The 52,197-nt window shown below is 52.4% G+C and carries 55 protein-coding genes; 19 read left to right on the top strand and 36 right to left on the bottom strand.

The genetic code is table 11. The features are described 5' to 3' along the window. From pyrG to CFLAV_RS26870, 6 genes are all read left to right on the top strand, one after another. Positions 1 to 1,609 (top strand): CTP synthase (gene pyrG, locus CFLAV_RS26895; protein ID WP_007418043.1); only part of this gene is annotated, 1,609 nt, incomplete at its 5' end. A gap of 33 nt (positions 1,610 to 1,642) precedes the next feature. Further along, the gene (locus CFLAV_RS26890) at positions 1,643 to 2,950 is read left to right on the top strand and encodes a bifunctional folylpolyglutamate synthase/dihydrofolate synthase (RefSeq protein ID WP_007418042.1); all 1,308 of its coding nucleotides are present in this window, start codon (positions 1,643 to 1,645) and stop codon (positions 2,948 to 2,950) included. Further along, on the top strand, positions 2,947 to 3,621 hold the full coding sequence (locus tag CFLAV_RS26885) for an HAD-IA family hydrolase (protein ID WP_160164669.1): 675 nt from the start codon (positions 2,947 to 2,949) through the stop codon (positions 3,619 to 3,621). Before CFLAV_RS26890 ends, CFLAV_RS26885 begins: the two co-directional genes overlap by 4 nt. A 147-nt stretch (positions 3,622 to 3,768) precedes the next feature. Further along, on the top strand, positions 3,769 to 4,500 hold the full coding sequence (locus tag CFLAV_RS26880; RefSeq protein WP_007418040.1) for a succinate dehydrogenase cytochrome b subunit: 732 nt from the start codon (positions 3,769 to 3,771) through the stop codon (positions 4,498 to 4,500). Then, positions 4,497 to 6,407 carry a fumarate reductase/succinate dehydrogenase flavoprotein subunit gene (locus CFLAV_RS26875; protein ID WP_007418039.1) on the top strand — a complete coding sequence of 637 codons (1,911 nt, stop codon included), beginning with the start codon at positions 4,497 to 4,499 and terminating at the stop codon, positions 6,405 to 6,407. Before CFLAV_RS26880 ends, CFLAV_RS26875 begins: the two co-directional genes overlap by 4 nt. A gap of 15 nt (positions 6,408 to 6,422) precedes the next feature. Beyond that, positions 6,423 to 7,193, top strand: a complete 771-nt coding sequence (locus CFLAV_RS26870) for a succinate dehydrogenase/fumarate reductase iron-sulfur subunit (RefSeq protein ID WP_007418038.1) — start codon at positions 6,423 to 6,425, stop codon at positions 7,191 to 7,193. 505 nt (positions 7,194 to 7,698) lie between these two features. On the opposite strand, the gene CFLAV_RS26860 is transcribed toward CFLAV_RS26870, so the two are convergent. From CFLAV_RS26860 to dnaK, 5 genes are all read right to left on the bottom strand, one after another. Continuing rightward, positions 7,699 to 8,067 (bottom strand): CoA-binding protein, encoded by a 369-nt coding sequence (locus tag CFLAV_RS26860; RefSeq protein WP_040550358.1) that lies wholly within the window; start codon positions 8,065 to 8,067, stop codon positions 7,699 to 7,701. 165 nt (positions 8,068 to 8,232) lie between these two features. Then, entirely contained in the window at positions 8,233 to 8,607 is a 375-nt protein-coding gene (locus CFLAV_RS33255; RefSeq protein ID WP_007418035.1) for a type II secretion system protein, read from the bottom strand. Between the two features lie 368 nt (positions 8,608 to 8,975). Continuing rightward, positions 8,976 to 9,371, bottom strand: a complete 396-nt coding sequence (locus CFLAV_RS33250; protein ID WP_007418034.1) for a type IV pilin protein — start codon at positions 9,369 to 9,371, stop codon at positions 8,976 to 8,978. Positions 9,372 to 9,701: 330 nt separating this feature from the next. After that, the gene (locus CFLAV_RS26845; RefSeq protein WP_160164668.1) at positions 9,702 to 10,688 is read right to left on the bottom strand and encodes an ankyrin repeat domain-containing protein; all 987 of its coding nucleotides are present in this window, start codon (positions 10,686 to 10,688) and stop codon (positions 9,702 to 9,704) included. A gap of 96 nt (positions 10,689 to 10,784) precedes the next feature. Further along, positions 10,785 to 12,698: a molecular chaperone DnaK gene (gene dnaK / locus CFLAV_RS26840; protein WP_007418032.1), complete on the bottom strand. Its 1,914-nt coding sequence runs from the start codon at positions 12,696 to 12,698 to the stop codon at positions 10,785 to 10,787. Between the two features lie 831 nt (positions 12,699 to 13,529). Between dnaK and CFLAV_RS26835 the strand changes: the two genes are divergently transcribed. After that, positions 13,530 to 14,138: an immunity 42 family protein gene (locus tag CFLAV_RS26835; protein ID WP_007418031.1), complete on the top strand. Its 609-nt coding sequence runs from the start codon at positions 13,530 to 13,532 to the stop codon at positions 14,136 to 14,138. Between the two features lie 23 nt (positions 14,139 to 14,161). Next, positions 14,162 to 15,124 carry a hypothetical protein gene (locus tag CFLAV_RS26830; RefSeq protein ID WP_007418030.1) on the top strand — a complete coding sequence of 321 codons (963 nt, stop codon included), beginning with the start codon at positions 14,162 to 14,164 and terminating at the stop codon, positions 15,122 to 15,124. 262 nt (positions 15,125 to 15,386) lie between these two features. Here CFLAV_RS26830 and CFLAV_RS26825 read toward each other — a convergent pair whose 3' ends face one another. Further along, entirely contained in the window at positions 15,387 to 15,902 is a 516-nt protein-coding gene (locus CFLAV_RS26825) for a hypothetical protein (RefSeq protein WP_050785964.1), read from the bottom strand. Between the two features lie 602 nt (positions 15,903 to 16,504). On the opposite strand from CFLAV_RS26825, the gene CFLAV_RS26820 reads away from it, so the two are divergent. Further along, positions 16,505 to 16,891: a hypothetical protein gene (locus CFLAV_RS26820; protein ID WP_007418028.1), complete on the top strand. Its 387-nt coding sequence runs from the start codon at positions 16,505 to 16,507 to the stop codon at positions 16,889 to 16,891. A gap of 133 nt (positions 16,892 to 17,024) precedes the next feature. On the opposite strand, the gene CFLAV_RS37030 is transcribed toward CFLAV_RS26820, so the two are convergent. Further along, positions 17,025 to 17,150, bottom strand: a complete 126-nt coding sequence (locus CFLAV_RS37030; RefSeq protein ID WP_272941498.1) for a hypothetical protein — start codon at positions 17,148 to 17,150, stop codon at positions 17,025 to 17,027. A 339-nt stretch (positions 17,151 to 17,489) separates the two neighbouring features. Here CFLAV_RS37030 and CFLAV_RS26805 point away from each other — a divergent pair, with 339 nt between their 5' ends. From CFLAV_RS26805 to CFLAV_RS35230, 6 genes are all read left to right on the top strand, one after another. Further along, entirely contained in the window at positions 17,490 to 18,017 is a 528-nt protein-coding gene (locus tag CFLAV_RS26805) for a hypothetical protein (protein WP_150107617.1), read from the top strand. 80 nt (positions 18,018 to 18,097) lie between these two features. After that, entirely contained in the window at positions 18,098 to 18,346 is a 249-nt protein-coding gene (locus CFLAV_RS26800; RefSeq protein ID WP_150107616.1) for a hypothetical protein, read from the top strand. A gap of 7 nt (positions 18,347 to 18,353) precedes the next feature. Continuing rightward, on the top strand, positions 18,354 to 18,674 hold the full coding sequence (locus CFLAV_RS26795) for a hypothetical protein (RefSeq protein WP_007418024.1): 321 nt from the start codon (positions 18,354 to 18,356) through the stop codon (positions 18,672 to 18,674). A 71-nt stretch (positions 18,675 to 18,745) separates the two neighbouring features. Then, complete coding sequence (locus CFLAV_RS26790; protein WP_040550352.1) at positions 18,746 to 19,093, top strand: hypothetical protein; 348 nt, start codon at positions 18,746 to 18,748, stop codon at positions 19,091 to 19,093. 45 nt (positions 19,094 to 19,138) lie between these two features. Beyond that, complete coding sequence (locus CFLAV_RS26785; protein WP_007418022.1) at positions 19,139 to 19,573, top strand: GNAT family N-acetyltransferase; 435 nt, start codon at positions 19,139 to 19,141, stop codon at positions 19,571 to 19,573. 31 nt (positions 19,574 to 19,604) lie between these two features. After that, positions 19,605 to 19,916 carry a hypothetical protein gene (locus CFLAV_RS35230; RefSeq protein ID WP_150107614.1) on the top strand — a complete coding sequence of 104 codons (312 nt, stop codon included), beginning with the start codon at positions 19,605 to 19,607 and terminating at the stop codon, positions 19,914 to 19,916. 48 nt (positions 19,917 to 19,964) lie between these two features. Here the strand turns inward: CFLAV_RS35230 and CFLAV_RS26775 are convergent, their stop codons facing one another. From CFLAV_RS26775 to CFLAV_RS36715, 17 genes are all read right to left on the bottom strand, one after another. Continuing rightward, complete coding sequence (locus CFLAV_RS26775; RefSeq protein ID WP_007418020.1) at positions 19,965 to 20,660, bottom strand: adenylate kinase family protein; 696 nt, start codon at positions 20,658 to 20,660, stop codon at positions 19,965 to 19,967. 463 nt (positions 20,661 to 21,123) lie between these two features. After that, positions 21,124 to 22,434 carry an RNA polymerase sigma factor gene (locus tag CFLAV_RS26770; protein WP_063816471.1) on the bottom strand — a complete coding sequence of 437 codons (1,311 nt, stop codon included), beginning with the start codon at positions 22,432 to 22,434 and terminating at the stop codon, positions 21,124 to 21,126. 4 nt (positions 22,435 to 22,438) lie between these two features. Then, positions 22,439 to 22,864, bottom strand: coding sequence for a YciI family protein (locus tag CFLAV_RS26765; RefSeq protein ID WP_007418018.1), 426 nt, complete (start codon positions 22,862 to 22,864; stop codon positions 22,439 to 22,441). A gap of 32 nt (positions 22,865 to 22,896) precedes the next feature. Then, positions 22,897 to 23,304 (bottom strand): YciI family protein, encoded by a 408-nt coding sequence (locus tag CFLAV_RS26760; protein ID WP_007418017.1) that lies wholly within the window; start codon positions 23,302 to 23,304, stop codon positions 22,897 to 22,899. Between the two features lie 68 nt (positions 23,305 to 23,372). After that, positions 23,373 to 23,759 (bottom strand): DoxX family membrane protein, encoded by a 387-nt coding sequence (locus CFLAV_RS26755; RefSeq protein WP_007418016.1) that lies wholly within the window; start codon positions 23,757 to 23,759, stop codon positions 23,373 to 23,375. A gap of 80 nt (positions 23,760 to 23,839) precedes the next feature. Continuing rightward, entirely contained in the window at positions 23,840 to 24,136 is a 297-nt protein-coding gene (locus tag CFLAV_RS26750; RefSeq protein ID WP_007418015.1) for a MoaD/ThiS family protein, read from the bottom strand. Then, positions 24,133 to 25,293 (bottom strand): WD40/YVTN/BNR-like repeat-containing protein, encoded by a 1,161-nt coding sequence (locus tag CFLAV_RS26745; RefSeq protein ID WP_007418014.1) that lies wholly within the window; start codon positions 25,291 to 25,293, stop codon positions 24,133 to 24,135. Before CFLAV_RS26745 ends, CFLAV_RS26750 begins: the two co-directional genes overlap by 4 nt. Further along, positions 25,290 to 25,697, bottom strand: a complete 408-nt coding sequence (locus CFLAV_RS26740) for an iron chaperone (protein ID WP_007418013.1) — start codon at positions 25,695 to 25,697, stop codon at positions 25,290 to 25,292. The genes CFLAV_RS26745 and CFLAV_RS26740 overlap by 4 nt, the downstream gene beginning before the upstream one ends. 14 nt (positions 25,698 to 25,711) lie before the next feature. Then, positions 25,712 to 26,188, bottom strand: coding sequence for a VOC family protein (locus tag CFLAV_RS26735; protein WP_007418012.1), 477 nt, complete (start codon positions 26,186 to 26,188; stop codon positions 25,712 to 25,714). 39 nt (positions 26,189 to 26,227) lie between these two features. Further along, on the bottom strand, positions 26,228 to 26,758 hold the full coding sequence (locus CFLAV_RS26730) for an SRPBCC family protein (RefSeq protein ID WP_007418011.1): 531 nt from the start codon (positions 26,756 to 26,758) through the stop codon (positions 26,228 to 26,230). A 117-nt stretch (positions 26,759 to 26,875) separates the two neighbouring features. Then, complete coding sequence (locus CFLAV_RS26725; RefSeq protein WP_007418010.1) at positions 26,876 to 27,307, bottom strand: DoxX family protein; 432 nt, start codon at positions 27,305 to 27,307, stop codon at positions 26,876 to 26,878. Between the two features lie 50 nt (positions 27,308 to 27,357). Continuing rightward, positions 27,358 to 27,798, bottom strand: a complete 441-nt coding sequence (locus CFLAV_RS26720) for a VOC family protein (RefSeq protein ID WP_007418009.1) — start codon at positions 27,796 to 27,798, stop codon at positions 27,358 to 27,360. A gap of 42 nt (positions 27,799 to 27,840) precedes the next feature. After that, positions 27,841 to 28,026, bottom strand: a complete 186-nt coding sequence (locus CFLAV_RS26715) for a hypothetical protein (RefSeq protein WP_007418008.1) — start codon at positions 28,024 to 28,026, stop codon at positions 27,841 to 27,843. Next, positions 28,023 to 28,520, bottom strand: coding sequence for an SRPBCC family protein (locus CFLAV_RS26710; RefSeq protein ID WP_007418007.1), 498 nt, complete (start codon positions 28,518 to 28,520; stop codon positions 28,023 to 28,025). The genes CFLAV_RS26715 and CFLAV_RS26710 overlap by 4 nt, the downstream gene beginning before the upstream one ends. After that, on the bottom strand, positions 28,501 to 28,854 hold the full coding sequence (locus CFLAV_RS26705; protein WP_007418006.1) for an ArsR/SmtB family transcription factor: 354 nt from the start codon (positions 28,852 to 28,854) through the stop codon (positions 28,501 to 28,503). Before CFLAV_RS26705 ends, CFLAV_RS26710 begins: the two co-directional genes overlap by 20 nt. 105 nt (positions 28,855 to 28,959) lie before the next feature. Continuing rightward, positions 28,960 to 29,349 carry a VOC family protein gene (locus tag CFLAV_RS26700; RefSeq protein ID WP_007418005.1) on the bottom strand — a complete coding sequence of 130 codons (390 nt, stop codon included), beginning with the start codon at positions 29,347 to 29,349 and terminating at the stop codon, positions 28,960 to 28,962. A 156-nt stretch (positions 29,350 to 29,505) separates the two neighbouring features. Further along, positions 29,506 to 29,799, bottom strand: a complete 294-nt coding sequence (locus CFLAV_RS36715) for a hypothetical protein (RefSeq protein WP_040550338.1) — start codon at positions 29,797 to 29,799, stop codon at positions 29,506 to 29,508. Between CFLAV_RS36715 and CFLAV_RS26690 the strand changes: the two genes are divergently transcribed. After that, positions 29,707 to 32,895, top strand: coding sequence for a sigma-70 family RNA polymerase sigma factor (locus CFLAV_RS26690; RefSeq protein WP_237712472.1), 3,189 nt, complete (start codon positions 29,707 to 29,709; stop codon positions 32,893 to 32,895). The genes CFLAV_RS36715 and CFLAV_RS26690 overlap by 93 nt on opposite strands. A gap of 80 nt (positions 32,896 to 32,975) precedes the next feature. On the opposite strand, the gene CFLAV_RS26685 is transcribed toward CFLAV_RS26690, so the two are convergent. Both CFLAV_RS26685 and CFLAV_RS26680 read right to left on the bottom strand, forming a co-directional pair. Next, a complete protein-coding gene (locus tag CFLAV_RS26685) occupies positions 32,976 to 34,355 on the bottom strand; it encodes a cytochrome-c peroxidase (RefSeq protein WP_007418002.1) in 1,380 nt (459 codons plus the stop codon). Positions 34,356 to 34,536: 181 nt separating this feature from the next. Beyond that, complete coding sequence (locus tag CFLAV_RS26680) at positions 34,537 to 35,505, bottom strand: SRPBCC family protein (RefSeq protein WP_007418001.1); 969 nt, start codon at positions 35,503 to 35,505, stop codon at positions 34,537 to 34,539. A gap of 187 nt (positions 35,506 to 35,692) precedes the next feature. Between CFLAV_RS26680 and CFLAV_RS26675 the strand changes: the two genes are divergently transcribed. After that, positions 35,693 to 37,216: a hypothetical protein gene (locus CFLAV_RS26675; protein ID WP_007418000.1), complete on the top strand. Its 1,524-nt coding sequence runs from the start codon at positions 35,693 to 35,695 to the stop codon at positions 37,214 to 37,216. A gap of 23 nt (positions 37,217 to 37,239) precedes the next feature. Here CFLAV_RS26675 and CFLAV_RS26670 read toward each other — a convergent pair whose 3' ends face one another. Together CFLAV_RS26670 and CFLAV_RS26665 are read right to left on the bottom strand one after the other, a co-directional pair. Continuing rightward, positions 37,240 to 38,139 carry a DMT family transporter gene (locus tag CFLAV_RS26670; protein WP_007417999.1) on the bottom strand — a complete coding sequence of 300 codons (900 nt, stop codon included), beginning with the start codon at positions 38,137 to 38,139 and terminating at the stop codon, positions 37,240 to 37,242. A 71-nt stretch (positions 38,140 to 38,210) separates the two neighbouring features. Then, on the bottom strand, positions 38,211 to 40,778 hold the full coding sequence (locus CFLAV_RS26665) for a DUF3857 domain-containing protein (protein ID WP_007417998.1): 2,568 nt from the start codon (positions 40,776 to 40,778) through the stop codon (positions 38,211 to 38,213). 204 nt (positions 40,779 to 40,982) lie between these two features. On the opposite strand from CFLAV_RS26665, the gene CFLAV_RS26660 reads away from it, so the two are divergent. Both CFLAV_RS26660 and CFLAV_RS26655 read left to right on the top strand, forming a co-directional pair. Continuing rightward, entirely contained in the window at positions 40,983 to 42,311 is a 1,329-nt protein-coding gene (locus CFLAV_RS26660; protein WP_007417997.1) for a tetratricopeptide repeat protein, read from the top strand. A gap of 244 nt (positions 42,312 to 42,555) precedes the next feature. Next, a complete protein-coding gene (locus CFLAV_RS26655; RefSeq protein ID WP_007417996.1) occupies positions 42,556 to 43,206 on the top strand; it encodes a phosphopantothenoylcysteine decarboxylase domain-containing protein in 651 nt (216 codons plus the stop codon). A 64-nt stretch (positions 43,207 to 43,270) separates the two neighbouring features. On the opposite strand, the gene CFLAV_RS26650 is transcribed toward CFLAV_RS26655, so the two are convergent. The 8 genes from CFLAV_RS26650 to CFLAV_RS26610 form a co-directional block, all read right to left on the bottom strand. Next, on the bottom strand, positions 43,271 to 45,016 hold the full coding sequence (locus CFLAV_RS26650; protein ID WP_007417995.1) for a putative ABC transporter permease subunit: 1,746 nt from the start codon (positions 45,014 to 45,016) through the stop codon (positions 43,271 to 43,273). 161 nt (positions 45,017 to 45,177) lie between these two features. Next, positions 45,178 to 45,951, bottom strand: a complete 774-nt coding sequence (locus CFLAV_RS26645) for a DUF481 domain-containing protein (protein ID WP_150107613.1) — start codon at positions 45,949 to 45,951, stop codon at positions 45,178 to 45,180. A gap of 200 nt (positions 45,952 to 46,151) precedes the next feature. Then, complete coding sequence (locus CFLAV_RS26640; RefSeq protein WP_007417993.1) at positions 46,152 to 46,490, bottom strand: hypothetical protein; 339 nt, start codon at positions 46,488 to 46,490, stop codon at positions 46,152 to 46,154. A 251-nt stretch (positions 46,491 to 46,741) separates the two neighbouring features. Beyond that, the gene (locus tag CFLAV_RS36710) at positions 46,742 to 47,149 is read right to left on the bottom strand and encodes a hypothetical protein (protein ID WP_237712471.1); all 408 of its coding nucleotides are present in this window, start codon (positions 47,147 to 47,149) and stop codon (positions 46,742 to 46,744) included. Between the two features lie 625 nt (positions 47,150 to 47,774). Beyond that, a complete protein-coding gene (locus CFLAV_RS35225) occupies positions 47,775 to 48,194 on the bottom strand; it encodes a hypothetical protein (RefSeq protein ID WP_150107612.1) in 420 nt (139 codons plus the stop codon). A gap of 264 nt (positions 48,195 to 48,458) precedes the next feature. Continuing rightward, on the bottom strand, positions 48,459 to 49,292 hold the full coding sequence (locus CFLAV_RS26625) for a hypothetical protein (RefSeq protein ID WP_007417990.1): 834 nt from the start codon (positions 49,290 to 49,292) through the stop codon (positions 48,459 to 48,461). 293 nt (positions 49,293 to 49,585) lie between these two features. Further along, the gene (locus CFLAV_RS26615; RefSeq protein ID WP_007417989.1) at positions 49,586 to 50,050 is read right to left on the bottom strand and encodes a hypothetical protein; all 465 of its coding nucleotides are present in this window, start codon (positions 50,048 to 50,050) and stop codon (positions 49,586 to 49,588) included. 337 nt (positions 50,051 to 50,387) lie between these two features. Further along, the gene (locus CFLAV_RS26610; RefSeq protein ID WP_007417988.1) at positions 50,388 to 52,085 is read right to left on the bottom strand and encodes a serine hydrolase; all 1,698 of its coding nucleotides are present in this window, start codon (positions 52,083 to 52,085) and stop codon (positions 50,388 to 50,390) included. Between the last annotated feature and the right edge of the window lie 112 nt (positions 52,086 to 52,197).

Below are 52,197 nucleotides of genomic sequence, written 5' to 3'. Positions count from 1 at the left end.
GTACATTTTCGTAACAGGTGGAGTGGTGAGTTCGTTGGGCAAAGGTCTTACGGCGGCGGCGCTGGGGACGTTGCTCGAGAACCGCGGCTTGAAGGTCACGCTGCAAAAATTCGATCCGTACCTCAATGTTGATCCGGGAACCATGAGTCCGTATCAACATGGCGAAGTATATGTGCTGGATGATGGCGCGGAGACCGATCTGGATCTGGGACATTACGAACGCTTTACCAATGTCAAGCTCACGCGCACGAACAATCTGACGAGCGGTCAGGTTTACCAGACCGTTTTGGACAAGGAACGTCGCGGTGATTATCTCGGCAAGACCGTGCAGGTGATTCCGCACGTGACCGATGAAATCAAGATGCGCATTCGGACGCTCGCAGAGCAGTCAAAGGCGGACGTGGTCATTACGGAAATTGGCGGGACGACGGGGGATATCGAGGGGTTGCCATTTTTGGAGGCGATTCGTGAGTTTGCGCTCGAGGTGGGCTATTCCAATGCGCTTTTTCTGCATGTGACCTATGTGCCGTTCATCAAAGCGGCGGGGGAATTGAAGACGAAGCCGACGCAGCAATCGGTGGCGAAGTTGCGCGAAATCGGTATTACACCGCACATCCTGGTATGTCGTTGTGAGCGGCCATTGGACAAGGATTTGCGGCAGAAGATTTCAATGTATTGCAATGTGCCGTTTGAGGCGGTGATTGAAGAGAAGGATGTGGATCACAGCATTTATGAAGTGCCATTGATGCTGCAGCGGGAACGCCTCGATGATTTAGTGTGCCGGATGTTGCACCTCGATGTGCCAGCGCCAAACATGACGCATTGGCAGGAAATTATTCGCAAGCTGATCGCGCCGCAGCATCGCGTGCGGATTGGTGTGGTGGGCAAATATATCGAGCTGAATGACGCTTATAAATCGGTTTACGAAGCGATTATTCATGGCGGCGTGGCGAACGATTGCGGTGTTGAGATTCACAAGGTGGATGCCGAGGACATCGAGCGCGATGGGCCGGATAAGATTTTGAAGGGATTGGGGGGGATTTTGGTGCCGGGAGGATTTGGTGAGCGTGGGATTGAAGGCAAGATTTTGGCCGCGAAATATGCGCGCGAGAACAACATCCCATATTTGGGGCTATGCCTGGGGATGCAGATCGCGACGATTGAATTTGCGCGCAACGTTCTAAAACTGGACAAGGCGCATTCGACGGAGTTCGATCTGAACAGCCCGCATCCGGTAATCGCGATGCTGGACGGCCAGACCAAGGTGACCAAGAAGGGCGGGACGATGAGGTTGGGATCGCAAGCCTGCCAGTTGGTGATGGGCAGCAAATCTGCGCAGCTTTACGGTGCCTTTGTCATCAACGAGCGACACCGGCATCGATACGAATTCAACAACGCGTATCGCGATCGATTTGAAAAGGCGGGGTTTCTCATTAGTGGCACCACGCCTGAAGGAAAACTGGTGGAAGTGATCGAGTTGGAAAAGCATCCATTCTTTATTGCGTGCCAGTTCCATCCGGAATTTCAAAGCAAACCACACAAACCGCATCCGCTTTTTAGAGGGTTCATTGCGGCGGCGCATGCCTATAGTCATCAGAGGCCACTATAAAGCGTAAAGCGCGGAGCGAAGCTCCTGCTGGTTGTGAATTATCCAGAAGCCATTCAATTTCTCTACAATCTCCAGGTATTCGGCACGAAGCTGGGGTTGGAGAATACATACCGGCTTGCGAAGTTGGCGGGTAATCCGCAGGAGAAACTTCGGTTCATCCATGTGGCCGGGACGAACGGGAAAGGGTCCACCTGCGCGATGTTGGAGAGTATTTATCGGCATGCAGGTCTGAAGGTGGGGCTGTTTACGTCCCCGCATTTGGTTGCTTTTGGAGAACGAATTCAGATCAATCGCGAACTCATCAGCGAGGAAGAAATCATCCGGTTGGTTGAGGAGATGAAAGCGTTGCTGCAGGAATTTCCTGCCGATGAGCATCCTACTTTTTTTGAGGTCGTGACCATCATGGCCTTGAGTTATTTCGCCAGACAAAAGTGTGACGTGGTTATTTGGGAGACGGGGTTGGGAGGGCGATTGGATGCGACGAATATCGTCACCCCCTTGGTAAGCGTTATCACCAACATCCAGTTTGATCACCAAAAATGGCTGGGGGATACGCTGGCCAAAATTGCCTTCGAAAAAGCCGGGATCATTAAACCGCGCGTGCCGGTGATCACAGCAGTGGATGACCCGGAAGCATTGCGAATACTTTTTAAAACCGCGCAAGAAAAGGCCGCGCCTTTTTCACTCATTACCTGGGCGCAAACGGAATTTCATCCGATGCAAGGGTTGACGCTTCCATTACTGGGCGAACATCAGCGGTTGAATGCAGCGACTGCGGTTCATGCGGTAATGGCTGCGAGGTCGTGCATTCCTGTGAGCGACGAGACCATTCGTAAAGGCCTTTCCGGGGTGAAGTGGCCTGGACGGCTGCAATTGGTTGAGCGTAAAAATGGACAAAAAGTTTTGTTGGATGGGGCGCATAATATTGGCAGTGCGGAAGCCTTGAAAACTGCATTAAACACCTATTTTGCAACCAGGAGGCCAACGTTGGTCATGGGTATATTGAGCGATAAAGATGCTCATCCCATGTGTGAAATCATAGCTCCTTTGGCGGGGCGCATTCTGCTGGTGCCCGTCAATAGCCAACGGACAATTTTACCTCGCGAGCTTATTCCGGTTTGCCGCAGAGCCAATCCAGACGTAGAGGTTCGGGAGTGTCGTTCATTGAAAGAAGCTTTGGACGTTGCGGCGGAGGATCCGTTTGTGGCCGTGACGGGATCACTTTATTTGATCGGAGAAGCAATGGAGCTTCTAGGCCTTTCCCCAGCCGGATGTGGTGAGCGTGGATTAAATGAATGGAGCGCCACTCGGCCAGCGTCAACCAAGGGCAGCAAGTCATGACTACGCGCCAAAAAGTTGAAGCGATTACATTCGATGTGGGCGGCACCTTGATCAAGCCGTGGCCTTCAGTGGGCCATGTTTATGCTAAAGTAGCGGCAGAGAATGGTTTGAAAAACCTTTCACCCGAGATTTTAAATCGTCAGTTTGGCGCGGCCTGGAAGGGGCTTGAGAGTTTCAATCACGGGCGTGAAGAATGGGCCGCTCTGGTGGATAAAACCTTTGCCGGAACCGGGACTGAACCGCCCAGTCAAACTTTCTTTCCTCAGCTTTACGATCGTTTTTCCGAGCCCGAAGTCTGGCACGTGTTTGAGGATGTGGTTCCAGCGCTTGAAGTCCTTGCCTCTCATAGGGTAAAGCTCGGGATCATTTCCAATTGGGATGAGCGACTGATTCCGTTGCTGCGCCGGTTGAAGCTGGATACTTATTTTGAGGCCATTGTCGTATCCTGTAATGTTGGTTTTCCCAAGCCTTCATCCATCATCTTTGAACATGCGGCCAGGAAATTGGGAGTCGCTCCGGAGCGAATACTGCATGTCGGAGACAGCTTGGACCATGATATAAAAGGGGCAACCACTGCTGGTTTTCAGACCAGACTGATAGATCGCAACCGCGAATCCGAGCCTTCGACCCGAATAAAATTCCTTCACGAATTGGAAGTGGAGGTTGCATGAGCTTTAAATTTCTATAAGACTGGCTAATGCATTTGGAGGGCAGCTTATAATCAATTAAGATTCATTGACGTGCGGTGATCTCATTATTAGATTCTCTCACGTTGGACTAGGCGTCGGAGATGAATTAGACAAGTTTAGTCCATTCCCATGAACATAACGAACGTTTTCAATTCTTCAGTAGGTAAGAAGTTCATCATGGCCATCACTGGCCTGGCGCTATTTCTCTTTGTGTTGCTGCACATGCTCGGCAATCTACAAGTGTTTCTTGGAGCTGAAGCGATCAACCGTTATGGAGCCTTTCTGCAGGGAAATGTGGAGTTGCTCTGGCCAGCTCGGATAGGGTTGCTCGTCCTGGTGGTACTCCACATTTGGGCTGCAATCAAATTATCAGCTGAAAACAAGGCGGCGCGCCCGGTGGCATATGCCAATTACAATCCAACGGCAGCAAGTTATGCCTCCCAAACGATGCTGATGAGTGGCCTGATTATTCTGGCGTTCATCATATATCATCTTCTGCATTTTACGGTTCAGGTACCGGCGGTGAACTTTACTCACAAGAGCTTTGTGGAGTTACATGATGCCAAAAATCAGCACGACGTTTTTGCCATGCTCATTCTAGGATTCGAAAGGCCAGTGGTGGTTTTGATTTATGTCATTGCCATGTTCCTTTTATTCCTCCATCTGAGTCACGGGATGCAGGCAATGTTTTCCTCACTCGGTTGGAAGAATGCAGCATATGCTCCGATGATTTCCCGTTTTGCGGTGGTGATTTCGTGGCTCATTTTTGCTGGCTACGTTATAATCCCCATATCCGTGCTGCTCGGTTATGGGCATGGCTACCTGGTTGAACATAACTATTTGCAGGAGGTGGCAAAATGATACTCGACTCGAAGATCCCCCCCGGTCCACTGGCTCAAAAGTGGGACAAGCACAAATTCGACATGAAGCTGGTGAATCCAGCGAACAAGCGGAAGTTCGACGTCATAGTGGTGGGCAGTGGCTTGGCTGGGGCATCCGCCGCAGCGACCATGGCGGAACTGGGCTACAACGTTAAGTGTTTCTGCTTTCAAGACAGCCCTCGCCGTGCGCACAGCATTGCTGCTCAGGGAGGTATAAATGCGGCCAAGAATTATCAGAACGATGGTGACAGCATTTACCGACTGTTTTACGACACTCTCAAAGGTGGTGACTTTCGTGCGCGCGAAGCCAATGTCTATCGGCTCGCCCAGGTCAGCGTAAATATTATCGACCAATGTGTAGCGCAAGGGGTTCCGTTTGCTCGTGAGTATGGCGGGTTGCTTACCAATCGCTCTTTCGGTGGTGCCCAGGTTTCGCGTACTTTTTATGCTCGTGGGCAGACAGGCCAACAATTGTTGTTAGGTGCGTACCAGGCGTTGTCGCGTCAAATCGGACTTGGCAAGGTCAAGATGTATCCGCGCACTGAAATGATGGATTTGGTGGTCATTGATGGGCATGCGAAGGGGGTCATCATTCGTGATTTGGTAACTGGTGAGTTCTCGACCCATGCGGCTGACGCAGTGGTTTTAGCCACAGGAGGTTATGGGAATGTTTTCTATCTTTCGACGAATGCCAAGGGCTGCAATGTGACTGCTACCTGGCGTGCGTATAAGAAGGGGGCAGCCTTTGCGAATCCTTGTTATACGCAGATCCATCCGACCTGCATCCCGGTGAGCGGAGATTATCAGTCCAAGCTGACTTTGATGTCTGAATCGCTGCGTAATGATGGTCGTGTGTGGGTGCCGAAAAAGAAGGGCGATAAGCGGCCACCGCAGGAAATTCCTGAAAGTGAGCGGGATTACTTTTTGGAGCGCAAATATCCCAGCTTCGGCAACCTGGCACCGCGTGACATTGCCTCGCGCGCGGCCAAGGAGGTTTGTGATGAGGGACGGGGTGTGGGCCCGGGTGGGTTGGGAGTTTATCTTGATTTTGCTGATGCCATCAAGCGTCTTGGCGAAGATACGGTGCGTGAACGTTACGGTAATCTTTTCGACATGTATGAAAAGATTACCGGTGAGAATGCCTACAAGACTCCGATGCGGATTTACCCCGCAGTCCACTATACCATGGGTGGTACGTGGGTGGACTATAATTTGATGAGCAGCATTCCGGGGCTCTTTGTGCTGGGTGAAGCAAATTTCTCCGATCACGGTGCCAACCGGCTGGGTGCGAGCGCCTTGATGCAAGGCTTGGCTGACGGTTACTTCATTTTGCCATACACGATTGGCAATTATTTTGCCTCAGCGAAACAGCCCAAGCCGAAATTGGAAGATCCTGAATTCAAGAAAGCATTGGAGAACGTACAGGCTTTGACGAAGAGGCTGCTTTCCATCAACGGTAAACGATCGGTGACATCATTTCATCGTGAATTGGGCAAACTGATGTGGGAAAAGTGCGGCATGGCCCGCACGGAGCAGAGCTTGAAGGAAGCGCTTAAAAAAATCCCGGAACTGCGCGCTGAATTCTGGAAGGACGTCAAGGTGACGGGGGAGAACAACAGTTTGAATCAGGATCTTGAGGCGGCTGGCCGAGTGGCGGACTTCCTGGAGTTTGCTGAGTTACTTTGCCTTGATGCTTTAACGCGCGAAGAATCCTGCGGCGGACATTTCCGGGTGGAATATCAGGAAGAAGGGGAAGCCAAGCGCAACGATGACAAGTTCGCCTTCGTGAGCGCGTGGGAATATCAGGGGCCTGATAAACCGCCCATTTTGAACAAGGAACCTCTGGTTTACGAGGAAGTTCATATGAGCACCCGCAGCTATAAGTAACCAGGATTTTGAATCATGAATCTTACACTTAGAGTTTGGCGTCAGAAGAATGCGAGTGACGCCGGGAAGATGGTGGATTATCCAGCCACGAATGTCAGTCCAGACATGTCGTTTCTGGAGATGCTGGATGTTGTTAATGAAGGGCTCATTGCAAAAGGTGAAGAGCCAATTGCTTTTGACTCAGATTGCCGCGAAGGCATTTGCGGGACTTGTTCGCTGGTCATTAACGGAATTGCACACGGTGGCCAACGTGGGACCACTGCCTGCCAATTGCATATGCGCTACTTTCAGGATGGCCAAACCATTACAGTGGAGCCATGGCGTGCGCGGGCTTTCCCGGTGGTCAGGGATTTGGTAACAGATCGCAGTCCCTTCGATCGGATCATCCAGTCAGGCGGTTTCGTTTCCGTTAACACGGGCGGAACACCGGATGCGAACTGCCTGCCTGTGCCAAAAGTTGATGCGGATGTGGCGATGGATGCAGCTGCTTGCATCGCGTGTGGGGCATGTGTTGCAGCCTGTAAAAATGCGTCAGCCATGTTGTTCGTCTCGGCGAAAGTTTCTCATCTTAGCACATTGCCACAGGGCAAAACCGAGAAAAATCAGCGTGTGCTGAACATGGTAAAGCAGATGGATAAGGAAGGATTTGGCAACTGTACTGTGACGGGATCATGTGAAGCGGTTTGCCCCAAGGAGATCAGTATTAACTTCATCGCGCGAATGAACAAAGAATACGGCGTTGCCTTGCTTAAAGGGTCTTCAAATCGGAAGCATACGAGCGACTAGTTGAATCTCCTCTCCGAGGAGAATTCAATCTGCCTCAGCCGCAGATTATAACACGAAAAGGCGAATGTTCAGTCCCTTTTCAGCAAGTTGTCGGATTGCATGGTCTGAACAAGATCTTTCTCTGCCAGAACCCAGTCTTGGAGAGTTAAAGAATCATGAGACAACTTGTCGCGGTATAGTTCGAAGGCATGTTGTCGGACCATTCCTTTGGTTACTCCAGGTGTAAAGGGTTCAGGCTGTTCCAGTGCCGTCTTTGTTTCTTTTTTCTTATGCATAACACGGATTTTCCTCGTAAGTCAAAATAAGCTGCATTGGTAGAGTTGCAACTGGGAATTTCTCGAGATAAGCGGACTAAAGCCTTATTCCTCGACGATCCTTAGCACCGAGTTACTGATGGCAATAAACAGATGCGAGTTCATTTTGCCAAGGTGGCTGGAATTCAAAAACAGAGTGGCACCGCGCCGTTATTATTTGGGGTAGTAGTTCCTCAAACCTCAGCTTGAGGTCAAAGTGAGCTGGGTGAAACTCCTATGGCGACAATGCTGCATGCTTGGACGATTTTTAAACCAAGGCGCCTGGCTTCTGTCATGACTTGTTCGGATTCTGTGCCTGGATTGAGCCAAAGCTCATCGCAACCTTTTTTGGCAATATCGGATAAAACGTTAAGAAGCGGCGCCGGGGGGAGATAAACGCTCACCATGTTAGGGCGCTCGGGGATATCGAGTATGCTTTTAAAACTGGGAATACCTTCAATCTCCATTTCTTTGGGATTAATTGGGTAAACTACAAAGCCTTGCTGTCTGAATGCGCGAACTGCCTTGTTGCCGTACTTGGCTCTATCTGTCGAAGCCCCAATGATTGCTACTGATTTCATTTCGCAAGTATCGTCCCTAGTCTGGCATGCACAAGGCTTCTTCTCCTCCATTACACTTTAGAATTAAAGTCAATGCACGTTTTGAAAATGCAAAATCTCGATAAATCTAGAAACGAAAAAGGCTCGGACTTCCGTCCGAGCCTTGCAATTAAATTAATCCTGGGATTACAGCAATATGTGGTTCGAGTTCATCTGGCAAGTCGGAGGGTTCTGCAGGTCCTTGATGTTATAGCTGACGGCTGCCGTTTGAGTAGAGTCCAGAGGGCAGGCAGGCTGGGTGCCGTTGGTGCCGCGGCCCAGGTAGGGCTGGATGTTGGTCAACACCGGGGTGGCGGTGGCGGTAGCCTTGGTTTCCAAAGCCCATTGCTGCTTGGCGCCATCGATCTGACGGAGATTGTTGATGCAAGCATTTTGCTGGGCCGTGGTACGGGCACGGACGAAGTTCGGAATCGCGATGGCGGCCAGGAGACCGATGATGGCGACCACGATCATGATTTCGACGAGTGTGAAGCCTGCTTTTGTTACCTTGTTGAGTTTCATAGTTTTTATGTTCTTTGTGCGTGCGGCGTGAACAAGGTAGCGAGCGTGTTATGATTATTACGTATTTTCGTTCACTGATTGCTCGCTACTACCGCAAACGCTTTTTAGCAGGCTCGATGCCACTCAATTGTGGAGGCACAATTATATGGAACACGCTATATACACAGTATTTTGTGTAAATATCTTATGCGATATACTAAAGGTGCTAAAATGATGTCTTCTAAACATGGTCAAATGTCTAAAACATGGACATATTTTCAATTCTAACAAAGCAACTTAGCGCCCTCGTATCTCTTATCTCACGCTTAAAAACAAAGGCTTGGGAATTTACTCCCAAGCCTTTGAACCCAAACCGCAGAAAGGAAAGCCTATTGGATATTGTGACCGGTGCCGTCGCCCGGGCTGCCGGGCAGGATCTTGCAGGCCGGCGGGGTCTGCAGGTCGTTGAGCTCGTAGCTGGTGGCAAAGCTGTTGCCCGAGTCCGAAGGGCAAACCGGGGCCGTGCTGGCGGTGCCGCGCCCCAGGTAGGCCTGCACATTGGCCAGGACCGGAACGGCGTTGCCGGCCGCCTTGTTCTCCAAGGCCCACTGTTGCTTGGCGCCATCAATCTGCTTGAGATTGCTGATGCAGCTGGTTTGTTGCGCCTTCAGGCGGGCGCGCACAAAGTTGGGAATGGCAATGGTGGCCAGCAGCCCGATAATGGCCACCACAATCATGATCTCCACCAGCGTAAAACCGGAGGCGCGGTTTTCTTTTATTTTCATATTTTTTTCTTTCAGCTTTACTCGTTCGCGGTTGTAAGTTCTGATGTCTTGGAATGCGTTAATACTATGCTCGTTCGATCAAAAAGTATTTTCGATCATTGCTTCTTTTGAAACACCCTCTGTTAATAAAAGTTTCATTTTGTTTTTGTTAAACTGTGTTTTCTGCCTTTTGAAAGGTGATCTCTCCTTATCGGTTTTGTAACACGCTTAACCTAACAAATAGTACAGCAAGCTGAGGATTGCCCGGAGTGGGGCAAAACAGCCTCTGGCCCATTTCACCTGTTGAAATGACTCATCCTTTTGGGGAATCAAATACCCCAGGGAATGCTCCTACAGTTTTGCCCCGTGCCGGATTAGCAGATTGACAATCTCGTTCTGCTCATTAATTTGCGCATAGTCCAGCGGGCTTTTGCCACTATAATCCTTAAGATTTGGATCTGCTCCGCGAGTCAGAAGCAATTCCACGATTGCTGATTGCCCGCAGATGGAAGCCATATGCAGGGGCGTGCGACCTGGATAATTCTTTCGATTAATATCCGCGCGATTTTGCAATAAAAGATCGACAATGTGAAGGTGACCCACCCGGGCGGCGATGTGCAGCGGCGTTACTCCGTGCTTATCGAAAGAATCCACTTTTGCCTTGTTTGCCAACAGCAATTCCGCGATGGGTCGGTGGCCGGAAATCGCTGCGTGATGTAACGCCGTCCAGCCTCCCTTATCCGAGGCGCTGACGTCGGCGCGATTCGCGACCAGAATTTCCGCAACTATTTTCTGGCCATAAGCTGCAGCGGCAAAAAGCGGGGTGGCGCCAATCTTATCCCGGGCGTTGACATCTGCTCCACTCGCCAGCAGCAGCTTCACTACGGTTTTATGACCATAGTTTGCCGCCTGATAAATCGGCGTTTGACCTTTGCTCTCCTGCGCGTGGACGTTCGCTCCACTCTTCAGCAGAAGGTTGACAACCTCACAATGCCCAAAGTTTGCCGCGAGATGCAACGGACTGATTTGCCAACGGTTCACCGCGTTGACATTTGCCCCTTTGCTCAGGAGCAGCCTTACCACGTCGGTAAATCCATAATACGATGCCATCTGTAATGGCGTGTGATCCTTCTCATCTTTCGTATTAACATCTGCGCCATATTGCAGAAGCAACTCCACAATATCGAGAGTCCCGCCCCGCGCGGCAAGTTGCAGCGCCGTGCGATGCTTCTCGTCACGCGAGTTGATTAGTTCGCGATCGGCCTGGAGCAATGCCAGCACCGTCGCTGCATTCCGCTTTACCACGGCTTCGTGTAATTCTGTCGATGTGCTTCTCAATTCACCTGTAATTATTAGGAACCAAAGTCACCTTGGCAATTTTTTTACGACAAATTGCTCAATTGAATTGTAAACGAATTGTAAAGATACGTATGCCTACTGAATTAAACCGCGTTTCACCAGCAATGCCTCGACTGCCTTATCCATCATCAATTCCGCCAGCGGCTTTGTCACTTCATCCAACTCCGCATTGGCTTGTTGTAAGGCCTTCGTGTCACCACTGCCTGTTGTGGCATTCTCACTTTCCAATGCTGTCTCAACTTTCTTCAAAGCCTCCTCCAACTGCGCCTTATACTCCGCATCCAACTCAGTCGCGCATTCATTTAATCCCTTGCGAGTGGCTTCGATCGTCTGCCTTGCCTTCAACGATGCCTCAATCCATCGCCGTGCAGCCAGGTCCTCAAACGCGTGGTCCACCGACTCTTCCACCATCCGTTGTACTTCAGTATCCTCCACATCCACCGCCGACTTGATCTCCACCACCGTTTGTTTGCCGGTCTTGGTATCGCGCGCGAGCACATGCAAAATCCCATCCGCATCAATCTCAAACTGCACCCCGATCCGCGGCACACCCTTCGGCGCCGATTCAAAATCGATAGTAAACTTCCCCAAACTCCAATTATCCTTCGCCCGCTCGCGCTCACCCTGCAGCACGTGGATTAACATGTTCTTCTGATTATCCACCGCCGTCGTGAACATCTCTCCAGCCTTAACCGGAATTGTCGAATTCCGATGAATGATCACATTCATCAACCCGCCAAACGTCTCGATCCCCAACGACAACGGCGTCACATCCAGCAACAACACGTTCCTGAATCCGCCCGACAAAATCTCCGCCTGAATCGCCGCGCCCAACGCCACCGCTTCATCTGGATTCTGTGACGTATTCAACATCGGCCCCGCCGCACGATGATACTCCGTGCCCAAGCGAACACTCCCGCGCGTTTCCTCAAATTCCGCGCATTCAAAAATCTCCGTCACCATCTGCCGCACCAACGGCATCCGCGTCTGGCCGCCCACCAAAATCACCTGGTCCAAATCCTTCGCTTCAACTTTCGCATCCGCCACCGCCCGCAAACAATGCATCCGCGTCTTTAAAATAATATCCTTCGTCAAATGTTCCAACTCGCTCCGCGTCAGCCAATAACTAAAGCTAAATCCCGGCGTCAAAAAGGGCAGGGCGATCTCCACCTTAGTCTCCGTCGACAACTTAATCTTCGTCTGCTCCGCCACCTCGCGAATCCGCGACAGCATCGGCAAGTCGTTGCTCGCATCGGGACCACCCGCCGCCTTGATTTTCTCGACGAGAAAATCAATCAGCCGCTTGTCCAGATCATCCCCGCCCAAACGGGTATTCCCATTCGTCGCCAACACTTGGAACACTCCGTTGTTCAATTCCAAAATCGAAAGATCAAACGTCCCGCCACCCAGGTCATACACCGCCACCTTCGCGCGCTCCTTCAGCTTGTCCAACCCATACGCCAGCGCCGCCGCCGTCGGTTCATTGATGATCCGCTCCACCGTGAACCCCGCCAGCTCGCCCGCTTTCTTCGTCGCATTGCGCTGCGCATCGTTGAAATACGCCGGCACCGTGATCACCGCGCGCGTCACCGGTTCACCAAACGACGCCTCCGCGTCCCGCTTCAACTTCTTCAACACCTCCGCCGAAATCTCCTCCGGCGTGAACGCCCGCCCATGAATATCAATCGTCACCGGACCCGCGCCTTCCCCCCGCACCGGATACGTCACCAGCATCTCCTCGCGCGCAATGTCACTGCCGCGACGCCCCATAAACCGCTTCACCGAATACACCGTCTCCGTCGGCTTCAACACTCGCACCCGATTTGCCTTATGCCCCACGATTGGTTCTGTATCCGCTCCCGGAAAATGCACCACCGATGGCGTCAACCGTTGCCCCTCCGCATCCGCAATCACCAAAGGAATCCCCGTATCCACCGTGGCCACCAGTGAATTCGTCGTTCCCAAATCAATGCCAACAATCTTGCTCATTTCTCACTTAATGCTGCCACGCACCCGCCATCCAGCAACCATATTCGCAATTCGCACCTCTGATTAACATTCCTCTTTAGAGCCATTGTTTCCACTCGACACCCGAATTCCGCCTTTCGAAATTTTTAAACCTTCCGATACCTACCGTTGCCTTCCGATACCTTCCGAACCCCCATACACGTATTAAATTTTCAAAGCGACCTACACCATCTCGCTGACCACCAGCCCCGGTCCAAATCCCATCCCGCCAACCTGCAACTGTAATTCGTTTTGTCATTCAAATATCCAGGATCACAACCCAAAAATAAAAAATTATGTCCCGTTAACTCCTGTTAGTTCACGGTAACTCGCGTTAACTCACGTTCGGATTCTTCCACTTCCGGCAGGACATCCCATTGGGAGGTCATGACAATAGCCCGGCACTTGAGTGCCGGGACCAATTCCTAATAAACTTCCGAGTCCATCGGGACGATTGACTTCCAGATTGTCGCAGTCCATCTCAATACCTGTCTCACTTTTTTGGAGGTTTTTGCGGCGAGTCATACAAATATTTATTTGTTAAGGGATAATTAGCGAATATCAGGTTGATTGTCAAATAAAAAGTGAGAAAAAGGAAGAATGCATTACATCCTTAGTGGTGATTGGTCGCATTTACAAATCTCCTCAAATGGCACCCTTTTCGTCCGTCTTCGATTTTGCAACCCTCCTCCCATTTTCCTGTTCCTTCCGCCCTTTTTCGGCTAACTTTTCACCCGCTGAAAATTGCCGGACAATCACCCCCAACGAAATTCAGCCGAAGAAATTCTGAGCCATAGGAAAAACGAGCCTGCTATGCTAATTGGTGATAAATCCACCTTCGCCATTGAGTCCGTCATCACGCAAGCCTATGAGCGACTGAGTTTCCGTGCACTTGGCTGCTTCGTGATTCATATCGGAGGCCGCCGTTACGGAGTTTACAAACCCGATGCCTCAATGCTCGCCTGCTCTCTTGATGAAGTTGAGCATCGCATTGCCCAGCGTGGTGGCCATACCGCACCCTTCTCAACCGAGCTAGATGCCGGCAAGATCGCTGACGCGTACGGAGACGCTACTTATGCCCCCGACCAGGAGAATGAACTATTTTTTGGCATACCCCACCCGGGGTTCTCTGATTTTTTCGATTTTCGTAACCAAAATCTGCGTTGGCACGGGGGGGACGAGACCTTTGACGATGGCAGCGTCATATTCCACTTCGATATCGAGGATCGCATACGCCTTATCGGTTTCAACAGCTCTGGAGAAGGTTACCACCACGATCCAGCCACTCTCAGTGATGTGTGGCTTGAGGCCGAGGAGTTTTACGACATTCTCCAAAATTGGCGGAACTCCTTCTTAGCAGAGTGGAATGCCTCATCAAAAATATCTGCATCGGAAGACGGAGCAGTGTCACCCATGACCTAACCTCCGCTCCACAGGAATTTTCCATGTCACGCACCCGCAAAGTTCTATTTCTACTGCTGGCCACCATCGCCATGGCCATCCTCATTATTATCGTGCGTTCAAAGTCCGCATCCCAACCGCTCCCCACACAAACCGGCCAACTCTCCAATGGCACCACCATCAGCCTGAAAAAAATAACTTACGGCACGAAACACCAATGCTTCCTCAATAAACCCAATTTGTTTCAACAATTTGTCCGCGCGCTCCCCATCCGCTACCAAAAGAAAGTTGGCTTTGGAAATCCAGGCTTCCAATTCGAAAGCTCTACCGGATTCGATACTCTTGGCATTTGGATGAGCACTCCTGTGCCCGTACCTCGGATGCGCTTGCTTACCATCGCTTCAACCGGTCATGAAACCACCCAACTCAATTTCATGACTGCCATCGTCGGACAAAGCCTCTCCAGTTGGGAAATCGTCGATTTTCCTCGACGCGAAAAGGAATTCACCCTGCGTCTGGAAGAATACCTCACCAATAATGTTTGGAAACCCGTCGTCGAATGGCACATCACCAACCCCGGTCCCACCACTCATCCCGTCTGGAATCCTCCACCTCTACCCATCAGTCACCAGGCCGCCGGCCTCGCCTTTTCTCTGACTAACCTGACCACCTACATCGGCACGAACGGTCCCGGAGTCAAAGCCATCTTTCTCGTCACCAGCAATTCTCTTCCCGTCACCGGCTGGGTCATCAAGAACGTGCATATCACCGATGCCACCGGCAACCAACTCTGGCAAAACCGGACCGACATCTTCAGCGGCGATGGCAAAATCATCTATGATTGCGGCACCCGCCTTGACCCGCGCGAAACCGCCTACAAACTCCACGTCGACTTTGAATCCTACGACGACCACCCCATGAACCACCCGCCTGGAGCCCCCGCCTTCATCCCCACCAAGCTCACCCTCGACTTCATCGCCAAACCCACCGCTGCCTCCACTCCATAGCCAAGGACGTTTCAGTTTTATCGTAGCGCAGGCTTTCAGCCTGCTGTACCGCCGATTTGCAATCGGCCTCCGCCCCGCATCCCTGACGCACATTCGCGCCCACGACCCACGACTCCGAATCTCGCCAGCAATCAATTATCGGGTAGGGAATGGTGCCCGTCTGGAAAGACCTGCGCCGCTTCCGTGACATCTCTCGCGACGTAATCAAATTCATCGTGCCAATCGCGTAGGCGACCAACGTCCCCTCACCTCGCGCCAGCGCCTACTCCTCATACAACCTCTCCATCTTATTCACCGCACGATTCTTCTCCACAATCTCCGCCACTTCCTGCCTCCCATTCAACTCACGCAAATCGTAGCGACTCCACATGGCAAAGACATATTTCTGGCTGTGCCACAACTCATTCATCACCCCGCCAGCGTAAAGCGAAGGCCAAAGATTCCCCCGATGCAACTCATCCCATTGCGCCCGTGTAAAAACCAAAATCGGAATATCCTGCCGAGGCGCATTGGCCTGCCACTGCGGATGCCGCAAAGTAATGATCGGCCCATGCCCCACAACAACCAATTTATCCGCCGCCGCCGAATACTTATCCCCATTCCATTGCTCCACCAATACCGAATACCCCCGCCAACTCTCCGGCAGCAAAAAAGTCAAACCATACTCCGCATTCTCATAACGAACCGGCGCACTTGCCACCTCACTCGAATCCTTGTGCCCACTGCAACCGGCCCCCAACAACGCCACAATCGCCAACATTTGTAAAAATTTTCTCATAAGACCTGATGAGTTGCCCAACCATTCAAAGCTAAGCCATCAACAGCCACTCACAACCGCAACTCTATTCCTTTAAATTCCACCCTCAACCGAAAACTCAATTCGCCACCCAACCAGCGATTTAAAACCTCGCGCCAGCATCGTGGGTAGGGCGCTGGTGCCCGTCCGGAAGGACCTCCGTGCGCGCCGCACTGAAATCGCCTGGGATCCTATCATTTCAACTGCCTCCATCCGCGTGCGCAGTCCACACTCCCAAAACCTCGCGCCAGCAACCAATTATCGGGTAGGGAATGGTGCCCGTCTGGAAAGACTTGCGCCGCTTCCGTGACCTCTCCCGCGACTCAATCCAATTCTTCGGGCTAATCGCGTAGGCGAACCACCAATCTTCAAATGTCGCGCCAGCAATCAATCAATGGTGGAATGAGGCTTCGCCCGAATTGAAGCACCGTCGGTGACTCTGTTCGTCCCATCGAGCTAATCCGTGAACGCGGCCTGCGATCCAACCGCACACCTCCGCCATCATCCCTCAATTCCTTCCGCCTTTCCTAATTGACATCCCGCTCCCGCATTGCTCAGTCTTGGCCTGTAGTCGGATTTGATGTATGAACACAATCAAGGAAACTCCCAACACGCGGCGAAATCTCCTGGCACTGATTGCCTTGGGATCCACGCTCACATTGCTGACCAGCATCGGCGGCGGGCTTATCCTGGCTCTCGGCCACGCACACGAAAGTGTCACACAGAAACCCCTTGTGTTCGGCTGCATGGGATTATTTTTTACCCTCTGGATGCTGCTAAGCCTTTGGCGCGGCGAAATTTCAGTGAGAGGGAGAACGATAATTTATCGCAGCAGCGACCCATTCGAATTTTACACCTGGATATTTTACTACGTAGTCCTGGCCACCCTCTTTATTGGGGCGGGAATATTCTTCTGGTTGCACCCCCATTTCAGCCTGATTCCAGCCATCCCTCTAGGTCTCGATGAGTGAAGCCTTTTACCCCGCAACCTGCCCACAATCCATTACGCCAACCGCGCAAGCGGCCAGTGACCCAATCCGGCCGCCAGGCACGTGGGTAGGGCCGCGTCACTCCGTGCGCGCCGCACTAACACGGCCCTGAATTCTAATCCAACTCTCCACTTCCACCGCGCACGCGATCCACGATCGCAATACCGCGCCAGCAATCAATCAATGGTGGAATGAGGCTTCGCCCGAATTGAAGCACCGTCGGTGACTCTGTTCGTTCCATCGAGCTAATCCGTGAACGCGGCCTGCGATCCAACCGCACACCTCCGCCATCATAACTCAATTCCTTCCGCCTTTCCCAATTGACACCATTCTCCCAAGGTGGCTCAATCCTTTATCGTCAGGTGACATTCCAGGATGAAAGCACTCAATACATTGGCTACTGTAATTGATCGGTGCATTTGGACGGTCGGAGTCTTTGCCATCCTGATTTACGCAGAGGAGCACTGGCCGTTGCCTTATAGAGTTTTCACCTTCTGCTTCCTTCTCGGATTTGGCGTGTGGTACCTTTGGAAGTTTTTTATTCAGCCATTCAGAGCGGGGTTGAGAGGTGCTAATGACGATGGAAAACATGGCGTTTAAAATATCGCCAAAGCCGACACAGATGGTGCATTCTGCGACTCTTAAATCAAACACCGGTGAAGCGGAACTCGTGATTGAATTTATTACACCCGCCAAATACACATGCCAACCGGGGTTTGAGTCATCCATCCGCTTAAACGGAATACATTGGGACGGCGACCACACTCATCCGTTCCAAACTGCTATCAACGGTCTTTGGCTCATGGCTGAGGATCTTATGGCGCTTCGTGATTACATTGTTAACTACATCAATCAGCCGCTGGATCGATTGAATCCTGAAGATTTAAAGGGAGAGTTTGAGTTGGCACGACTTCCAGACCAGAGCTTGCGCTTCCGTTTCGAGCCAGAGTCGGGGTCGAGTTCCAAATTGAATCCAGAGGTCTTTATTACCATGACCGCAGGCAGACTGCGCTCTGAATTTCACTTCGTGACCGATCAATCTTGTCTTGCCATTTTTGCGCGCGAAATGTCCGCGCCATTGCGTGGCTCACATGAAAACACCGTCTAAACAGTGCGCTCCAGATGACGCTTATTATAATTCCTTGCTTTAACCACTGTCCAATGCGCTCCAAATTCATACCCATTTTTATGTTTATTACCTTGGCGTTTTCTTTTGATCCTGATGATATCCCCAGGTTTTGGCGACGAAAGGCAGTGGATAGAGCAGTGGTTACTTGGATTCAAAATCCAACACCCGAGAATAAGCTGGCAGTTCAAGTGGAGAAAAATAAAGCCAGACATGGTCAATATGTAGTTTGCAGTTTGGCAGTTCTCAATTGGATTGGAATTATTGTTTACGGTGGACTTCACCAGAAGAAGGGTTATAACCCCACATAGGCTCTGCATGGAAATTTCTGACATTTACGTTCACGACGCCCAGCTTTATCGGGTAGTTGAGGACATTCAAACTAACACCGTGACCATGGAGGTTGATTTGCCCATACTGGAGCTTAATGAAGAGCAGAAACCCCGCCTTCTAGTTTTTGACGACGCTTACAATTATCAGGTTTTTGAGCAACCTTGGAGCGGTCTGATAACCATACTTGACATGCATGTCGTCGGTGAGAAAGGCGGTTGGAAACAGGTGCGTATTGAGACGAACGCCGGATACAGAGAGTTGTATTGCGCCGGAGTCCGAGTTTGCAATGCTGAAAAAGTCCCCTGACACATTGATTGGCTTGGTTGTTTATGCACGACCGGGCCTCTGATCAGCAAGCTACTGAGATCGTAGGTTACATGAACGCTACCAATAAAGTCGCGACGCAATTGCCACTGCAGGAGTTGTGGAACAACGACGGTTTCGTTGCCGCTGCCCGGGAACGCTGGCTCTCCGCAAAAGACATCACAAATCTGCTGCGAAACGGAGGTGCACAGTTTGTCGTCGCGGATGTAGGAACCTCTCTGCATTGGATTCCGATAAGTGAATGTTTCGACTTTTGGAAAAGAGAAGTGCAACCGCACTTGGCATCACCAGAATCCAAAGCGGCTTTGGGTAATTATCCCGACAGTTACTGCTACTTCGCCTCCGAATGGAGCAGGGGAAACCTGACATCACCGATTGTTGTTCTTGAGAAACAACATTGAATTGCATTCTCGCACAGTACAGATGCGCATGTACAATTCATCACCATGAAATTCCGGTTCGCAACCACCGAAGATTGTCCGCTTTTGGCAGAACTGAATCATCAATTGATTCGCGATGAAGGGCATCGTAATCCGATGACAGTTCCCGAACTGGAGCAACGGATGCAAGGCTGGCTCTCAGGCGAATACCGCGCAGTAATCTATGAGGATGGCGGAGAGGTGGTGGCTTACTCTCTGTTTAGCGAGCAGCCAGATCAAATTTACCTCCGACAACTATTCGTCGTCCGCCATCGTCGCCGACAAGGCTTCGGTCTTCAGGCTGTGCAAATTCTCCGCTCTCAGGTCTGGCCCAAGGGCAAGAGATTGACCGTGGATGTGTTGGTCGCCAATCAAGGAGGAGTCGCTTTCTGGCGAAAGATTGGCTACAAAGACTATTGTTTGACACTTGAGATACCACCAGACAGTGCGCTGCGCGCTTGACCGGACTAGTCGAGCGAACATTTCCTGCACCATGAGCACCTACAACATTCTCCATACTTCACTGATCTGTCCAAGATGCGGTGTCGCAGTCGATGCCACGATCGATTGTCATTTCGGTTACACTGCCGAAATGGCGGACCTGCAGATCGGAGACCGTTACCCGTGGCAACCTGGCAAGCAACCACAAAACGGCGGCAGACCAGAACACGGCACGGTTAATTGTGAGGGTTACATGGAGTGTGTGCATTGTGGGAAGGATGCGTTCTTGCGCGTGATTGTTCGCAATGATGTCATTATCGGAGTTGAACCAGATGCGCAGAGACTTGGACATATACCAGATTGATCAAGCGAACTGTCATGATGCCTCTAAATGGTTTGATCGGTTAAAAGATCACTTGTCTTGTTCTCTGCCAAGACTCGGAACATTCTCCTCCAACCGATGCCAGACGCGCTCCGCCACTTCCTCCGGAGGTAACGCTGCCTGTTGCTCCCAGGTTAGGTCTCGCATTTCCCTTTTGAAGAATTCAACCACCGGCATCGTTTCGCGTTCATAGCTTGCAAATCGCTCCCGCACGATTTCCGGTCGATCATCCTGCCGTTGAATCAGCTTCCCTCCGCATGAGTCACAACTTTCCTCCTGCAGCCCCGACTCAGTATAAACATTGTGAAGCGTGCCGCATTGGGAACAGATGCGTCGACCACTGAGCCGGTTTACTGAGGTCTGCGAATCCAGTTTCAACACGATAACCGCGCAGAGTTGCAGATGCAGATCTTTAAGCAATTGAAACAAGATATCGATTTGTGCAACGGAGCGCGGGAACCCATCAAACAAGACCAGATCGCCCTGAACTTTTTCCAATTTCCTGGAAACAACCTGCCGGACAATTTCCACCGGCACCAGTTCTCCTGCCGCCTGATACGGTTTGATTTGTCGGCCCAGCGGCGTGTCGAGCCGAACCTCACTCGCAAGCAGATTGCCGACTTCCACAACGGTGATGCGATTTCGTGCCGCCAGCGTTCGAGCCAACGTTGTTTTCCCACCTCCAGGCGGCCCCAGTAGCACGGCTGCACACTTGCTCTCATTCATATTTCATCCCTTAAATTCAGGAACCTATACCGAATGCCGAAAGAAATTTCCGGATGGCAGGAGGGATTTTGGTTTGAGGCAAGGCGGAGGCCGCAGGCGCTATCCCTAGATAGCGACCAGGCCGACAACGCCGCCTCAAATCAAAAGCACCCTGTACCCAATGACTAACGAAGTTCCCCCTCCCCAAGGCCATGGCTTTTTCAATCTCCACTTTCATCAGGCTTATCGCCTCTCTTTACCCGGTTTTTTTTCCCATTCCGGAAATTAATTTTGGCATTCGGTATATATAAGCCAAGGACCGCACGCATTTACACGTTGATATAGTCGTCCGTCCTTTGGAACCATATACTAACTTAAGGAATAAATTCGTCCTGTAAACCCCGGGAAAATGCCCGTGCAGCGGCTAATCAGTAAGCCGCATCTTCATTGGTGTGGATTCGTGGTTGAACTGCAATTTTCCGGCTCAAGCCGGAATCTGCTCCTCGCAATCGCGAAATCTCTTGGAAAGAAACTGCTGCTCCGACTTGGTCTCCGCCAGTTGCAGCGACTTCCGGAAATATCCGGCCGCAGCCAGCGGATCATTCAACTGTGATTCGAATTCGCCCAGCACAGCATAGAGCAGGTAATACGAATCCAGTTTTTCCTGGTTCTGAATCGCTTCAACCGCTTCCACACCCGCGCCCGGCCCGTGAATGTTTGCCACCACGACCGCGCGATTGAGAGCGATGACCGGCGAATGATCGAACTCCATCAGTTGATCATATAGCGCCAGGATTTGCCGCCAATCCGTGGATGCATAATCCTTTGCCGCACAGTGACAGGCCGCAATGCCGGCCTGCAGATGATACTCGGTGATCTCCTCACCCGCAGCCGATTGCGCGAGGTGAAACATGCCGAGTGCAATCATCCGTTGATCCCAACGCGTCCGGTCCTGCTCTTTCAAGCGCAACAAATTGCCCTGTCCATCCAGCCGTGTCGGATTGCGCGCACTGTTCAACAACATCAACGCCAGCAATGCATGCGTCTTCGGCTGATTACCCGCCGCATGTTCCGCCAGCAAAACCGTCAGCCGGATCGCCTCGTAACAAACTTCTTCCCGCACCAGTTTTTCGCCGCTCGAGGCCTTGTATCCTTCATTAAAAAGCAAGTAGAGCGATTGCAACACATTATCCAACCGCCGCGTCAACTCTTCGCCTGTTGGTATTTCAAAAGGGATCCGGGCATCGCGAATCTTTTGCTTCGCCCGCGTCAACCGCTTGGCAATCGCCGCTTCCGTCGTCAGAAACGCTTTGGCAATTTCCAACGGGCTGAACCCGCACAATGTTTTCAACGTAAGGGCGACCTGATCGTCTGCCGGAACCAACGGATGACAGCAGACGAACATCATTCGCAAGCCGTCATCCTTGATTTCATTGTCCAGCAATGCCGCATCCCCTGCAGAAGGTTCAGCCGACCATTGCTCCATGAACGTCGTGATTTGCGATTGCTTCTCGAGAAAGAGCTTTTCCCGTCGGATGACATCCAGCGCCAAATTCTTCGCCGTTTGCGTCAACCATGCGGCAGGGTTCCTGGGAATGCCATAATAAGGCCAGGTCTGTAACGCCCGGATCAAAGCTTCCTGCACCACGTCCTCCGCCAACTGCAACCGCTCGAAGCCGAAGATGCCCGTGAGCACGGACACCAACTTTCCCGCCTCGTGACGGAAGAGATGATCCGCCAACCGGGAAATGTCACCGGTTGGCGGCGGAGTTGTGATGTCAGCAGTCTGACTCATGCGCTCAAGCATTCGCACCGGCAAGCTGTCCCGCACCCGAGGCAAGTTCCAAAGCGCGCTCACGCATCATGCACTTCTCGGCAACTGGCCGCACTTCGACGATCGCGCCGTAGTCAAGACCGGGACATTGCCTGGCGATTTCCAGCGCTTCATCCATGCCATCCACGTGCAGGTAAAAATAACCACCCACCGCTTCTTTCGCCTCTGCGAAAGGACCGTCGGCCACCGTCCGGCCCTTCTTGCCGGAAACTACCTTGCCTTCATTCATCAGCGGGTGACCGGAGGAAACCTTTCCTTCCTGCGTCAACCGTTGAAACCAGGCCATCCAATCTGATGCCACCTGTTGAATCTGTTCCGGGGAAAGTTTGTCACCCCAGTTAGTGCCGCGGAATAACAACATGTAATCGGATTTAGGAGTTAGTTCGCTCATAGATAAGTATTGTTAGTGTGTTAGTGATATTGTCAAGCCGCCACCTTCAGCAATTTTTCCTTGGCCCGTTGGAAGATGGGACATTCCTCCAGCACAGGCCGGACTTCGATGGTCACGCCATAATCCAGAGTGGGCCATCCTTTTGCCAGTGCCACCACTTCCTCCAGACTGTTTGCCTCAAGGAGCAGATAACCGCCCACCGCCTCCTTCGATTCCGCGAAAGGGCCGTCCGACACCGTCCTTACTTTCTTCCCGGAAATAGTCTTGCCTTCCGCACCCAGCGGCTGGCCGGCTTTGTACATCCCTTTTTGTTTCAATCCGTCAAACCATGTCATGACTTGGTTCATCACTTGTTGAAGCTCTTCCGGCGAAAGACCTTTGTCCCAATGCGGCCCCCGGAATAACAACATGTAATCTGCTTTCGGTTTTTGTATGCTCATATGTTTGTCTGTCGTTTGGTCATTGATGTTACTGTCCGTTCAATGGTACGACGAACGAGGAGGCGGACTTAGGACATTGGTTTTGCAGCCAACAATGTCGCGTAATTCTTCCGGCAGGCATATGCGAGGAATAAATTTGCCAGGAATAGTGGTATCGCGATAGGCAGTCCTTCCGGGGTGAGAGTTGCGTTGGTCAGGAGAATATTCAAGGTAATGGGAAAGATCACTACCGTGGCAAGCGGAACGAAGCGTCCAGCAATGAAAGCAATTCCGCAAACAAGTTCAGTCACCTTTATCAAGGTCATCAAATAATGGGTGGCCATGATGCCTTCCATGAAAGTCTTAACACCACCCTTTAACTCAGGTTGTGGAACGAGGTTCAAGAGAAACACTATGGATGCAAACAGGAACATTAATCCCATCAGGACGCGGACAATAATCACTACGATTTTCATATTTTGCCTATCTGCTTTGATTTGAATTACAACTGCGTGAACCGACACGGACAAAAGTTATTTGCATTTGGCGGGCGACCCTAGCCGCCCGCCATGGCGCCCACGATCAGGAATGGCTCCGCACCTGTGATGACGGCGTCCGGCAACGTCGCATTTGGCGGTTCATGAGAGAGGTCCTGTTCGCACGCGAAGAAGCGCACGAATGGACGGCGCTGCAATGTGACATGGTCACGAATGGTCCCGCGCAAGACCGGAAATCGTGATTCAAGCGCATCAAGGACAGATCCCAACGTTATGGGATCCGCAACCTCAAGCCGCACCTCGCCGTCAACGCGCGCCAGCGTGCGCAGATGAAATGGCAGCACAACTCGAATCATGGCAATGTCTGGACTTCGACCGACAAAACCGCCGGCAGATCGCGAACGATTGGATTCCAGGAGTCGCCACTATCTGCGGAAACGTAAACCTGCCCGCCAGTCGTGCCAAAATAGATGCCGCACTTGTCGAGCGAATCCACCGCCATGGCATCGCGCAGCACATTGACGTAGCAATCCTTTTGCGGAAGGCCCTTCGTGAGCGCTTCCCATTCGTTGCCACCCGATCGACTGCGGTAGACGCGCAATTTGCCGTCCGGCGGATAATGTTCGGAATCACTCTTGATCGGCACGACGTAAATCGTATTCGGTTCATGCGCGTGAACATCGATAGGGAAGCCGAAGTCCGACGGAAGATTCCCGCTCACCTCACTCCACATGTCGCCGGCATTGTCACTGCGCATGACGTCCCAATGTTTCTGCATGAACAAAATCTCCGGGCGCGATGGATGCATGGCGATACGATGGACACAGTGTCCCACTTCAGCATCGGGATCAGGAAGCTCCCATTTGGATTTCAACCCGCGGTTGATGGGCTTCCATGTCTTGCCGGCATCATCGGTGCGAAACGCGCCAGCGGCTGAGATGGCAATGAACATTCGATTTGGATTCTTTTGATCCAGAATGATGGTATGCACCGCCATGCCACCTGCGCCGGGTTGCCAGAGATTTCCCTTGGTCGCACGCAGTCCCGAAAGCTCCTGCCAGGTTTTGCCGCCGTTCACCGTTTTGAAGATCGCGGCATCTTCTGCGCCTGCATAAACCGTGTCCGGATCGGTCAGGGAAGGTTCGAGATGCCAGATGCGTTTGAATTCCCACGGGTGTTGCGTGCCGTCGTACCACTTGTGAGTGCCCACTTCGCCTTCGTAAACAAACTTGTTGCTCTCACCCTGGGGCATGCCCTCAGGAGTTGTCGTCGGCCCACCACCGGGAGTCTCCCAGGTTTTTCCGCCGTCGTTGGATTGCTGAATAATCTGGCCGAACCAGCCGCTGGATTGCGACGCATAAATGCGGTTCGGATCAACCGGCGAACCTTTGAGGTGATACATCTCCCAACCGGCGAAATGCGGCCCGCTAACTTCCCAATTCTGCCGCTTGCCATCCGCTGTCAGGATGAATGCGCCTTTCTTCGTGCCAACCAATACCCGGACTTTACTCATGGTTTTCTCCTATTTGATTTATCTATGGTGGTGGTTTCTATCGAGCTGCCGTTCTCCACGATGCGAGCTTTTACCAGCTTCCGCACCAGAGTGGCTGGTAACGGATTGGCTGGTTGAAAGCGGATTGTGCCCTTGCTGATATCAAAGCCCTTGAGTTCGTCATGATAGGTTGCGACCGTGGAGGAACTCATAAGGTAAAAGGCGCAATGATTCGCCGTCGCGCCAAAGGCCACGAGCATTCCGTTTTGACGAAAAGCAGGGAGTTGATAGCTGATGCACTCCTCCGCCTCAGGCGCTGCCGCGTTGATGATCTTGCGGAGTTTCTCGAGCGCGCCTCTTTGGTCAGCGCTCAAGGCTGAAAGATACTCGTCGATGGTCGTGGGCTTTGCCTTCAATGCGGGCATAAAGGTTACGTCGCTTATTTCTGCTGGTATGCCTTTTTCAACTTCTTAATGTCAAGCTTTGTCATTTTGAGCATGGCCTGCATCACGCGTTGCGATTTCACGGGATCCTTGTCGCCCAGCAGTTCGATCAATATCGGAGGAACGATCTGCCAGGACACGCCAAATTTATCTCTAAGCCACCCGCACTGCAGCGTTTCACCGCCACCTGCTGAAAGCTTCTTCCAATAGTAATCGATTTCCTTTTGCGTCTCGCATTTCACAAAGAACGAGATGGCGGGCGAGAACTTGAATGACGGTCCACCGTTGAGTGCGTAGAATTCCTGGCCGTTTAGCTGGAAGATTGCCGACATCACTGTCCCTTTTGGACCAGGACCGGCTTCGCCGTATTTGGTAACGCTCACAATCTTCGACTTTTTGAAGATCGAAGTATAAAACTTCATAGCCTCTTCGGCCTCATTATCGAACCAGAGAAATGGAGTGATCTTTTGCATTCATTTAACCTTTCAACCAAATGTGTTGAGGTCCTGCTTTCAATGTTTCTCCACGTAAGCAGCAAGTTGCTCGAATGTTCCGCTCCAACCCTGATTCATGCCGCCGGCCTCGAGTGCGCTGTCGAAGGTCTTCTGCTCAGCTTCCGTCGCATTCAGCGGTTGCCACTCGATTGTGAGCGTGGTCTTGCCATCTTTTTCAGTGAGCGTACAGGTCGAAAGCATTTCCAGCGGCCAGGTGGCAGCCATGGGATGACGGGTGGTGCCGCCGGCTTCATCAGAGAAGGAGTTAACCCAAACAATTTTTTCCAGTGCGACGATTTCGCGATAAACGAACTTGCCCCACAGCTTGTTGCCATCGGGACCTTGCAGGCAGTAGTGAAACGTTCCGCCGGGCCGAAAGTCCAATTTGGCAGTGAGCATTGTGAAGCCCTTTGGTCCGAACCATTGCATCAGGCGTTCGCGTTCCGTCCAGGCTTTCCACATCAGCTCACGCGGCGCGTTAAAGGTGCGCGAAAGGACGAACGGCTTTTCGGTTGTCTTCTCTGTTGGATTGTTCTTTCCTGGGTTCATGATGTTCGAATCTGTGATTTAGTTCTGTTTTATTTCTACAACGAACGAAGCAGTTCGTTAAGGACATCTTTGTTACGATTTGTGGTTCGAAGTTTGGCGCAAAGCCGAAGCCTCATGCTAGCATCGCAGCGGAATGAGGGTGCGCAACCGGGCATCGCGCAGGAAGAGCCCGCCCCAAAGCAGCACGGCAACATAAACCGGGAATAGAATGTGGCTACAGAGCGGGTTGCCCACACGCACTTGCGAAGCAATGGCTCCGCCAAGATAGCCGGTTAACAGGATTGCACCAAGAATGGAGGTACGCGGAATGGCATAAAGGAGGGTGCAGATGGTCAGGACGATTCCAAGGGGGAAAATAACGCTCTCGGGATACCCGAGCTCGACTGTTCCCTTCACGACTGGCGCCGGCTTCACCAATTTTCCAACGCCGTCCATGAGCATGAATAGCGTGATCAGGGCGCTCATGATGCGCCCGGTCCAGAGCGCCTTCCGCCCGACGGGAATGGTTTGAGCTGGTTTATCCTGGTTAATGGTCGTGTTTTCTTCCATCCGCGCCCTCCATTCGATACTTTCTTAATGGCTGGGAGACAGCGAGGCTCTTATTGCTCCTGCGGCACGATCACCATCCAGAATACGCCGAAGCGATCAGCAACCATGCCGAAACTTGGCGAGTAGAATGTTTTGGTAAGCGGCATCTCTACCTTCCCGCCGGCAGACAGGGCGGCAAAGAACTTTTCAGCTTCGGCTGGAGTCTTAACCGAGAGCGAGAGAGCGAATCCTTGGAAGTTCGGCTTGCCGGAGCAACGACCGTCAGAACCCATCACGACCGTGTCACCGATACGGAAACTCACATGCATTATCTTGTTTCCATCGGCTGGCTGGCAACCGGGGGATTGTTCGGGGCTCTCCTTGAAGCGCATGAGCATCATCACCTCGGCTCCAAGTGCCTGCTTGTAGAATTCGAGCGCCTCCTCACAGCGGCCTTCAAAGAACAAATAAGGTTGAACCAGTTTGGTAAGAGTATGTTTTGTTGTGGTCATAGTTTTATTATTTTCGTGTTAACAATTGATTTTACTTTCAGTTCATCTATACAACGAACGAAATGGGAGGGTTAGGACATGGTTGAGAAATTTCTTTTTGCGTTGTAATTCGCGTATAACCAGCCGGTTATGAAATAATGTCAGATCCAATTCCAGAAGATTGAAATTCTTCTCTTTTCCGATTTCTCCACCGGCAATGTTCGCTTCGATGCCACCGTGTGTGTTCATTTCGGTGCTTCCTGGTTCACGGATTTGGCTGAAACGTAATTCGAGAGACTGTCGAGGCATTCGGTCCAGCCACCCTGATACTCGTTCCGTTCCTCCGTCGTTTCGAAGTTGGCCTGACGCAATGCAAACTTGGTTTTCCCGTCATGCTCGGCAAAAGTTACGGTTACCACTGAACTGTTTCCGGGTTTGTCTCCGGCCGGCTCACGCTCCCAAGTGAAAACAATCCGCTCGGGCTCCACGATTTCGCGATAGACGCCTGACAGCCAATAGTCGATGCCCTCGGGCGAGCGCATGCAAAGCCGGTAGGCACCACCCGGACGAAAATCCATCTCGCAGGACGGCAGCGTAAAGTCCTTCCGTCCCCACCAGCGAACCAGGTATTCAGGCTGCGTCCATACTTTGAAGACAAGGCTGGGCGGCGCATCGAAGACGCGTGTGATGAGGAGAACGCGATCGGAGGTTTCTGTGGCCGGATTACTTTTTCTTTCGGTCATTTTTTTTCTCCTCTGCTTGTAATTCCCGTAAATATTCTTCGAGACGATCGAAACTCTCTTCCCAGAAAAGTCGATAATGCTCAAGCCAGTCCATGGCCTCCTTCATTGGCTTGGCCGTGAGTCGGCAGGGACGCCATTGGGCGTGGCGACCGCGTGAGATGAGGTTGGCGCGCTCAAGCACCTTGAGATGTTTGGTGATCGCGGGAGCGCTCATATCGAAGGGTCTGGCCAGCTCCTTGACCGAGACCTCGCCATTGGCGAGGCGGGACAGGATCGCGCGCCGAGTGGGGTCGGCGAGGGCAGCGAAAGTTGTACTTAGGTGATCTGGGGACATCTTTTATTAATTAACCGGATGGTTAAATACACTGGCAGTCCACAAATTGTCAAGCGCTCTTGTTTTTGTGACCTTAATTCTCGCCACCGACTCTCTGTAGCGCGTTTACTTTGCTTTTCCGTCCACTTCCCAGAGGGCAAAAGTGTTTTTCTCCGTATCCTGGCAGATGACAAAGTAACCCATCTGTGGCACCGCAGTCTTGGGCTTGCAGATATTGCCCCCGAGTTTTACGACCTTTGCCGCCGATTTGTCCACCGACTCAACGCTGATGTAGTTGGTAATGGTATGGTCCTTGTGCATGCGGTTCATCAGACCGCCATCGGGTGTGTCATTGGCACCACCCGTATCTATATGCAGATAATCCTTCATTCCGGGAAATTTTTTGATTTTCCAGCCGAATAGTGAGCTGTAAAATTTCTTCGCGCGTGCGGTGTTGTCGGCCGGAATTTCGAACCAGACGATGCTTGAAGCTTTGGATTTCTTTGGTTTGCTCATATTTGTCTTTAATTGAATGGTTGATTGTTTGCGTTCTTTCCAAGATACAACGAACGAGCGCCGCTCTCCAGGACTTCAAATTATTTTAGCTCTTTTCATTGATGAAACGGCTGGCGCAAAGGAGAGTCAATTGACGTAAACGCGCTACCCCTGATTTTAAGGCGAAATTAAGCGTGCCAGGTGGCCAAATGCATCTTTCGAAAATAAATCTTCCAGCTTGTCCGCTTTCCAGCCGTCGGTGGAGATATCTATAGTAAACACATCACTGACATGGACGACTGGCAACTCATTCAAGACTACGCGCGAAGCGGTTCCGAAACCGCGTTTCATACCCTGGTCGGACGAAACCTTAACCTTGTGCATTCCTGTGCCTTGCGCCTGGTAAGCGATCCGCACCTCGCTGAAGAAATCACGCAGGCCGTTTTCATTTTGCTGGCCCGTAAAGCTCATACCATGCGACCTGGCGTCGCCATTCCCGGTTGGCTGTTTCGCACCACCCGCTTTGTCGCCGCTCGTGCCCTGCGCACCGAACACCGCCGTCAACAACGAGACCAGGAAGCCTTTGCCATGCAACACAGCGCCACTCCCGATGATACCTGGAAGCGAATCGCTCCTCTGCTTGACGACGCTCTTGAGCAACTCGGCGAAACCGATCGCAATGCCGTTCTACTCCGCTTCATGCAGGAGAGAAATCATCGCGAAGTCGGCGAGGCGCTCGGATTCTCTGAGGAGGCAGCGCGGAAACGGGTGGATCGCGCTCTCGAAAAACTCCGCGGTTTCTTCACCAGTCATGGGTTTACTCTCTCTGCCGCCTTGTTGGCTTCGACGCTCGTCGCCAATGCTGCCAAGGCATCGTCGACCATTCATGCCGGTTCCATCAGTTCCGCGGCTGTTGCGGGTGCCTCAACTGCTGCGGCTGCAACTCTGCCTGCACTCGTTGCTGAAACGTTGGCTGCCTGGCGGTGGTCAAAGCTCAAGATCGCTGCCAGCATCGTCGCTGCAGGCACCGCCGCTCTTCTGCTCATGATGATTTGGAAACCTTCCACAAGTTTGGCAACTGTTCGCGCAGCGGTTGGCACAAATTCCAACACAATTGCCAACTCCCAGACCAGTTCAGTTCCCAAGGCGAGATCAGTCGTCTCCAGCGGAAAAACCAATCGCACTGTAAAAGGCAAGGCACTTCTATTCCATGTGGTTGCCAAAGACACTGGGGAACCCATCGCCAATGCCAAACTCGCCATCAACTCCGTTTACAGCGGGAAGTGGGAGAGTCGCTTCGATCTTTCCACCGACCAAACGGGCACCTGCCCGGTACCGCTGCCCAATGGCCTTGGACGTTTGGACGTCGGCGTGCTTGCTCCCGGTTGGGGCGCGCGTTACGCCACATGGCGAACCGACGCGGATCCAATACCCAATGAATACACCCTCAAGTTGGAGCGCGTGACCAACTCAGTCGGCGGCTGGTTACGAGACGAGGAGGGGCGACCTGTCACTGATGCGGAAATCTGGATTCAATTCGGCGGCAATGGCGATGCTTCATTCCGGGAGACACCCCGCGAACGCGTCGGAGTGTTTCAGAAAGCTCCGGTGGCGAAATCGGACCGCGGCGGGCACTGGAGTGCCAGCATCATTCCGTCTGAGAATCCGGGCTTTGAACTGGAAGCCAGGCATCCCGATTTTGCAGTTACTTCCATTGAAGCAAGCTATCCAGGTGATAACCGGGAAAAAATACAACGATTATGGAAGGGGACTCTGACCACCATCATGGAGAATGGTGTAACCCTGACTGGCAATGTCATCGATGAAGCTGGCCGCCCCATTCACGGAGCCCAAATCGCCCACGAGCCCTTCACCACCAAACCATTGCTTGCAAAGGCGGGCCCGAACGGAGAGTTCTCGATTCCCGGGCTGGAATCAGACGAATTCGATTTTACCGTCACAGCAGATGGCTTTGCGCCTGAATATCGCAAAGTTACTGTGGCGCACGGAATGGAACCGGTGAATGTCCAGCTCCGTCCCGGAGCACTCTTGAAATTGCTGGTGATGGATGATCAAGGCGCCCCGGTGCCTGATGCCACAGTTGGACTCGAACAATGGGGGGAGCATCGTCAAGTGCTCGATTGGAAAAGTAAAACCGATGCCAATGGCCGCATCGAATGGAACTCCGCACCTCCCCAGGATACTTTGGAGCTCTACGCCAAGAAGGAGGGCTGGTGCTATACCCGCTCTGTGCACGTGATAGCGGACGGTCAGGAACACACCATTAAGGTGGAACGTGAACTGAACCTGTCCGCCCACGTCACGGACTCAGACAACGGCCAACCCATCGCCGCGTTCAATGCCGTTCCTGGTTACGGAGAAGGTTCGGGTGAGGCCGTGTGGTGGAGGGGGAGCACCAGAAAGGGAGCCAACGGCATGGTAAAGGTCCTCTATGAAGAAACCCGTAAACCCTGGCGCGTTCGCATCGAAGCAGAAGGTTACCTGCCATTTATTTCCGATGAATTGAACCCGGATTTCTCCGGCACTCTCGAGGTGGCCCTCAAGCCTGTTTCCATTGACAACGTCGTGCGCGGAACAGTTTTCCTGCCGGATGGCAAACCTGCGGCCAATGCGCAAGTAGCGCTGCTTTCACTTGATTACGGGGTGACGCTCGACCGCGCCAAAATGTCAGATTCGGGATTGGGATACGGCATTCTGACCAATGCTGATGCGGCCGGCTTGTTTGTCTTTCCAGCCAATCCGCGCGCGCATTCCGTGGTCGCCGTCTCGGCGGCGGGTTACGCAAAGGTGCGTGTCCACAGTCCTAAGGAGCCGGTTGCGCTTCAGCTCCAGCCGTGGGGGCGCATCGAAGGAAGTGTTGCTTTCAGCGCCCGTTCGCACAGCATCGACTCCGTGGTGTTGATGGACGACAAGGCAATGAATTATCAAGGTTCGGTCCGGCTCGGGAATGCGTTCTATGTGAAGCCCGATTCCTCCGGTCGCTTTGCTTTCGAAAATGTGCCGCCCGGCCAGTTCAGTGTTAACATCAATCGGGGGCTGGGGATTCCATTCTGTCATCGCACATTGGTCACAATTCGTCCCGGTGAAACCAGCAGTGTGGAAGTCGGCGCGAAGGGCAGAACTGTGGTTGGCCAGCTCGCGGCTGCACCCGGACAGATAACCAACTGGGTCAAGCAAGTCGAGTTTGCCAACCTGCTCCCAACCACTCAACCTTCCAGGCCACCTTCAAATCTAACTGTTGATGCTGCCGCACTTTGGGCCGTGGACTATTGGCAGTCCGCTGCCGCCGCCGAATATAACCAGCATTCAGGACCCTTCGGAGTTGTCTTCGCTGCTGATGGTACTTTCCGGGCGGAAGCAGTTACGCCTGGCACTTATTCATTGCAGGTTGTGGCCGACAATTCTTCCCTGACAAAAGCGATCACCATACCTGATGAGCCTGCCGGTACTCCTGGCGATTACGATCTTGGCACGTTCACTCTGCCAGCGGGCACAACCGGTTCAGTGCAGGTTCGGTCATCGCATTCTGTTTCCACTTCTCAATGAGCGGCGTGGTTGGTTGTTGCCCGTGCCTCTCCTCAATGTTTACCATGGCAACAACCAACCATTTTTCCCTTATCCTCCGTTTAATTCCCATAATTAAACGGATCTAGAAATTTCTCATCGGTCGTAATGCTTGTGTCTGTCAATGTCTTCAAGAACGCCACCAACGCTGCCTTCTGTGCCGTCGTTAAATTCAAGCGTAATGCGCCCGGTGGCTGACCCGGTGGCGTCCTCAGCGGCGGTGACAGATTCGGATTGTTCACCACGCCGGAGTTATAGAACTCCACCACCTCTTCAAGCGTCGCAAACCTTCCGTCATGCATATACGGCGCGGTGAGTTCAATATTCCGCAACGAAGGCACCTTGAACAATCCCATGTCCTGCGCGCGCCCCGTCACGCCTCCAATCCCGGTATCCACGTACGGAAACTCGAGGCCGTTGTTATTAGCGACCGGTCCGGGCACAAAATTGTCCGTGCCATGACAAGCCGCGCAGGTGGCATTGCCAACCTGTCCCAGAAAAATCTGCCGCCCCAGCCGTTCCTGTGCGGTGAAATTCGCGAAACCACTGGCGACACCGTCGTCATACTTGGACTTGGTTGAAATAATCGACCGCACAAATTGCGCCAGCGCGCGGGAAACCCGGTCAGAGGTGACATCGGGAGTGCCAAAGGCTTTCGTGAACAGATTTGTGTAGAACGGTTCCGCCGCCAAACGCGGGAGAAGCGCCGGAATGGTCATCCCCATTTCAATCGGGTTCTGAATTGGTTGCAGCACCTGGTCCTCCAGCGTCGCCGCCCGTTCATCCCAGAAAAAATGCCCGCGTTGATAATACCGCGCATTCGACAACCCCATTGCATGGCGCGTCCCCTTGCTTCCATTGAAACCGGTGCTGAAGCGGTTCGGGTCCGAGAACCCATACTTCGCCACATGGCACGACGAACACGACACTGTCTGGTTCGTCGAAAGCCGTTTATCGTAAAACAAAACCCGCCCCAATGTCGCTCCTGGATCAGTCACCACGTTCGTTGCCGGGGTGTTGTCCTGGTTGATGATGGGCGCCGTTAGAAAGTTGGGCGGCAACACCGGCGCGGCGTAGTTGAAATTCGTTCCGGGGAGCAGCAGCGCATTTGCAGTGGTGCTTAATATAGTCTGTTGCGTCTCATCGTAAATGGCGCGATAAAAAAGACCCGGTCCTGACCCCACCCGACTCAGACTCAGATGATAATTTCCGTTATGAATCTTCCACGTATCCACCCCCGTCCAGGCGGTGAGATTAGTGGACGTCTGCAGCAGCCATACGTGATTGCCCGGATCGTTCACGGTGATGCTGCCGAGCGTCTGACCCGTGCCTGGAGCAATGTTTATTGAAGATCCGGCGGGCAATTGCCCGTGTGCGACTGATACGCCGAACGCAAACGCCGCCACCAGTGCGGCCATTTTGCGGGAGTTTCTGGTTTCCATATCCGCATCATTGCGCGAACCGGTCCCAGGAAAAGCTCTTTTACAATTGCTTAACCGCCTTGTGCCATATTTTACATTAGCTTAACAAAACCCGTCCTTCGTCCTCCCTTGGCAGTCGACAAAAGTTGTCTTCGACTTGGTCCATAGTGGGTGTTCAGCATCGTGCAGGCTGGTCAGGACGTTAAAACTTCGCGTTTCCCGTTTCTGGATTAGGGGCTTGGATTTCTGACCTTGCTTCCTTGGTCCACCTTTCCAGATTGGAGAGCACGTATTCGTGCTCCGAGGTAACACCCCAGCGCTCCAACGGACGCCAATACCATCGAGGATAAAGCCGCGTCCCAATGGTCGTGTGCCGCACTACACGTGTCTGGTTTCCCACACTCGACAATTCGTAGCTGGCCTCAATAAAAGAGAGCCAATGACGCCCTGGCAGCGTGCTGCCTGTAATGCGCAGCCCCATGTGATTCGGTCGCTGCCACTCCGTCACCTCTTGATTAATCAACCCATTGTGGAAATAGCAAACGCGCTTGCCGCCGACGGCAGCTTTGTCCAATTCACATTTCTGCGGTAGTGGTAATCCAACAGAGAGCAGGAAAGGTTTGGCTCCATCCAGATGATCCATTCTTTCAAGGAAGCTCCATGCTTGTTCCGGGGTGCCTGATACCATGACCTCGGACGTGAACGTTTCCCGCTGCTGCACACTTCGAAAAGGACGTTCCACCCGGTCCGCAGCTGCAATCAGAAACGGGCAGAGCAGCAAAATAACAGTGGTCGTGCTTCCCGGTCCGCCACTGCGATCGATAAACTTTCCGCGCACATGATAACCAATGAACGCTCCCAAGGCCATGCCGGCCGCAATTAACGGTGCCGCCATGAAGGCGCAAACAATTCCTTCCAGCCCCGTGACAACCAGTATGGATAGCGTAAGGACGCCGCCGGTGATGCAGCAGGCGAGTATGCGATCTGGGCGTCGCACTACCGCCGCGACCGCGAATCCGGAAACGAAAGGTACCAGGAGAAACATCACCCAACCAAACTCTCTCTGATCGCCGCGGAGCAGCAAATAGCCGCCAAATGCGAATGCAAATCCTACCAGACTTCCTAATAAAATCCCGTTGAAGACATTGCTATTACTACGCTCGGAATTCATGACGCGTCATTACCGCATACTAAGTGTTGTAAATAAAGGTGAATCATTACAGCGTCAGTCACTGTTCGAGCGTGAGCCCATGCGACATTTGTATCCAACCCCTTTCCACCAATCCCACGGAACCTGTTATTGAAAACTTTGCTCATCCCTCGTAATCTCCCAGAATAACAAAGAGAGTTTGAGACCCATGAAATTACGTTGGAAAATTGCGTTGGTGGTAGTTGTGTTGTTTTTACTTTGCGCATTCCTGGCGGCGCGATCGGGCAGCGGCGCGCGCAAGGCTCTTGAGCAGACCAAACGCTCCTTGCGGGAACAAGGTTTCAAGCTGGAATTGAAGGAGTTCAAGCTTGCCGTTCCGCCCGACCTTGGTGCCCGGGCCGCTGCCATCACCAACGCCGCATGGCTTTGTGGGCAGGATCGGAGTCTTCGACATCTGCCAGAACTGATGGTATCCATTGGAACCAATGCTGCGGTTGCGCTTTGGAAGGAATCAGAGTTGCCTGATCCTCAAACAGACAAAGACATTTGGCCTGATCTGAAAAGTGCTTTCAATGAGCAGCGTTCCGTTCTGGATTCCGCCTGTCTGGCGGCACTCGATGGTCCATTTCAATTCGAGCCGGTGAATAGAGGCGGGACCCTGCTGCTGACTTATCTGGCGGGTGTCAAAACCCTGGCCCAGACACTCGCGACTCGCACTTCCCTGGAACTGCATGATGGAAAGCCATTGGAAGCCTACACGAATTTGCTGGCTCTGACTCGTCTGACCACTGCCTGGAAGCCCGAACCTGTGGACATCACACACCTCGTGCGCATTGCCTCCGCTACAATTGCCGAAAATACAATCTGGCAGGCACTGCAAACGAATGCCTGGAGCGACGACCAGCTTGCCCGGTTGCAACAGGAGTGGGAGTCAGTTGATTATTTTAACGGGCTCCCTGAAACCGTCGCGTTGTCACGGGCGAATGCAGCTGTGCTTTGCCAGTTGGAGCGGGAGGAGTCTCTCGATCCAGGTCCGGGTCAAATTGTTGCACAGACAATTCGCTCACCAAGAGATACTTGGAATGGCATGACCTGGTTTTTCCAGCAAATCCAGTATCGTCGTAAAGGTTCTTATGAGGATGAAAATCAATTGATGCTTTACTATCGTGATCGTGAGCTTGAACTGCAGCGTGCTGTTAAATCCGCTACCTGGTTGGAAATGCGCCCACTCCCCGGTGTGACCAATCTCATTCCTTTCGTGACCAGGCAAAAAAGATCGAGGATACAATCGCTTTTGAACCTGAGACAGATGGGCATTGGCTTTCAGGGTGGTGGCTTAACCCTGCTGGGGCGGGCATCCGCTGCAGAAGCAAGACGACGAATGCTCATTACAGCGCTGGCAGTTGAACGCTACCGCCTCCGGAATGGAGCCTATCCGGAAGCACTCGATTCACTGATGCCTGCGTTTCTCAAAACTCCAGCAATTGATTTCATGGATGGGAAACCTCTCCGTTACAGCCGCACAGCGGATAGCCACTTTATTCTCTATTCGATTGGGTTGGACTGCGTTGATAACCAAGGTCAGATGACCTTGGCCGGAAGGCGGCGATTTTCAGCGCGTGTTGGCAATCAACCGGGAACGGATCTGGTCTGGCCACGCTCTGCTTCTGCGCAGGAGGTGGAAGCTGCAGCACAGCAAGCGAGCAGCCCCGGATTTGATCCTGAGAATTAATGCGAGTTCCGGGCCAAAGCAGGTCAATCCACCCTGACCGGGCATGATTTTAATTCGGCGCCCTGCGCCTTCGCTTTCATATGCTGCAGCATGGCGGCAAAGACCGCACCGCAAATGAGGACTCCGCCGATCAGGGTGCGTGCGGTTGGAATTTCATGCAACAGCACTGTCGCGAGCACGACGCTATAAACCGGTTCCAGGCTGATGACAATGCTTGCCGTTTGCGCGCGGATGTGCCTCAGGCTTGCCACGAGGAGCGATTGTAATAATGCGGTGAAAACCAGTCCCAGAAGCAGCAACAGCCAGAATGAGTTGATGGTGATTTTTTCGTGAGAGGCGAAGGCGAAAGGCAATGTGAGCAGCACGACAAATAATTGCTGATAGAACGCCACTGTCAGCGCCGGAATCGTGCGGATGGAGGAACGACTGAACAGTGACAGCAGCGCATAGGTTAGCCCGGAAAGTATGCCCCAAAGGACTCCCTGCGTGATATTATTCCGCAGATCCAGCACGGGCACGACCAATGCCAGTCCGGCCACGACCACGGCCGCGGTGATGAGGTCGACAAATTGAAACCGCTCCTTGAAGGCGAGCGGTTCAAGGAGGGTTACGAATATGGGAAAGCTGGAAAATGCCAATACTCCGACTGCCACGGTCGAAACCTGGATGGATTTGAAGAAGGTCAACCAATGCGCGGCCAGTAGGCCGCCGGAGATCATCAATGCCAGCAGTTCCTTGCGCGAATTCAACCGCACAGTGGAGCCCATCAGCCTGATGGTGATGAGCAACGCAACGCTTCCAAAGACAGTTCTTCCCGCGGTGATGATTACGGGGCTGACGTCGAGCCACTTGCCGAAAAGACCCGTGAACCCCGCCAGCACAGCGGCACCGTGTATTTGGAAAAGACCGAGTCGTTTGTTCATAATGATCAAAAATGAGCCAGGTCTGTTTATGCTCTGCTCCAAAGAATTGCGTACCCGCGCCTGTATGGCATCTACTCCACAAAGGTTAACTTTACCCGCTGGGAACGTACGACATAAAGAATCCAAACTATTGAATGGAACAGCGTGCGGAAAAGTGCCACGCCGGATACTGCAGGACCACCGTGGGCTTTTGGAATGAGTCCAGCCCCCACTTCATCGAGCGTGACCATGATGACACTGAGAACCAGGAATAGCATGAAAAATCGTGGGAAGGCGAAGCGATTTTGGAAAAATAGCACCAGGATCAGCACGGAGAAGACCAGCATGGTCAAATTGCCGAGCACCTCAAAAATTAGCAGCGGCGCCCATAGCGGATCGTAATGTGCGTTGCCGGGTGTAGTAAGAATACTCCATGACGACAGAGTGAAATAAACGCCCGCATGCTTGAGTAAAAACACAGCATAAATAATGGGTTTGAGGCAAAGGATGATGGTCAGGACAATCAACCAACCTCCGATTCCTTTCAATTCGTGGATTATCAATGGTGGTTCGTTGGCGTGGTATTGTGGCCTGTAATGATGGGCAATCACGGCCGCAACGGTCGCCAACACAAAGTACATTCCTGCCATGGCCAGGATGCTCCAATTCACCTGGAAAGGCTCTGCCGGTTTCGGTGCGTCCGGCGTGACATTGGGATGCTGGATGCCGTAGCCCACCACCGCGCGAATCTTCTTCAGGTTCTCGAGATGTTCGGGCACCTCCTTCGTTGGCACTTCATCGGCCAGACTCTCAAGTTCGTAATGGAGCCTCAACAGCCGATTCGTATAATTCACCTGCCGCTCAAATCGCAACGCCTTTTCCTCCACTTGTTTCGTCTCGTTTTGCAGATTGTAATCCTGCGGCAATCGTATTTCCGTGTTTTGCACGTAATGCCAGGGATGCACTATGCCGAGCGGCATCGATCGAAACGAGGTTTCAGGTCGCTTGACGAAGGGTAATATTTCATCCGGATAAAACCAGGTGCTCCATTTCCTGGTGTCATCGGACAATTCGTAGATATCTTTTACTTCGTAATGCTCAATGAGGATGAAAATGTTGCGTTGTTGGTCATCCTGCGACTCCATTGGCCGGGTCATCTTGATTTTCGGATATCTCTTGGCCGATTGATTGAGGAGGGTTTTTTCCAATTCCTCGCGGCGGGAGTTGGAAAAACTTGCCCGCATATGGTCGGCAGAGAGACCCTCGTAGGTGGTTGTGACCTCGTACTGGATTGGTGAATTGTAGCTCTTGATGTTGAATGACTCGTTGACAGTTGTTTTTGGCAGGCCGGCTTTCGGGGCTGGAATGAGGCAGAGGTCGGTTGTCCCAGGTTTGATGATTAAACCGCGCGCATAATCTGGAAAATAAAGATCCTTCAAATGCCCTCGTTGAAAAGAGCGTGTCGGGTCCACCCAAATATTATTGCCGTTCACCTTCACCAGGGCCACCACGTGATTGAACGCATATGGTGAAGGAGCCCATTCATCCAGATGTTGCCGCCGGGAGGTATGTACCAGCACCGGATGAGCTTCGATTCCCATTTCATGCAGCATCGTGCAGAACAGGGATACCTTGTCTTTGCAATCGCCAAATCGGCGCGCGAAAACCACTCCAGGCTCACTTGGCCGATGTGAGCCCGGTCCGATCTCCATTCCCAGATACCGCACCTCGTCCTGCACAAACCGCAGTGCCGCCTGCACCTGATCTTCCGGTTCCCCGGCCAGCCGCCAGGCAGCGATCTTTTGGCGCAATTCATCCGGCAGTGGTTTGGTTGATACGTAAAGGGGCAGCGCCCATTCAACTACATCTTTCCAACTGGAGAATTCCGTGAGTTGAATCCAACCAAAAGGATTGTATCCCAGCGGAGTTGTATCTTCCACAACCACAGGAGTGCGCCGCTTGATTTCCCAGGTATAGTCGTCCACCCCCTCCAGATGCGTTACTTCCGGCCGCACTTCCGTCTGGTGTTGCTTCACTATCAGCTTCTTCTCCGCAGGCCATAACACGCGATAAACCTGTTTTTGCACCGGCACTGACCAATCCACCAGGAAGGAATGGATAAAATGCCCACCCATTACGGGGTTGCTTCCCCGGATGGTCCAACCGTATTCGAGAATGTCGCCAACCCGCACATCTTCCACGAACAGCACCGCCGACAGTGTTCCATTATACTGATGCCGCTCCAGTTCAGTCTCCTGCTGAAAAACTTTGATTTTCTCGGGCTCCAACCGATCATATATTTTATCCCCACGCCGCAGGACGATAAAATTCAGGTCGAGCCTTTGATAGGTGGGATCAAAGCTGAAATGCACCTTTGCCCCGTCCTGGACCCCGCTTTGGCTGGTGATTTTTTTAACAACGTGCGTGTATACCTCACCCGTTCCAGCATGCTGTTGCTCTTCCAGCAATATAAAAGATTCTCCCTCGGTGCCATTGTTCTCGAAAGCTCCGGCTGACGGTTCCTCAAACGACTTCACCCATTTGGGCGGCGGTGCCATGGCAACTCCATTGGTGATGCTCTGGCCCTGCGCCACGGACGCCAGCGTGAGGCAAAACAGTGATGTCGCAATAATTAGATGGCCTAATCCCGCTCTTCCCATCGCTTCGCAAGCGTAGCGGATAGGCTGGCACCTCTTGTTAAAATCCAAATGCGTTAATAATCGCACCGCTTGCAATTACTCGAACGCCGAAAAAAATTAAACAAAAATCCTTTTGACCAAATGAGGAGTGTCGACAAACTTGAAACGATTTTGTTAATGTCCGTGCGCACGCCGGCATCGGCGTGTTGACGCCAGCAGAACCATATGAATGAAGACATAGGTGATTTAAAGAAGCAGGCCATCAAGGCGGAGGTTGACGGGAATTATGACCTCTCGATTTCCCGCTGGAATGCCGCCCTGCAATTAAATCCGCACTATGCCGAAGCCTACACCTACCGCGGCATGGCTTATGCCGCCAAGCTTGAATTGAACCAGGCGCTGGAGGATCTCGACACAGCCATCAGTCTTGGTGATTCCCGCGCGTATAGTACTCGCGGTCTGATTTACGATAAAAAAGGTGAGTTCGACAAGGCATTGGACGACTGGAAGGAGGTTGTCAGGCTTGAGCCCAAGCTCGCCAAGGCCTACCGATTCCGTGGTCGTGCTTATGCTGCCAAGGGAAACCTCGAGCAGGCCATGCAGGATTACAACCGAGCGCTGGAACTCAATCCGAAATACGCTGAGGCTTTTTTCGATCGTGCAAATGCGTATTTTCTTCAACGCAAGTTCAACGAGGCCATCAGCGATTACACAAATGCCGTCCAGTTTGAGCCTGGAAACGCCCGCTCCTTCTACGAACGCGGCGAAGCCCGTTCAGCCAAGGCTGATTGGGAGCAGGCCATCAATGATTACAGCGAAGCAGTCAGGCTCAATTCAAGAGAGGCATTGTACCTGGGTGCGCGCGGGTTTGCCTGTTACAAGACGGGCAGATTTGATCAGGCGTTAAGTGATTACGATGAGGCCATCCGTATTGATGCGAACCATTACAAAAGCTATCACGGCCGGGCGTTGATTTTTTCATCCCTGGGACAATTGGATAAAGCCTTGATGAACTTCGATGTTGCCATCAGGTTGAATGCGACACAGGCGCAGCTTTACGGCGGTCGGGGTGCAATCTGTCTGAAACTCGGCATGTTGGACCAGGCGCTGGAGGATTACCACCAACTCATCAAGCTCGATCCGAAAAATGCCATGGGCTACATGGCGCGGGCGGCAGTCCATGCCAGAAAAGGGGAGTTCAAGAAGGCGCTGGATGATTCATTGGAATCGGTCTGGTTGGATCCCATATCCGTCAAGACTCACAATTCGCTGGCCTGGCTGCTGGCGACCTGTCCCTTGGATTCCATTCGCAATGGCAGGGAAGCTTTTGAGATCGCACAAAAAGCCTGCGACTTGTCCGCCTGGAGTGACTGGCGTTCCATTGATACTCTCGCCGCCGCCTGCGCGGAAGTTCAGCGGTTTGATGAAGCGGTGGATTATCAGACGAGGGCGCTGGCCATGCGATGCACTTCCGCTCAGCAACAGCAGGAGATGCAACAACGCCTCGAGCGTTACCAAAAGCGCCGGCCCTTTCGTGATATTCCAGGGAACTAGTGATGAGTTTCAGATCGTCGCGGATTTCCCGAGCAAAAGAGAGCCTGGAGGAATTTTCCCTCACCCCCGTCCACTATGTAACCGGTCTGTACAGGTAAGGGGAGAGGGGGAACCGCCGGGCGTGGCGTGGTTGCTCAGGCCTTGTCCCGCGATTGCCGTCCTGGATTTTATTGTGCCTTCCTCCCATGCAGTTGCGAAGAATCTACTCTGTCCTGAACTCATTTTTTCGGTATCTTGAAACCGCATGAAGTGCATTGTCACGGCCGGTCCGACTTTTGAAAATCTGGATGATGTCCGGCGTCTTACGAATTTTTCCACGGGGCGGCTTGGCTCCGAGCTGGCGAATTTTCTTTCTGCGCGTGGTCACGACGTGACCTTGCTCATCGGCCAGCAGGCCACTTATCGCGGCGAACAGAGAGTGCAAAAAGTTGAAACGTTCACGACCACCGCTGATTTGCGGGACCGTTTGCAAATCTTCGCCCGGCAATCCATCGGGGCGGTTTTTCACGCGGCGGCGGTGAGTGATTTTACTTTTGGAAAAGTTTGGTCACGGTCTGCGACGGGCGAGATGGCGGAGATTAAATCCGGGAAGATTTCCACGCGACAAGGCACTTTGCTGGCTGAATTGCTTCCCACGCCGAAGATTATCGCTGAACTGCGCAACTGGTATCCAGAGGCACGCCTTGTTGGTTGGAAATATGAGGTGGAAGGTGGTCGCGAGCAGGTCATTCGACTGGGGGAGCGACAGCTCCGTGATTGCCGCACGAATGCCTGTGTGGTGAACGGCAAGGCTTATGGCGAAGGCTTCGGCCTTGTCACAGGCGAAGACAATTGCCGGCATGTTGAGGACAAGGCTGCTCTCTTCAATGCGCTTCAAGAGTTTGTAGGCAGGTAGCCCGCGAACTGTGGGTGGGCGTTTAACTTCGAAGGCCGGAGGAGAAGTGGAAGTGCCTGGTTTCTTAAAACTCGAATTTCTTGAGCTGCCTGAGCGCGAGGCGTAACGGCAGCCAGCCGAGCAGAAAGGAAAGGAGGATAAACCCGGCGATGCTCAGAAATGCCATGTCCTGCGAGGTCACCTGATCGCGCATTTCATTGGAGCCAAAGGCCAGCATCAAGACGGAACCGAGAATGTAGAAAAAACTCAATACCAGACAGAACGTCCCGCCGAAGCCGCTCACAATCTTGCTTGGATTGCCCTCTTTAAAATTTGGATACAACACGCCCAGGCCGGCTGCCAGCCCATTTAGAGTGAAAGTCATCACCGCGATCACCATGGCGAAAAACAGGATTCGTTCCCAGGTCATATCCAGCAAGTAACTCGACACCACAATCAGGGTAAGAGTCACCACGATCGAGGAACAGCTTGCCAGCCAGTACTTGGTCTTCACCACTCGCTCCAAACCCATGGGCGCCATGCCAATAATCCAGAGCCGCCGCCCCTCCAGTGAAAATTGTGGATACACAAAGCGCGTGGTGAGCGTGGCCAGATTCAGTGAGCAAGCACCGAGGTTGAGATAGGAGACGAGGTGAATCCAAAACGGACTTGCCAATTGACTCGTGAAATGGCGCAGGTTGATGATGTAAACGCCGAGCAGTCCGAACAGCAGGACGGATTGGCCCCATTGCGAGGTGTCGCGCCAGAACATCCGGGCGTCCTTGGCCAGCAGAGCGCGGGTGTCGGATTGCAGCCAGTGTAATTGGTTGAAGATTTTTTCGATCGGTCCGTGCGTGTAAGCGAGGTCTTTTTTCCGTTCGCTGGCCGCCTTGAACCACTCCCATTGCGACCAGACGCTCGCGCGGCTTTGGACCTCGGAGGCGGCATTGTAATACATTTTTCCCAGACGGGTGAAACCGAGGAAACCGAAGAACATCACGTTGCTCAAGAGCACCAGCATGAAAAAACCAGCCAGGGAGAGAACGCCTTCCGCCCATTGCAGCACGCTGCTGGTCAACCAGTAGCTGGGCAGAAAGGGGAAGAGGGAAAACCTGGTCTTTTGCAACAGTTGGTCCAGCACGGCCAGCACTCGGGTTTCGAGCATCTCGTCGGGTGTGGGTTGGGTTTTCCACCAATAGCCAGCCAGGCCGAGCAGCAACAAGGCGAATATTACCAGCGCCACCTGGAAGGTGCGCCGGTCAAGGAAGCGAGCCAGATTCACGGCCAGGAATGACCCGGCAACGCTGGGAAGCACGATGAAGAGGGCGATCAAGACCAGCGTGACGGGATAGAAATGCCACGGGACATGCCGGGTCAAGCCAAAGGCGGCCAACAGGGGAGCGATCAAAAACACGAACGCCCACGACGCCAGCAGGCTGGATTCCAGGAACTTCCAGCGAAAGATCGTTTGGGCGGGAACGGGCAGCGTCATCAGGAAGCTGGCCTCACGATTCCGGAAGAGGTTCGTGTAGCTGATAATCAAATTGCTCAACAGCAGCAGCACGAACAAAAAGGCAAAAAGCAGATATAAAAGTCGCTCGGTCAAAACGACTCCGAGCCCGGGAAAAGAGGCCACAAAGTTGAGTCCCTTGTAGAACAACCAAAACGAAAGGCCGAGATAGCCCAGGATGAAGCAAAGGATCAAGCCGGTTAGCAATCGCGATTGGCTTCGCACGGCCTTCAGGCGCCGCCAGGCTTGCAAGGTGTTGACGCGAATGAGCAGGGTAAGCGGAGCGTGGACTGCGCTGGACTGGGCGGAACCGTCAGACATCGGGGAGAGAGTAAACTATTTGGGTTTCGGGGGCAATCTCGGAGAGTGTTTGCGTACGGCGACCGGTGGGAAGAATGTTTCAGATCCGTGAGGCTTGCCGCGTGGAGTGCTTGGTTTGCTTACCCGGGGTTGCGCCCGGGGGCGGAAAGGGGAAGCAGAAATTAGAAGCGGACGCCGATTTCGACCTGTGGCCCGCGCACAACAGTGTCGATGGAAAGTGCGCGCCGCTGGAAATCGGAGGCCAGACAGCGATAGGCGACGCGGGTGTAGAAGTGGCTGGCGATGGGAAATTCAAAGCCTCCCTCGACCTGCCAGGTCAGTCGGGATGAGCTGTGAAATCCACCGACATCGGCTTTGGTGTAGAATCCGGCCGGTTTGGAAAATTGATAGTTCAAGTAAGCGCCGATAATGGGATCGGCCCAGAATGCGGAGGCTGAGGCGGCTCGATCTAGGGTGGGAAGGTTGATCGAAACATTGGCGGCCGCATAAGAGAGTTGAGCGCCGGCGAAGAGGTCCAGGGAAACGCATTCGTTTTTCAACGCGGTATAGCCGATGGCGAGATCATCAATCATGAATTTTTCGCCCAATGATGCTGAACCTCCGCGGAACAGTTCCCTGGATTCTCCAGTATCAGAAATCTTGAGGTACTGGCCGTCGGAGAAGAACAACCAGCGGTCCTTGCGGACTTCCAGGTTCAGCGCCGCGGCAAAATCCAGGGAGTCGAGAGTGTCGATGAAGCTCTGGTCGAGGTGTACTTTCCGGTTGAAAGCGCCAATGGTGCCGTGGGTACCGGCAGCCCAAATAGGGATGCCGAGGCGAAAATTCCAATCCTCGGTGTCCGGGATCTGCCCTTGCGCTTGGGCCGCTGCGACTGAAAACACTCCAAGCACAATCACGATGGCCAGACGAACGAAGTTGAATACCATTCTCCCCATGTGCGGAGATTAGAATTTTGGGACGAGAGTGTCAGTGGGGTAAAACCCCTGGTTGGGCATTGCGGGCACTCGACGCGGAATGCGGGCTGGCTTACTCGCATGCTTTCAGCGTGCGGGGATGTGGGAGTCCTCTGCTGATTCGTGACGTGCACCATAGCCATGGCGATTGACATCAGTGATGTGTTTGATGTGCACAACTCTCATAAAATCTGTCTGGCTAACCAAACGGTAATCCCGGCAGTGGTGAGTAATGCTCCAAAAGCAACTATCATTGGTAAAATAATGTAAGCAAACAAAAACAGCCAACCGAGCGAAGTTCTCGATTGCGAAGCAGAGGTTGCCAATAATAAATAGGACAGCCGCTGAACCACATACCCAGCAGCAAAACCAATGGCCGTCCCAAGAACTACAAATAACATTGTGGACCAGCCAGCCTTTTCGGACGCCGCAGCTAAACCAGCAGCGGCAGGACATCCTAAAATCGTGAAAACCGTCATCGTGTCGGCTAGGTTCAAATCGGAGTGCGGCTTGCGAGGCATCGTAATCGATTCTGTATGATAAGCAATCCTGGTTGCTGAGGAAACGGGATGCTCACTTTGCTCGCGCCGCGTTGCGGCAAAGTGTGGGGAAGGATGGATGAGTTACCAGGGGTTTCACCCCTGGCTGATTTGGAACGCCCCGTTGGGGCTGGGAAACGAAGAGGTAGTGGAACTCTGTTCCTTTAATGATGAACAGATATTGGAAGGCCGTCTTACTGGCACGCTTTTGGCGTGTGGGCGAACAAGGTCTGCTATTTTGGAAAGACCTGCTTCCCATCAAGAATAAGCCTTTTAAGGTCGAGCGTCTGATCATCAAAAGTAGCAATGGCATTGTGATCGCCACTCGGACTGGAAAGATCCAGTTGAATTTCCTCATTATCGAGAACGGAAACCTTATTTACTCGTGGCACACCAACCCCGCTGCTCGTCGGTGTCAGCTGAAAGAACTCCTCACCGAGCGCTCCATAAAAATTCAGCGGATGGAAAGCCGTTAACATCTCCGGTGTAATTTTCTCATCAACCATTTTCCAAATATCGGACATGTTTGTCAGGGTAGATGCACTATCAATTTTTAGCATTTCCTTGGACCCGAAAATTACCCCAGTGCCAAATGAAAATCCAGCAATACCATGTTTCGTCGAAACATAAAGTTCATGCATTTCCCCCACCCAAAGCTGCTTCGTCTGGTCGTCACGAAATACCACAACTCCAAAATCCTGTTGCTGTTTGCTGGGAAACGTCACCCAGTAAATAGCCAGCTCAGAATTTACAGTTCTCGTGCCTGACCTGGAAATCAATTTTACCTTTGAAGGTTTCGGAACTTCTCTGAGTTTTTTAGACAACAAGTGTTGTGGAGCATTTGTCTGGGCGGGGACGGCTTGAAGGATGCTGATGATTATGAATGCGAAGAGAAGAATGGGGGATTGTTTGCTGCTGATCAGGCACGTACATAGTGCTCCGTTGTATTGTTTTGCTTTTGACGCAAGTGAAGCCATTTGTGGGCCCGGTTTAAGAATCCTCGTTTTTGTGATTGTCTCCATGTCTCTCATTATATCGTGCTGCGATGGAGCGGTTACGAGTTTGATATTGTAAAAATTGTGTAATAATCGCGGTTTTCAAAAAGTCGTGATAGCAGGGCAATCTTCTGACACACACCGGAATTGAGATGCTCACTTTGCTCGCGCCGCGGTGCGTGTGCTTGCGCACGGCCACAAGCCCGAGGAACGGGCTGGATCCCGGGCTGTCTTACTCGCACACTTTCAGCGTGCGGAGGAACAAGGTCTGCTATTTTGGAAAGACCTGCTTCCCATCCAGAATAAGCTTCTTAAGATTGAGCGTTTGATCGTCAAAAGTAGCTATGGCGTTGTAATCGCCACCTGGGCTGGAAATATCCAGTTGAATTTCCCCTTTATGTAGAACGGAAACCTTGTTAACCCGTGGCCTGCCAGGAGCACTGCTCGTTGGTGACAACAGCAAGAAGGTATCGTCGAGTGCTCCGTGAAAATCCAGTGGAGGATGGAAATCCACCAACATTTCTGGTGTAATTGTCTCATCAACAATTCTCCAAATATCGGATAGATTTGTAAGGCTAGATTCGTCCTCAATCTTCAGCATTCCCCTGGAGTCGAAAATTGCTCCGGGAAGAACTTTCAATCCAATCAAACCGTGTTCTGTCGAGACATACAAATCCTGCTCTTTACCCACCCAAAGTTGTTTCGTCTGGTCGTCACGAAATACCTCCAATCCAACAGTTGTTTGCCTCCCGTTACGAAGCGTCACCGAGTAAATTGCACGCTCAGAATCTACAGTTGTTGAGCCTGACCTCGAAATCAATTTCGCCCTGGAAGGCTTCGGAGCTCCTATGAGTTTTTTAGACAACAAGTGCCGTGGGGCATTTGTCTGGGCGGAAGCGGCCTGAACGCTGCCGATGATCAGCAAAGTAAGGAGAAGAAGCCGAAACATTTTGGTTTAGATCAGGTGTGAATGTGGACGGCTCTGTTCGCACCGCGGCGAAGGCCGGATTTGAAACAGGCGCTCCGGGGGCAAAGGCAGAATAAGTTCGCTATTTGGAAACACTTGTTTCCCATCGAGAGTGGCTTTTTTGAGTTCGAGGGTCTGATCGTCAAAAATACCTATTGCCCTGTGTTCACGATCGGGGCTGGAAATATCGATTTGAATATCGTTGTTTCCGAGGAGAGTGATGCTGTTAATTTTGATGCTGCCCAAGCTGCAGCTGGCTGATAGAAGCCAAGGGAACTTTTCATCCAGACCTCCCTGAAAAAGGGCGTGCGAAAAAAGGACCTGCGAATTGAGATTCGATAACATCTCTGAATCAACTTTCTCATCAATCAATTTCCAAATGTCGTGGAGGTTCGTTGAACTGATGCCGGGATCGATCTTCATCATGGGTTTGCTCCAATACACGGCTCCGGCACCGGGTCTAAACCCAATGATTCCATGGGCAGTCGCGACATAGACATAATAATGTGGACCTACCCAGAACTGTTTAGTTTGTGGGTCACGAAATATGGTTATCTGTGTGGGCATCCTTCTTCCAAAAACATCGTACATGATGCTCTCTGAATCCACGGTGGTCGGGCCCGATGGGAGGATCAATTCCAACTTTCCAATGGTTGGGGTTTCATTGAGTTTTTTGGGCGGGAAGTGTGGTTGATCGCTTGTCTGCGCGGAGGCGATCCGGACGGTGGTGGTGATCAGGAAAGCGATGAGAAAAACTCGAAGCTTTTTGAGGTTGAGTTGCAGGGGTTGTTTGAGAATCTTCTTTTTTATGATTGTCTCCATGGCTCTCAGTATATCGTGCTGCAGAGGAGCGATTGCGAGCTTCAGATTGTAAAAGTTGTGTAATGAAGGTAGTTTTCAAAAATTCGTGATAGCAGGGCAATCTTCCGACCCGCACCGGATTTGGGATGCTCGCTTTGCTCGCGCCGCGATGCGGCAGATTGTGGGGGAATTGAGGGGATGTTTACCCGGGGTTGCGCCCGAGGGACGGGCTGGGCCCCGGGCTGTCTTACTTGCACGCTTTCAGCGTGCGGAAATGGGGGAGTTGAAGGTTGCGTTTGTGGTTGGCTGATGTGTCAGTCCCATACTAAAAACCATCCAGGCTGGTCGTTGGAATACTCGCGTGGCATCTCTGCCCCCGGTCTCTCTTCTCGATAAAACTCCGATCGGAGTTCCCTCGCCCAATTTGCGATAACCGCCTCATCCACTGACCCGGCCACGAAAACGCGGTCACTATACGGCTCTAACTCGCTATCTGCATCCTCATACTCACCAACCGGAATGACACAACAGCTGACTCCTGCCTCCTCACTCAATCTGGTCAGTGCAGCCTTGAAGTTGGCGTTGCCGGGATGGGGCTCAAGATTCGGGGCAAGGCAGTAATCGCTGGAACACTTGGCAAAGAAGTCCTCAATCGAAAGATACGCGACGTGATGGTATCGGGTTCCTTTGGAGCAGGGCATGCAGAGCCCGCCGGTCTGAGCGGAAGTTGCCGGAAGGATCGTAGCGTTGCAAATACGGCAAATCGTTTGAGAACTCATGGCGTGTGAAGCGGCCTAACTATTAATTATAAGGAAAGCATTCCTGCGAGGTTGATAATGGTCGACAAAGTTTGAAGGCTTCCTTGTTTCATTCTGAGGCCAGAGATATGAGTTGGAATGAACGTCGTCAAGGAGAATTGGGATGCTCGCTTTGCTCGCGCCGCGGTGCGGCAAAGTGTGGGGGAGATGGATGGTTTACCCGGGGCTTGCTACGCTTCACCCCGGGCTTTAACATGTGCGCGCTTTCAGCGCTTGTGGGATTGAAGGCTGAGAGAGTGATTTTAATTATTCCTCGCAACGTTTCTGTGATGTTCTCGGTCCCATGTGGTTGAACTATCTAATTATTTAGATCGGACAATTTCTTTCCCTTCCAGTCCGGAAAGTTTTGGCCGTGGAGAATCAGGGCGGTGACTTCGTGTTTGTCGTTTTTGATAAAGGTCCATTGGTTGCCAAATTTGTCGAAGAATTTCGTTTTCGATTCAGGATAAACATCGACAAGGCCGTCGGTGTCGTCCTCGACCCAGGCTTGCGAGACCAACTGGTCTCCTTGTCGCTGGAGTGTCAGTTTCATTCCGTTCGTGGCAAATTCGTAGTGGCCCACACAGGCATCGATAAGCTTTGTGTCCAGCTTGATGGCGACGGGCGGCCTGGGAGGTTCGGGAAGCGTGAGTGGTTGATCGGAAATTTTCTCATAAGAAAACGTTTCGCCGCCAAATTGCACATTCAGGGCGACAACCTTATCCCGAGCGTCGCGGGAAAAGGTTATGGGGATGCCGCTCATCCTGCCAAAAAGGCGGGTTTCCGATCCCGGCAATAATTCACCCGCGATGGAGGGCAATAGTGCGCGCATCGGCCATGATCTTGGTCCTGTGGTCTGAGCGATGATCCGGTTTCCTTCCCGGCGAATGGCGATGCCGGGTTGGGAGGCTGTGCCGGTCACGCCAGCCCGCCGGTATTGTCCGACATACGAGTCATAAACCGCGCTGCTGATTTTTATCTCCTTGGGCCGTTTATCCTGCTCCCATTCGCTTTCGAGTAAACAGGCACCCAGACTGGCGACTGCATCTGCGTCACCAGAAAAGCATAAGACTACCAGGCCGCGACGCTTCGTTTCGTCGAAAGCGACATACGCGCTGTAGCCACCCGCGTCTCCATCGTGCAGGACGAATTTTCTTCCCTGCGGATCAGAGACGACGAACCACGAACCAAGGTTCTGGGGGAGAATTCCGGGTTGAACGTGAACCACCCGCGTTTTTTCGATGAGCGGTGCCAGACTGGTCCGGGTCAGGCCAACATGCGCCGACACGTATTTCAGCATGTCGCTGGCCGTCGAACCCAACCCACCCTGGGCATAAAGAACTGGGGAGCGACCACCCGCAATCCGCGTGCTGTCCATTTTTAATGGCCGACAAATCCGATCCGCCACGAGAGATTCGTAATTCGTGCCTGCCTTCAAAGCGATTACATGCCCCAACAAGGAGGCTCCAAGGTTCGAGTAGTGGTATCGCGCACCGGGATCATACCTGAGTTTGTAGCCGGATAGAAACGCATATAACTGGTCGGCGGTGTAATCCGCAAAACCGCTTTTGGGGTCAAGGTTGCCAGGGTTGGCGGGAAGGCCGGAAGTATGTAGCACCAGTTGAAGCAAGGTAATCTCCTTGCCGTTGCGGGTTGGCATTTTAACCGCCTTGGGCAAATACCTGGCCACCGGATCATCCAGCTTCATCTCACCGCGCTCGATCATGTCCTGCAGCAACAGCGCTGTGAACGTCTTCGTGCTGGAACCTATTCCGAACAGTGTGTCTCCGTCCACCTGCCGAGCGGTGCCGTTATCCAATTTGCCGCAACTGACAATGCGGCTGCCGTGTTCGTCCACAAGGCCAACGACGATGGCGGCATCCCGTTTTTCAACCTCGACGCGCTGTTGCAGGAGAGCGTGGAGAGCATTGGTGAGATCCTCCGCGGCGGCGGGAAACGGAGCGGACGATAAAATCAGGGAGGTGCAGAGGACTCCGACGAGTTTTCGGATGTTCATTGTTCTCAAACGTGTAGTGGTTCGTTCGGGTGTTACCCTAAACGGATTGCAGGTTCAAACTCCGAGCGGATCGAAAAGTTGCCTTTTATCGAAGTAGGAGAATGGGGTGGAA

Origin of the sequence: Pedosphaera parvula Ellin514, from assembly GCF_000172555.1 — a bacterium.
Classification (GTDB): Bacteria; Verrucomicrobiota; Verrucomicrobiia; order Limisphaerales; family Pedosphaeraceae; genus Pedosphaera.
The sequence above is the reverse complement of the archived record's forward strand: the minus strand, read 5'-3'. Positions and strand labels throughout refer to the sequence as shown.

Excerpts from the sequence above, each read along its gene's own strand:
- CFLAV_RS26775 (WP_007418020.1), bottom strand. The coding sequence starts at position 20,660 with ATGAATGAGAGCAAGTGTGCAGCCGTGCTACTGGGGCCGCCTGGAGGT.
- CFLAV_RS26750 (WP_007418015.1), bottom strand. The coding sequence starts at position 24,136 with ATGATTCGAGTTGTGCTGCCATTTCATCTGCGCACGCTGGCGCGCGTT.
- CFLAV_RS36715 (WP_040550338.1), bottom strand. The coding sequence starts at position 29,799 with ATGAGCTTTACGGGCCAGCAAAATGAAAACGGCCTGCGTGATTTCTTC.
- CFLAV_RS26675 (WP_007418000.1), top strand. The coding sequence starts at position 35,693 with ATGAAATTACGTTGGAAAATTGCGTTGGTGGTAGTTGTGTTGTTTTTA.
- CFLAV_RS26645 (WP_150107613.1), bottom strand. The coding sequence starts at position 45,951 with ATGGGGAGAATGGTATTCAACTTCGTTCGTCTGGCCATCGTGATTGTG.
- CFLAV_RS26875 (WP_007418039.1), top strand. The coding sequence starts at position 4,497 with ATGATACTCGACTCGAAGATCCCCCCCGGTCCACTGGCTCAAAAGTGG.
- CFLAV_RS26745 (WP_007418014.1), bottom strand. The coding sequence starts at position 25,293 with ATGAGTAAAGTCCGGGTATTGGTTGGCACGAAGAAAGGCGCATTCATC.
- CFLAV_RS26660 (WP_007417997.1), top strand. The coding sequence starts at position 40,983 with ATGAATGAAGACATAGGTGATTTAAAGAAGCAGGCCATCAAGGCGGAG.
- CFLAV_RS26795 (WP_007418024.1), top strand. The coding sequence starts at position 18,354 with ATGGAAATTTCTGACATTTACGTTCACGACGCCCAGCTTTATCGGGTA.
- CFLAV_RS26880 (WP_007418040.1), top strand. The coding sequence starts at position 3,769 with ATGAACATAACGAACGTTTTCAATTCTTCAGTAGGTAAGAAGTTCATC.
- CFLAV_RS37030 (WP_272941498.1), bottom strand. The coding sequence starts at position 17,150 with ATGGAACGAACAGAGTCACCGACGGTGCTTCAATTCGGGCGAAGCCTC.
- CFLAV_RS26785 (WP_007418022.1), top strand. The coding sequence starts at position 19,139 with ATGAAATTCCGGTTCGCAACCACCGAAGATTGTCCGCTTTTGGCAGAA.
- CFLAV_RS33250 (WP_007418034.1), bottom strand. The coding sequence starts at position 9,371 with ATGAAAATAAAAGAAAACCGCGCCTCCGGTTTTACGCTGGTGGAGATC.
- CFLAV_RS36710 (WP_237712471.1), bottom strand. The coding sequence starts at position 47,149 with ATGCATGAACTTTATGTTTCGACGAAACATGGTATTGCTGGATTTTCA.
- CFLAV_RS26790 (WP_040550352.1), top strand. The coding sequence starts at position 18,746 with ATGAACGCTACCAATAAAGTCGCGACGCAATTGCCACTGCAGGAGTTG.
- CFLAV_RS26650 (WP_007417995.1), bottom strand. The coding sequence starts at position 45,016 with ATGTCTGACGGTTCCGCCCAGTCCAGCGCAGTCCACGCTCCGCTTACC.
- CFLAV_RS26710 (WP_007418007.1), bottom strand. The coding sequence starts at position 28,520 with ATGACCGAAAGAAAAAGTAATCCGGCCACAGAAACCTCCGATCGCGTT.
- CFLAV_RS26770 (WP_063816471.1), bottom strand. The coding sequence starts at position 22,434 with ATGAGTCAGACTGCTGACATCACAACTCCGCCGCCAACCGGTGACATT.
- CFLAV_RS26720 (WP_007418009.1), bottom strand. The coding sequence starts at position 27,798 with ATGACCACAACAAAACATACTCTTACCAAACTGGTTCAACCTTATTTG.
- CFLAV_RS26870 (WP_007418038.1), top strand. The coding sequence starts at position 6,423 with ATGAATCTTACACTTAGAGTTTGGCGTCAGAAGAATGCGAGTGACGCC.
- CFLAV_RS26830 (WP_007418030.1), top strand. The coding sequence starts at position 14,162 with ATGTCACGCACCCGCAAAGTTCTATTTCTACTGCTGGCCACCATCGCC.
- CFLAV_RS26685 (WP_007418002.1), bottom strand. The coding sequence starts at position 34,355 with ATGGAAACCAGAAACTCCCGCAAAATGGCCGCACTGGTGGCGGCGTTT.
- CFLAV_RS26640 (WP_007417993.1), bottom strand. The coding sequence starts at position 46,490 with ATGCCTCGCAAGCCGCACTCCGATTTGAACCTAGCCGACACGATGACG.
- CFLAV_RS26655 (WP_007417996.1), top strand. The coding sequence starts at position 42,556 with ATGAAGTGCATTGTCACGGCCGGTCCGACTTTTGAAAATCTGGATGAT.
- dnaK (WP_007418032.1), bottom strand. The coding sequence starts at position 12,698 with ATGAGCAAGATTGTTGGCATTGATTTGGGAACGACGAATTCACTGGTG.
- CFLAV_RS26705 (WP_007418006.1), bottom strand. The coding sequence starts at position 28,854 with ATGTCCCCAGATCACCTAAGTACAACTTTCGCTGCCCTCGCCGACCCC.
- CFLAV_RS26820 (WP_007418028.1), top strand. The coding sequence starts at position 16,505 with ATGAACACAATCAAGGAAACTCCCAACACGCGGCGAAATCTCCTGGCA.
- CFLAV_RS26725 (WP_007418010.1), bottom strand. The coding sequence starts at position 27,307 with ATGGAAGAAAACACGACCATTAACCAGGATAAACCAGCTCAAACCATT.
- CFLAV_RS26670 (WP_007417999.1), bottom strand. The coding sequence starts at position 38,139 with ATGAACAAACGACTCGGTCTTTTCCAAATACACGGTGCCGCTGTGCTG.
- CFLAV_RS33255 (WP_007418035.1), bottom strand. The coding sequence starts at position 8,607 with ATGAAACTCAACAAGGTAACAAAAGCAGGCTTCACACTCGTCGAAATC.
- CFLAV_RS35230 (WP_150107614.1), top strand. The coding sequence starts at position 19,605 with ATGAGCACCTACAACATTCTCCATACTTCACTGATCTGTCCAAGATGC.
- CFLAV_RS26615 (WP_007417989.1), bottom strand. The coding sequence starts at position 50,050 with ATGAGTTCTCAAACGATTTGCCGTATTTGCAACGCTACGATCCTTCCG.
- CFLAV_RS26715 (WP_007418008.1), bottom strand. The coding sequence starts at position 28,026 with ATGAACACACACGGTGGCATCGAAGCGAACATTGCCGGTGGAGAAATC.
- CFLAV_RS26760 (WP_007418017.1), bottom strand. The coding sequence starts at position 23,304 with ATGAGCATACAAAAACCGAAAGCAGATTACATGTTGTTATTCCGGGGG.
- CFLAV_RS26680 (WP_007418001.1), bottom strand. The coding sequence starts at position 35,505 with ATGAATTCCGAGCGTAGTAATAGCAATGTCTTCAACGGGATTTTATTA.
- CFLAV_RS26755 (WP_007418016.1), bottom strand. The coding sequence starts at position 23,759 with ATGAAAATCGTAGTGATTATTGTCCGCGTCCTGATGGGATTAATGTTC.
- CFLAV_RS26730 (WP_007418011.1), bottom strand. The coding sequence starts at position 26,758 with ATGAACCCAGGAAAGAACAATCCAACAGAGAAGACAACCGAAAAGCCG.
- CFLAV_RS26665 (WP_007417998.1), bottom strand. The coding sequence starts at position 40,778 with ATGGGAAGAGCGGGATTAGGCCATCTAATTATTGCGACATCACTGTTT.
- CFLAV_RS26835 (WP_007418031.1), top strand. The coding sequence starts at position 13,530 with ATGCTAATTGGTGATAAATCCACCTTCGCCATTGAGTCCGTCATCACG.
- CFLAV_RS26885 (WP_160164669.1), top strand. The coding sequence starts at position 2,947 with ATGACTACGCGCCAAAAAGTTGAAGCGATTACATTCGATGTGGGCGGC.
- CFLAV_RS26860 (WP_040550358.1), bottom strand. The coding sequence starts at position 8,067 with ATGAAATCAGTAGCAATCATTGGGGCTTCGACAGATAGAGCCAAGTAC.
- CFLAV_RS26800 (WP_150107616.1), top strand. The coding sequence starts at position 18,098 with ATGTTTATTACCTTGGCGTTTTCTTTTGATCCTGATGATATCCCCAGG.
- CFLAV_RS26610 (WP_007417988.1), bottom strand. The coding sequence starts at position 52,085 with ATGAACATCCGAAAACTCGTCGGAGTCCTCTGCACCTCCCTGATTTTA.
- CFLAV_RS26735 (WP_007418012.1), bottom strand. The coding sequence starts at position 26,188 with ATGCAAAAGATCACTCCATTTCTCTGGTTCGATAATGAGGCCGAAGAG.
- CFLAV_RS26765 (WP_007418018.1), bottom strand. The coding sequence starts at position 22,864 with ATGAGCGAACTAACTCCTAAATCCGATTACATGTTGTTATTCCGCGGC.
- CFLAV_RS26805 (WP_150107617.1), top strand. The coding sequence starts at position 17,490 with ATGGAAAACATGGCGTTTAAAATATCGCCAAAGCCGACACAGATGGTG.
- CFLAV_RS26625 (WP_007417990.1), bottom strand. The coding sequence starts at position 49,292 with ATGGAGACAATCATAAAAAAGAAGATTCTCAAACAACCCCTGCAACTC.
- CFLAV_RS26740 (WP_007418013.1), bottom strand. The coding sequence starts at position 25,697 with ATGCCCGCATTGAAGGCAAAGCCCACGACCATCGACGAGTATCTTTCA.
- CFLAV_RS26825 (WP_050785964.1), bottom strand. The coding sequence starts at position 15,902 with ATGAGAAAATTTTTACAAATGTTGGCGATTGTGGCGTTGTTGGGGGCC.
- CFLAV_RS26700 (WP_007418005.1), bottom strand. The coding sequence starts at position 29,349 with ATGAGCAAACCAAAGAAATCCAAAGCTTCAAGCATCGTCTGGTTCGAA.